Below are 54,327 nucleotides of genomic sequence, written 5' to 3'. Positions count from 1 at the left end.
TGTCGTACCGCTGGCCTACCTGTTTGCCTACGCCCTGCAACGCACGTTGATCCCCGCCAAGCCGATCTGGCGCGGCCTGTCGTTGCTGCCGCTGATGGCCCCGTCGATGCTGCCGGGGATTGCGCTGGTCTACCTGTTCGGCAACCAGGGCCTGCTGCGCGGCTTGCTCGCGGACAATATCTACGGCTTCTGGGGGATCGTGCTGGGGGAGGTAATCTATACCTTCCCACACGCCCTGATGATTCTGCTCTCGGCGCTCTCGCTGGCGGATGCGCGGCTGTTCGATGCCGCATCCAGCATGGGCGCCAGCCCCGCCCGGGCGTTTCGCAGCATCACCTGGCCAGCCACGCGCCAGGCAGTGTTCGCGGCGTTCTGCCTGGTGTTTACCCTGACCATCACCGACTTCGGCGTGCCGGTGGTGGTGGGCGGTGATTATCAGGTGCTGGCGCTGGAAGCCTACAAAGCGGTGGTCGGCCAGCAACAGTTTGGGCGCGGCGCGTTGATCGGCATGGTGTTGCTGCTGCCGGCGCTGTTCAGCTTTGGCGTGGATACCTGGTTGCGCCGTCGCCATGGCGACGCCATGAGCGGCCGCGCCCAAGTCTTCCGGCCGGCGCCATCGCGGGCACGGGACGCCTGCTACCTGGCCATCGTGGTGCTGATCTGCGCCGCGCTGTTGCTGGTCTTCGGCATGGCGGTGTACTCCTCGCTGGTGAAATTCTGGCCGTACAACCTGTCGCTGTCGCTCAGTCACTACCAGTTCGAAGACACCGCCGGCGGCGGCTGGCTGGCCTATCGCAACAGCCTGATCCTGGCGCTGTGCAGCGCATTGATCGGCAGCGTGCTGATCTTCACCGGCGCTTACCTGATGGAAAAAACCAGGGGTCAGAAGGGCCTGAACCTGGCCCTGCGCCTGCTCAGCTTTGTGCCGATGGCGGTGCCGGGTCTGGTTTTGGGCCTGGGCTACGTGTTCTTTTTCAATCTCAACGGCAACCCGCTGCATGTGTTCTACGGGACCATGACCCTGCTGGTGGTGTGCACCATTGCGCATTATCTGACCACCGCGCAGATGACCGCCACCACTGCGCTGCGCCAGTTGGACGCCGAGTTCGAAGCCGCTGCGCTGTCCCTCAAGGCGCCGCTGTACCGCCATTATTTGCGCGTAACCGTGCCGATCTGCCTGCCGGCGCTGCTGGACATCGTGCGCTACCTGTTTGTGTCGGCGATGACCACCGTGTCCGCCGCCATCTTCCTCTACAGCCCCGACACCATCCTCGCCGCCGTCGCCGTGTTGAACATGGACGACGCCGGCAATGTGGGCGGCGCGGCGGCGATGTCGACCCTGATTCTGTTCACCTCAGGCAGCGTCTCGCTGTTGCTGGCGTGGGCCTCACGTGGCGCGTTGCGCCGCTCCCAAGCCTGGCGCCAAAGCGCGCCCGGCCAATAATCCTTGAAGGAGGTGTTCCATGTTCAAGCCCCTGACGCTGGTCGCTGCCGTCCTCACCGCATTCAGCCTGAATGCCTTCGCCAAGACCGAACTGACCGTGTACACGGCCCTCGAAGCCGAGCAGTTGAAGACCTACAAACAAGCCTTCGAAAAAGCCAACCCTGACGTCGAGATCAAATGGGTGCGCGACTCCACCGGCATCATCACCGCCAAGCTGCTGGCCGAAAAAGCCCGCCCGCAGGCTGACGTGGTGTGGGGACTGGCGGCATCGAGCCTGGCGATCCTCGATCAGCAGGGCATGCTTGAAAACTACGCGCCGAAGGATCTGGACAAGATCGGCAAAAACTACCGCGACGCCTCCAACCCTCCGGCCTGGGTCGGCATGGACGTGTGGGCGGCGACCATTTGCTTCAACACCGTTGAAGCCGAGAAACAGGGCCTGACCAAACCGGTGAGCTGGCAGGACCTGACCAAGCCCGAGTACAAGGGCAAGATCGTGATGCCCAACCCGGCGTCGTCCGGCACAGGCTTCCTCGACGTCAGCGCCTGGCTGCAAACTTTCGGCGAGAAGCAGGGCTGGCAGTACATGGACGACCTGCACCAGAACATCGGCCAATACGTTCACTCCGGCTCCAAGCCGTGCAAGCTGGCCGCTTCCGGGGAATTCCCGATTGGTATCTCGTTTGAATACCCGGCCGTGCAGTTGAAACGCCAGGGCGCGCCGCTGGACATCATCCTGCCCAAGGAAGGCCTGGGCTGGGACATTGAAGCCACCGCTGTGATGAAGGGCACCGCCCACGCCGACGCGGCCAAAAAGCTCGCCGACTTCTCCGCCAGCCCGGCGGCGATGGACCTGTACAAGGACAACTTTGCCGTGCTCGCCCAACCGGGCATCGCCAAACCGCAGACCGAATTGCCGGCGGACTACGAGCAGCGCCTGATCAAGAATGACTTTGCGTGGGCGTCGAAGAACCGCGACAGCATCCTCACCGAGTGGCGCAAGCGCTATGACGGCAAGTCGGAGAAGGTGGCGGGCCAGTAAGGTTTTCTTTAAGGCTGATGGCCTCATCGGGAGCAAGCCCCCTCCCACATTTGAATGTGTTCGCACAGCAACTGTGGCAGGGGGCTTGCTCCCGATAGCGGTCTCACATTCAGGGCATCACTCCATGACACAACACAGTGATCTGTTAATCGTCGGCGCCGGCATCCTCGGCCTGTCCCACGCCTACGCCGCCGCCAAGCGCGGCCTCAAGGTCAAGGTGTTCGAGCGCAGCGCCACGCCGTTGGGCGCCTCGGTGCGCAACTTCGGCCAGGCCCTGGTCACCGGGCAGCCGCCAGGCACGATGCTTGACCTGGCGCGCGAAAGCCGCGCCATCTGGGGCCACTGGGCCGAGGTTGCCGGGCTGCAACTCAAGCGCAATGGCGCGTACCTGTTCGCCCGCACCGAAGCCGAAGAGCACCTGCTCGAAGCCTTCTGCGCCGGGCGTGCCCGTGAATACGGCTACAACGTCGAGCTGTTGCAGGGCGCTGCGATGCGCGGCCTGTACGACGGCCAGTTCCGCCATCACCGCGCCGCGCTGCATGGCAAGGACGATCAGCAGCTATATTCGCGCGAAGCGATCCCGGCGCTGATCCACTACCTCCGCCAGGCGCTGAACGTGGAGTTTTATTTTTCCACGCTGGTGCGCGACGTCGAACCCGGCCAGTTGCACAGCACGGCGGGGAGTTTTCGCGGTGAGCAGATCATTGTCTGCTCCGGCCACGACTACCAGACCCTGTTGGCCGAGCCGATCGCCCAACTCAACCCGCATATCTGCCGCCTGCAAATGCTGCGCGCCCGGCCTGCGCGCAATCTGAACCTGCAACATGCCTTGCTCACGGGCCTCAGTTGTGTGCACTACGGCGCGTTTGCCGACTTGCCCGAAGCCGCGCCGGTGCAGGCGCAGATACTGCGCGAGGCGCCGCACCTGCATGAACACGGCATTCACCTGCTGATCAGCCCTACGCCCCATGGCGAACTGATCATCGGCGACTCCCACGACTACGGCAGCGATGCCTCGCCGTTCAATGCCGAGCAGGTCGACGACTGGCTGATCGAGCTGGCCGAGCAGACCCTGGGCTGCAAGGTCCAGGTGATCGAACGTTGGCAGGGCGTCTATGGCTCGCGGGGGCCGGGTCCGTTTTCATTCCTGCGCACGGCACCGGGCGTAAGCGCGGCATTGATGCACACCGGCGTGGGCATGAGCGTGGGCCCGGCGCTTGGCGAGCGCAATATCACCACGTTGTGGGGGGAGGCGTGATGGACCGGGAGCAGGCGATAGCCGAGGTATTCGGCCTGTACGAGCAGCACGGCACGGCGGATTACATCGGCGAGCCGGTGTCGCAGCTCGAGCACATGTCCCAGGCCGCGCAACTGGCGATGGCCGAGGGTTTTGACGATGAAGTGGTGCTGGCGGCGTTCTTCCACGATATCGGCCACTTGTGCGGGCAGGGCGGCGAGAACATGGGCGGTTATGGCGTGCTCAGCCATGAGCGACTGGGCGCGGACTACCTGCGCCGTGCCGGTTTCAGCGAACGCCTGGCCCGGCTGGTGGAATACCACGTGCAGGCCAAGCGTTACCTCACCTTCAGTCAGCCGGGTTATTACGCGCGGCTAAGCGAAGCCAGCCGGCGCACCCTGGCTTATCAGGGCGGCGTGATGAGCGCCGAAGAGGCGCTGGCCTTTGAACAGGACCCGCTCTGCGCGTTTAGCCTGCGCCTGCGTCATTGGGACGAGCAGGCTAAAGCCGTGCAGGTGCCGGTACTCGACCTCGACCTGCTCAAGGTCAAGGCACGGCAGGTGTTGGCGGGCTAGGGCTCGTCCAGTCGCCCTGCCAGGGCTTCGACCTGTTCGTGGCGTTCGGCCTGGCTCAGTCTTGCGCCGGGGTTGAGGGACGACCATTGCGGGTAGGCGCGGGCCTTGTGCAGTGCGTCCGGCAGCTTGCCTTCGCGCCAGGTTTTGTCCTGGGGCGTGTCGACCTTGATGCTGTGCACCGCCGCATGGCCGCGCAGGTTCAGGGCCTTGAGCAACTGGCGCTGGCGCAACGCGATCAGACGCAGCACGCTGTCGTCGACGGTCAGTTCGCGCTGGCCCTTGATCTTGCCCAGCAGGCGGCTGCCGTAGCTGCGTGCGGTTTGCAGCGCGCCGCCGGCAATTGCGCCGGCAAGCGCGGCGGCGCCGAGGGTCAGGCCACCGACCAGTAAATCCACGCCAGCACCCGCTGCTGCGCCGGCAGCGATCCCGCCGCCGACGCGCACGCCCAATTGCTTGAGGGTTTGCGGGTTGAACAGGTCATCACCCCAGCGCCCGTCCAGCAGTGGCAGGTCGCTGGCGGCGGCGTCCTGGGGGCGGAAGCCGAACAGCTTGAGCAACGCCTCCACGCATTTTTGTTCGCGCTGGCGCACGGCTTTGCGCAGATCGCCGACGGCTTGCTGCTCATCTTCGGTCACCACGCTGCGTCGGCATGCGGCGCAATCAATCAACAGCTCGGCGATCAAGCGGGCGGCGCTTTGCTGGCGGGCCTGGCGTTGGGCGTCCTGGTCGAGAATCAAGCGTTCCAGTTGTGGTCGAGCGTTTTCCAGCAGCAGGGCCAGGCTTTCGTACAGGCGGCGTTCACCGTCTTCGGGCGGCGCCACGCTGTCGAAACGCACCAGCGCATGCAGGCCGAGGCGCGCCAGGGCTTCGCGCCAGTCGGGCTCGCGGTGCTCGCTGCTGCTGACAAAATTGAGCACCGGCAGCAACGGTTTGCCGCAACTGGCCAGCACCTGCAGCTCATCGCGGTACTTGGCCAGCACCGGCTCGCGGGCGTCAATCACATACAGGCCAGCGTCCGAGGCCAGCAGTTGGCGCAGCACCTTGGCCTCCTGTTCGAAACGCTGGCGCGCTTCGCTGCCGTCGAGGAAGCGGGCCAGACGCGCCGGGCCATCGAGGCGTTCGCCGGGGCGATCGAGGCGTTCCAGATAGTCGAGCAGGGCGATGGCATCTTCCAGGCCAGGCGTGTCGTACAGCTCCAGCAAGGCTTCGCCATCCACCGACAGGCGCGCGCCTTCCACATGCCGCGTGGTGCTGGGGCGATGGGAGACCTCGCCGAACCCCACGTCACGGGTGAGGGTGCGCAGCAGCGAGGTCTTGCCCACGTTGGTGTGGCCGACCACGGCGAGTGTCAGCGGTTTAGTCATGACCGGTCTCCAGCCAGTTCAGTGGCGCGCTGTCGGCGAAGGGCAGTTCCAGCTGTTGCAGCGCGCTGTGCCAATCGCCCAGGCGCTCGGCGTCCAACGCCTGGCCGGGCGGCGCTTGCAGCAGCCACACGCGGGTGGCGGTGGCACTGCGCGCCAGTTCAGCGATCAGCGCCAGGCTGCCACGATCCGGCGAGCGGCGCGGGTCGCAGGCGATGGCCAGGCGTGCGGGCGGAAAGCGCGTGAGTTGTTCCAACAGCGTGTTGCGCGATTCGCGGCTGTCGAGGATGCCAGCGTGCTTTACGTTGGCGGGCAGTTTCGGCGGCCAGCTGCGCTGATCGTCCAGTTCGATGGCCACCAGCAGCGCGCCGTCGCTCGCCAGGTCGCTGATGCCGCCGGTGATGTGATGCAGCTGTTGCGGCGCGGCATCGTTGACCCCAAGGCGCTCGCTGCTCGGCATCAGCCGCTCGCGCAGTTGACTGTAGCCGGGCAGGTTGAGGTCCAGGCTCAGGGCGGCGCGCCCGTGTTTCCAGCGCCACAGGCACAGCAAAGCGAGGACCAGTCTTGGCAGCACGCCGTACACCAGCAACACACCGACCAGCCAGGCAGCCCAGGCCTGGCGGGCGCTTTCGATATTCAGCGCGGCGTCGCCGCTGGCGCGGATCATCTCGACGTTCGGTACGTTGAAACCGAGCGCGGCGGGCGCGGCGCCAAGGGCCTGGGTCACGGCGACAAAGCTGTCGGCACTGAGGATGGTGGTTTCCCACACGAAGCCGTAGCGGCGAGTGGCGAGCAGTGTCAGCACAATCACCAGGGCGCTGAGCAGGGCAAGCAGCCACAGGCTGTTGACCAGCACGCCGACTGCCCAGCGATTGAGTTTGCGGCGTTGCAACAGCAGCAACAAGGCGGGCGCCAGTTGGGCGGCCCTGGCATCGCGTGCAAGTTTTTCGCTGAGCCACAGCCACAGGCGCCCGAGGCTGGCGCTGTGTTCGCCGGCAAACAAAAGGCCCAGTGCCCAGCTCATCAACAGGATCAGGTTCAAGCCGAGCAGGCTGCCCAGGGCCCAAAACACATTCACGGGTACAAGGCCGTTACCCAGCGCGGCAAACCCCAGGCCGGCGCCGCTGATCACGGCCACGATGGCCAGCAACACCAGCGCCAGACGCGCGCCTTGCAGCCAGCGGGTGAGGGCGGCGCTCAGCCCGTCGCGCTCGGCCAGGTGCAGGGCGCGGTGCACAATACGTGTCGGCAGGTCGCCACCGGCCGCGCGGGCCAGGCGGTTGGCTTCGAGGTCTTCCAGGGGGCCGGCGTGTTCTTCGCGCAGGCGCACGGCTTCCGTCAGCCAAAGTTTTTGCAGGGGGGTCAGTGCTGTCACGCGCGGTCCTGTTGAACAAGTGAGCCTGGAGCATAACCGCAGTCTGGCGGGTCTGGTATTCTCGTCGCCATGAAAAAAACTCTCCCTTTAAGCCTGATCGCAGCCCTCGGTGAAAACCGCGTGATCGGCGTCGACAACAGCATGCCCTGGCACTTGCCGGGGGATTTCAAATATTTCAAGGCCACCACCCTGGGCAAGCCGATCATCATGGGGCGCAAGACCTGGGATTCCCTGGGCCGACCGTTGCCGGGGCGTTTGAACCTGGTGGTCAGCCGTCAGACCGACTTGGCACTCGAAGGTGCGCAAGTTTTTCCGTCGCTGGAAGCGGCGGTGCAGTGCGCTGAACAATGGGCGCTGGCGCAAGGTGTGGACGAGCTGATGCTGATCGGCGGCGCGCAATTGTATGCGCAGGGGCTGGAACAGGCAGATCGGCTTTATCTGACGCGAGTGGCGCTGAGCCCGGAGGGGGATGCGTGGTTTCCCGAGTTTGATCGCAGCCAGTGGACGCTGGTGTCGACTGTCGAGAATGCGGCTGAGGGGGAAAAGCCGGCGTACAACTTCGAAGTGTGGGAAAAAGCCTGACCTGGGGGCGATAAGCCTGACTTGCAAAAAAAGGCTTCTTGCGCCACCGTAATGACTAATGTCTTTACAGTGAGGGCTGCCTGATGGCCTCTATCAACGTACGTATCGATGACGAACTGAAGGCTCGTGCTTATCACGAGCTGGAAAAGCTCGGCGTCACCCCATCGGAATTAATGCGTCAAGCCTTGCAGTACGTAGCAGAGCGTGGCCAATTACCGTTCAAACCAGTCCTTATGACCGAAGAGGATGAAGCATTATTGGCAACCGTTCGGGAGCGGCTGGCAGTACCGCAGCGAGTAAAGGTTTCGTTGGATGACCTATGAACTCGAGTTTGATGCACGCGCTTTGAAGGAGTGGCACAAACTGGGGGATACCGTTCGTCAGCAGTTTAAAAAGAAGTTGGTTGAAATATTGATCAATCCACGCATTGAGGCCAGCCGTCTGCATGGTTTGCCCGATTGCTACAAAATCAAGCTCCGCAGCAGCGGCTATCGATTGGTCTATCAAGTGATAGATCGGGAGATCACGGTGTTCGTGGTGGCTGTAGATAGGCGTGAGCGTGATGAGGTTTACCGAAAAGCGGCTGATCGTTTGAGCTAGCAGGGAGTGATGAACTCCCTGCCAGCTTATTTCGTCAGGCCTGCGCTAACTCCGCATGCTCATCGGCCTCCAGCAAGGCCTTATCCGTCTGCCCCATGATCTGGCTGGTAATCGCGCCGGCCGTCATTGAGCCGTTCACGTTCAGCGCCGTGCGGCCCATGTCGATCAGCGGTTCCACGGAAATCAGCAGCGCCACCAGTGACACCGGCAAGCCCATCGCCGGCAATACGATCAACGCGGCAAAGGTCGCGCCGCCGCCCACGCCAGCCACACCGGCCGAACTCAAGGTCACAATCGCCACCAGGGTTGCGATCCACAGCGGGTCCAGCGGGTTGATGCCCACGGTTGGCGCAACCATTACCGCCAGCATCGCCGGGTAGAGACCGGCGCAGCCGTTCTGGCCGATGGTCGCGCCGAACGAGGCGGCGAAGCCGGCGATGGATTGCGGGATGCCCAGGCGACGGGTCTGCGCTTCAATGCTCAGCGGAATCGCCGTCGCGCTGGAGCGGCTGGTGAAGGCAAAGGTCAGCACCGGCCACACCTTGCGGAAAAACCGCAGCGGGTTGACCCCGGCCAGCGACAGCAGCACGCCGTGCACCACAAACATCAGGCCCAGGGCCAGGTACGACACCACGACGAAGCTGCCGAGCTTGATGATGTCCTGCAGGTTGGAGCTGGCGACCACCTTGGTCATCAGCGCCAATACACCATACGGCGTCAGTTTCATCACCAGGCGCACCAGGCGCATCACCCAGGCTTGCAGGGTGTCGATGGCGTTGACGACCTTGCGGCCTTTTTCCACGTCGTCCTTGAGCAGTTGCAGCGCGGCAACCCCGAGGAACGCGGCGAAGATCACCACACTGATGATCGACGTTGGCTTGGCCCGGGCCAGGTCGGCGAACGGGTTGGCCGGCACGAACGACAACAGCAATTGCGGGATATTCAGGTCAGCGACCTTGCCCGCGTAATCGCTCTGGATCACTTGCAGGCGCGCCATTTCCTGGGTGCCGGCCACCAGCCCTTCGGCGGTGAGGCCGAACAGGTTGGTCAGGCCGATGCCGATCAATGCCGCAATTGCCGTGGTGAACAGCAGCGTACCGATGGTCAGGAAGCTGATCTTGCCCAGGGACGAAGCGTTATGCAGGCGCGCCACGGCACTGAGGATCGAGGCGAACACCAGCGGGATCACGATCATTTGCAGCAGTTGCACGTAGCCGTTGCCGACCAGGTCGAACCAGCCGATCGAGGCCTTGAGCACAGGGTGCCCGGCGCCGTAGATGGCGTGCAATACCACACCGAACGCAACGCCGAGCGCCAAGGCAAACAGCACCTTTTTCGCCAGGCTCCAGTTCGTGCGACGGGTTTGTGCCAGGCCCAGCAGCAGGGCCACGAACACCAGCAAGTTGAGGATCAGGGGCAGATTCATTGAAGCTCCAATGAGAAGGCAGCCAATCGCGAGAGCCTGCGATTGCGAACCGGGAAGGCTAACACCTTGAAATATATTGATTTAATACCGATATGGAATGGTGACTGTCGTTTTTGGAATAAGCATGTGACGTTCAGGCGTATGTGTCTGCCGCAATCACGATGTGCACGGTCGTGCACGACATGGGAACTGTCACAGGGATTTGTTAGGGTCGGTGTCTTTCACTCAGGGAACCAACGCCTATGAAGCTCGCGCCGAAACTTCTTGCCGCCGCACTTTGCCTCGGTCTCGCCAGTCAGGCGTTCGCCGCCACCGAGTTGAAACACTGGCCTGCGCCGGCCGCCAAGCAATTGAATGAAATGATCGCGGCCAACGCCAACAAGGGTAACTACGCGGTCTTCGACATGGACAACACCAGCTACCGTTACGACCTCGAAGAGTCCCTGCTGCCCTACATGGAAAACAAGGGGCTGATTACGCGTGACAGTCTCGACCCCTCGCTCAAGCTGATGCCGTTCAAAGACACCGCCGAGCACAAGGAAAGCCTGTTCAGTTACTACTATCGTCTGTGCGAAGTGGACGACATGGTCTGCTACCCGTGGGTGGCCCAGGTGTTCTCCGGCTTCACCCTCAAGGAGCTGAAGGTGCAGGTGGATGAGCTGATGGCGTCCGGCAAACCGGTGCCGGTCAGCTATTTCGAAGGCGACGTGGTGAAGAAATCCGAGGTGCAGCCGCCGAAGGTCTTCACCGGCCAGGCCGAGCTGTACAACAAGCTGATGGAAAACGGCATCGAGGTGTACGTGATGACTGCCGCGTCCGAGGAGCTGGTGCGCATGGTCGCGGCCGATCCGAAGTACGGCTACAACGTCAAACCCGAAAACGTTATCGGCGTGAGCACCCTGCTCAAGGACCGCAAGACCGGCGAGCTGACCACCGCACGTAAACAGATCGCCGCCGGCAAGTATGACGAGAAGGCCAACCTTGGCCTGGAACTCACCCCTTACCTGTGGACCCCGGCGACCTGGATGGCCGGCAAGCACGCGGCGATCCTCACCTACATCGACGAATGGAAAAAACCGGTGATCGTCGGCGGCGACACACCGACCAGCGATGGCTACATGCTGTTTCACGACGTGGACGTGGCCAAGGGCGGCATCCACCTGTGGATCAACCGCAAGGACAAATACATGACCCAACTGAACGGCATGATGGCCAAGCACGCAGCGGCGCAGGCCAAGGAAGGGTTGCCGGTGACGGCAGACAAGAACTGGGTGATCGTCAAGCCTGACGAGATTCAGTAATTCCGGGTGTACACAGGCAACTGTGGGAGGGAGCAAGCCCCCTCCCACATGTTTGATCCTCATTGCCCGGGGACTTTCTCCAGGCAAAAAAATGCCCCGCACCTGGCGGGGCATTTTTTTGGGCGAGCTTACAGGCCGTCGAGCATCGCCTTGTTACGCACCGCGCCCTTGTCGGCACTGGTGGCCAACAGCGCGTAAGCCTTCAAGGCGGTGGTGACTTTGCGCGGACGCTTCTCCACCGGCTTCCAACCCTTCTTGTCCTGCTCGACCCGGCGTGCCGCCAGTTCTTCATCGCTGACCAACAGGTTGATCGAGCGGTTCGGAATGTCGATCAGCACCTTGTCGCCATCCTGCACCAGGCCAATCGCGCCGCCGGCAGCAGCTTCCGGTGAAGCGTGGCCGATGGACAGGCCCGAGGTGCCGCCGGAGAAACGGCCGTCGGTGAGCAGGGCGCAGGCTTTGCCCAGGCCCTTTGATTTCAGATAGGACGTGGGGTAGAGCATCTCCTGCATGCCTGGGCCGCCTTTCGGGCCTTCGTAGCGGATGATCACGATATCGCCTTCCTTCACTTCGTCAGCGAGGATGCCACGTACCGAGCTGTCCTGGCTTTCGTAGATCCTGGCGCGACCTTCGAACACATGGATCGACTCATCCACGCCGGCGGTTTTCACCACGCATCCGTCGACGGCGATGTTGCCGTACAGCACGGCCAGGCCGCCTTCCAGGGAATAGGCGTGCTCGACGCTGCGAATGCAGCCGTTTTCACGGTCGTCGTCCAGGGTGTCCCAACGGGTCGACTGGCTGAACGCGGTCTGCGTGGGGATACCCGCCGGGCCGGCCTTGAAGAAGTGATGCACCGCTTCGTCGTCCGTCTGGGTGATGTCCCATTTGGCGATGCCTTCGGCCAGGGATTTGCTGTGCACGGTCGGCAGGTCGGTGTGCAGCAGGCCGCCACGGGCCAGGGAGCCGAGGATCGAAAAGATCCCGCCGGCGCGGTGCACGTCTTCCATGTGGTACTTCTGGATGTTCGGCGCGACCTTGCACAACTGCGGCACGTGGCGGGACAGACGGTCGATGTCGCGCAGGTCGAAATCGATCTCGGCCTCTTGAGCGGCGGCCAGCAAGTGCAGGATGGTGTTGGTGGAACCGCCCATGGCGATGTCCAGGGTCATGGCGTTTTCGAACGCCTTGAAGTTGGCGATGTTGCGCGGCAATACCGACTCATCGTTCTCGGTGTAGTAACGCTTGCACAGCTCGACGATGGTACGGCCGGCCTGCAGGAACAACTGCTCGCGGTCGCTGTGGGTGGCCAGTGTCGAACCGTTGCCCGGCAAGGCCAGGCCCAGGGCTTCGACCAGACAGTTCATCGAGTTGGCGGTGAACATGCCAGAGCACGAACCGCAAGTCGGGCAGGCACTGCGTTCGTATTCCGCGACCTTCTCGTCAGAGGCGCTGGAATCGGCGGCGATGACCATGGCGTCCACCAGGTCGAGGCCGTGGGAAGCGAGTTTGGTCTTGCCGGCTTCCATCGGGCCGCCGGACACAAAGATCACCGGAATGTTGAGGCGCAGGGCGGCCATCAGCATGCCAGGGGTGATCTTGTCGCAGTTGGAGATGCACACGATGGCGTCTGCGCAGTGGGCGTTGACCATGTATTCGACGGAGTCGGCGATGATCTCGCGGCTCGGCAGCGAATAGAGCATGCCGTCATGGCCCATGGCGATGCCGTCGTCCACGGCGATGGTGTTGAATTCTTTCGCTACACCGCCGGCGCGTTCGATTTCGCGGGCGACTAATTGGCCCAGGTCCTTGAGGTGCACGTGGCCGGGCACGAACTGGGTAAAGGAGTTGGCAATCGCGATGATCGGCTTCTTGAAGTCGTCATCCTTCATCCCCGTGGCACGCCACAGTGCGCGCGCGCCGGCCATGTTGCGGCCATGGGTGGATGTTTTCGAGCGGTAATCTGGCATGGAGCACTCCGGGCGGCTAATCAGGTTCTTGAGGGGAGTGAGCTTCTATGGACGTCTGACACACTCAGAAAATGGCTGTGTGCGCAAAAGTTGCCTCTCGCGTTGCGGGATCGCCGCATGCTGGGCCTTGAGCTCATAAACCCGCCGGGGGATGACTGGCGATGAATAGCGCCGATTCTACACCGCTGGGGGTTTGAGGGAATGGCCCGGATGTGAAGATAGCGGCTACAGGACGTGCGGACGATCACGGATCAGCGCGTTCAAGCCGAGCCCGACGGCGCTGAGGATTAAGAAGCAGAGGGCGAGGGCCGTGGTCAGGTTGGCGCTGGCCAGGTTGACCACCAGGCTGATCAGGCCGCCGCACATGAAAATCAGCAGGCTGCCGGCGGAGGTCGCTGTGCCGGCGAGCTGCGGGTAGAGCGTCATGGCCCTGGAGTTGGCGATGGGGCGACAAATGGTAGTGCCGGCGGTGCAGATCAGCATGGGGATTAAAACTGCGGCGGCAGACAGGCCCCATTGCCAGGCCAGCCAGAGCATGACCAGTCCCGAAAAAGCGATCAGCAACAGGCCTGCGTTGATCTGCCTGTCGCCGGTCATCCTGCGGTGCAGGATGCTGGCCATGACGCCGCCCAATACGTAAGCCGCGCCGTACAGCAGTAGTGCCCAGGCGAACTGATAGGCCGAGAGGTTCAGGCGCTCCATGAAGATCACGGGTGACATGACGATAAACGAGAAATGGCAGGCAAAAGCCAGGGCGGAAATCAGCCAATAGCCGACGAAACGAAAGTCGGAAAACAGCAGCCAATAGCCGCTGAAAAACTGCCGCAATGAAGGGCGATGAGTGCTGCGCGAGTCGTGCATCAGGCGTGCAGACCAGAGCCATACCGCAGTGGCGAGCATGATGAAGACATAAAAACTCGCCTCCCAGCCGCCGTAAAGTTGTAGCCAGGTGCCCATCAGCGGCGAGCTGGAGATGAAAATCCCGCCGGCGGTGGTCATCCATATTCGAATTCGCTCCAGCTCCCGGCCCGCAAACACGTCCTGGATCAGCGCCTGCGACAAGGCGAACGCCCCGCATCCCACCGCTTGAAGCACGCGAAAGCCGACAAACCAGCCGAACGTCGGGGCCAGCAAGCAACCCACTGCGCCGGCTGCTGACACAGCGATGCCGATCAACAACAGTTTTTTGCGACCGAACATGTCGGACAACGGCCCGATCAACAGCAGCGAAACGGCCAGGCCCAGGGCGAAAATGCTCACTGATTGAGCAACCTCGGAAGGTGTTGTGTGAAATTGACTGGACAGCGCGGGGAAGGAGGGGAGTACCACGTCGAGTGGGAAGACCGCGAGCAGTGTCATGGTCATCAGTAGCGTGACGAAGGATGTTTTTTGCGTAGTTGATGCGAGTGCAGACATGGGGGTTTTCCGGTTTAAAACCAGAGACCGATAGTAGTCTGCGAAAAATCGAATTCAATCAAAACCGGGTGGGAAGCTTCCCTGATTCGCGTAGTGCGCAGCCGTAAGAAAAATCTTCATGGCGCCACATAAGCAGATGTGGGAGCGGTTTGCTCCCACATTTGATCTGCGTTCTATCAGCTGTTAGGCAGCAACCGGCACGTAATGCTCTTGATATACCGCGTCTCGACAATCGCCGGGTGCACCGGGTGGTCCGGGCCCTGGCCGCCGCGTTCGAGCATCTGGATGTTGCGGTCCAGGTGGCGGGCGCTGGTAAGCAGGATGTTTTGCAGGTCGTCTTCCGGCAGGTGCATGGAGCACGAGGCGCTGACGAGGATGCCGTCCTTGCTGAGCAGGCGCATGGCTTGCTCGTTCAGGCGGCGGTAGGCGCCTTCGCCGTTTTTCATGTCTTTTTTGCGTTTGATGAAGGCCGGTGGGTCGGCGACGATTACGTCGAAGCGTTCTTCGCTGGCTTTGAGTTCTTTCAACGCCTCAAAGACGTCGCCTTCGATGCAGGTCATCTTCTCCGCAACGCCGTTCAGCGCAGCGTTGCGCTCCACGCCGTCGAGGGCGAAAGACGAGGCGTCGACGCAGAACACCTCGCTGGCGCCGAACGCGGCCGCTTGCACGCCCCAGCCGCCGATGTAGCTGTACAGGTCGAGTACGCGTTTGCCCTTGGCATACGGGGCCAGGCGGGCGCGGTTCATGCGGTGGTCGTAGAACCAGCCGGTCTTCTGGCCCTGGATTACCGGGGCTTCGAATTTCACGCCGTTTTCTTCCAGCGCCACCCACTCCGGCACCAGGCCGAACACGGTTTCGACGTAGCGGTTAAGGCCTTCGGCGTCGCGCGCGGCGGAGTCGTTCTTGAACAGGATGCCGCTGGGCTTGAGCACTTGGGTCAGCGCGGCAATTACGTCTTCTTTGTGGGCTTCCATGGTCGCTGACGCGATCTGCACCACCAGAATGTCGCCGAAACGGTCGACCACCAAACCTGGCAGCAGGTCGGAATCGCCGTAGACCAGGCGGTAAAACGGCTTGTCGAACAGGCGATCACGCAGGGACAGGGCGACGTTGATGCGGTGCACCAGCAGGGATTTGTCCAAAGGCAACTTGATGTCACGGGACAGCAGGCGGGCGCAGATCAGGTTGTTGGGGCTCATGGCCACGATGCCCAGGGTCTTGCCGCCGGCCGCTTCGAGGATGGCCTGGTCGCCTGCCTGGAAGCCGTTGAGTGGGGTGGCGGCCACGTCGATTTCGTTGCTGTAGACCCACAGGTGGCCGTTGCGCAAACGACGATCGGCGTTGGCTTTGAGACGCAGGCTTGGCAGGGACATGACGTCGCTCCGGAAAAAAGAGCGGGAGTATACCGTGTTGTGTAGGAACTCGCCCCGCCGCCGGACATGTGGGAGCGGTTTCAGTTCGGTATTTGGGTGTCGGCGAAGTCTTCATAAAGGTTAGAATCGCCGCCTAGCCCAGAGTATGTACTTATGTCCCAAGAGCTTTCCGCCGAGCAGATCCAGCAGGCCCTGCAAGGTATCAGCGTACCGCCCCAACCGCAGATCATGGTGGATTTGCAGATGGAGCAGTACATGCCCGATCCGGACCTGGGCGTCATCGCCCGGTTGATCGCCCAGGACCCTGGCCTGTCCGGCGCGTTGCTGAAAATCGTCAACTCGCCGTATTACGGCCTGAGCAACAAGATCGCCTCGATCCAGCGCGCGGTGAACCTGCTGGGCAGCCGCTCGATCATCAACCTGATCAATGCGCAGTCGATCAAGGGCGAGATGAGCGATGACACCATCGTCACCCTCAATCGCTTCTGGGACACCGCCCAGGACGTGGCCATGACCTGCCTCACCCTGGCCAAGCGCACCGGCTCGCAGACCGTCGATGAAGCCTACGCCCTGGGCTTGTTTCACGATTGCGGCGTGCCGCTGATGCTCAAGCGCTTCCCCGACTACATGACGGTGCTCGAGCAGGCCTACGCCAATGCCGGCCCCGACTGTCGGGTGGTCGACACCGAGAACAACGCGTTCAACACCAACCATGCGGTGGTCGGCTACTACACCGCCAAGTCCTGGCGCCTGCCGGAGCATGTGACCGACGCTATCGCCAATCACCATAACGCCCTGGCGATTTTCAGCGATGAGTCGTCGCGCACTCCGCAGCTTAAAAACCTGCTGGCGATCCTGAAGATGGCCGAGCACATCTGTTCCTCTCACCGCGTGCTGGGCGGTCAGGCAGAAGACCATGAGTGGAATGCCATCGGTCACCTGGTGCTCGATTACGTCGGCCTGTCGGACTACGACTTTGAAAGCATGAAGTTGTCGATCCGCGAGTTGGGCGCGAACTGACCCGTCAGCCAAGAGGTACACATGCCCGAGTTACCCGAAGTCGAAACCACCCGTCGCGGGATTGCGCCGCACCTGGAAGGCCAGCGCGTCAGTCGCGTGGTGGTGCGCGAACGGCGCCTGCGCTGGCCGATCCCGGAGGACCTGGATGTGCGCCTGTCCGGGCAGCGCATCGTGGGGGTGGAGCGGCGGGCCAAGTACCTGTTGATCAATGCCGAAGTGGGCACGCTGATCAGCCATCTGGGCATGTCGGGCAACCTGCGCATGGTTGAAATCGGGCTGCCGGCGGCCAAGCATGAGCATGTGGATATCGAGCTGGAATCGGGCCTGGCGCTGCGCTACACCGACCCGCGCCGTTTCGGCGCCATGCTCTGGAGCCAGGACCCGCACAACCACGCGTTGCTGCTGAGCCTGGGGCCGGAGCCGTTGACCGACCTGTTTGACGGCGAGCGGCTGTTCCAGATGTCCCGTGGGCGGTCGATGGCGATCAAACCGTTCATCATGGACAACGCGGTGGTGGTGGGCGTGGGCAATATCTATGCGACCGAAGCGCTGTTTGCGGCGGGGATCGATCCGCGTCGGGCGGCGGGCGGTATTTCGCGGGCGCGTTATTTGAAGCTGGCGATCGAGATCAAGCGGGTGCTGGCGGCTGCCATCGAGCGCGGCGGCACCACGTTGCGCGACTTTATTGGCGGTGACGGGCAGCCGGGGTATTTCCAGCAGGAGCTGTTCGCCTACGGCCGGGGCGGCGAGGCGTGCAAGGTGTGCGGGACCGAGTTGCGCAATGTGCTGCTGGGGCAGCGGGCGAGTGTGTTTTGCCCCAGGTGTCAGCGCTGATTGCCGGGTGATGGCTGAGATTGCCATCGGGAGCAAGCCCCCTCCCACATTGGGTCGCCTTCAACTCGGTCCAGTGTGGGAGACGGCTTGCTCCCGATGAGGCCCAGCAGGGCAACCCAACTGTTCAGGCCTTGCCGGTAATCAACCGGTACTTCTCCATCAACTGCTCTTCAGTTTCAGGGTGGGCCTCATCCAGCGGAATGCAATCCACCGGGCACACCTGCTGGCACTGCGGTTCGTCGTAGTGGCCGACGCACTGGGTGCACAGGTTGGGGTCGATCACGTAGATCTCTTCGCCCTGGGAAATCGCAGCGTTCGGGCACTCGGGTTCGCAGACGTCGCAATTGATGCAATCGTCGGTGATGATCAGGGACATGGAAACTCCTGCCAGGGCTGTCAGCCAAGGCAACTGAAAACGACTAATGCGCGCAATTGTGCCGCATTGGCGCCCGCAGTGCGAGCGCACATGACCTGCGGCAATAGGCGAGAGACGCCTGGCAGCCCCTACTTCTTGAAGCGCAGTGTCAGCGCATCCGCCACGGCGGGGTGAACGAACTTGTTGATATCTCCGCCCAGCGCGGCGATTTCCCGCACCAGCGTCGACGAAATGAACGAGTAACGCTCCGAAGGCGTGAGGAACAGGCTCTCGACGTCCGGTGCCAGTTGGCGGTTCATGTTGGCCAGCTGGAATTCGTATTCGAAATCCGACACCGCGCGCAGGCCTCGCAGGAACACATTGGCGTTCTGCTCCTTGGCGAAATGCGCCAGTAACGTCGAAAAGCCCACCACTTCGACGTTGGGCAGGTGCCGGGTGACCTCACGCGCCAGTTCCACGCGCTGCTCCAGGGGAAACAGCGGGTTTTTCTTGGGGCTGGCAGCGACCGCGATGATCACATGGTCGAACAGGCGAGAGGCGCGCTCGACCAGATCGCCATGGCCTTTGGTAATCGGGTCGAAGGTTCCTGGATACAACACTCGGTTCATCGCGTCGTCCTGGCGGAGTCCGTTGGGGAACCGGATGGTATCGCAGCCATCCCGGTCGGGAAAGTCAACTTATGTAGATACATACCGCTGATCGGCGGTTTTTTCATGCCGTTTTCAGACGTTCGGCCAATGCCGTCGCCAGTTTGGCACTCAAGCCGTACACCGATAATTGCGGGTTGGCGCCAATGCTGGTGGGGAACAGCGAGCCATCGTGGATCGACAGATTGCGCAACTGGTGATGGCGTCCGAGGCTGTCGGCCACCGCGTTTTTCGGGTCTTCGCCCATGGCACACCCGCCCATCACATGGGCGCTGCCCAGGGTTGTCCGGTGCAGTTCCAGGCTCAGTTCGTCAATCATGCGGCGGGCGTCGGCCAGGCTGTTCACGTAGCGCGCGTCATGGTGCAGCGGCTTGACCGACCTGGCGCCCGCCGCGAACTGAATCTCGGCCATGCTGTGAAACGCGCGGCGCAGGCCGTCCCAGGCGTAGGGCGAGACCTGATAGTCGAGCACCGGCGTGCCATCACCGCGTAAACCGACGGTGCCTCCCGGGCTGTCGGGGTGAAACCCGTCGCGCAACAGCGCAAGCATGGCGTGGGTGTTGGGTAACTGGCCCATGTCCAGCGCGTTCGCGCTGCCGTAGCCGCCAAACAGCGTGCTGGCCAATCCGGGGTGCAGGGGCGGTGCTTCCAGTTTGTAGGACATTTTGCCGGTAACGCCGTCCTGCCATTGGAAATGGTCGGAATAAATCGACTGCGGCGCGCCGTAGAACGGGTTGATCACCTCATCAAATAGCCCCGCAGAGAAGTTCACCAGGTGCAGAAAGGTGCGCTTGCCGAGCCGCGAATGCGGGTCCGGCGCGTTGGAGCGCATCAGCAGCGCCGGGCTGTTGATGCCGCCGCCCGACAGCACGTAATGCCTGGCTTTCACCGTGATCCTGCGCCCGGTCGGCGCCACGCAACGCTCGTCCATGGCCACGCATTCCAGGCTGCTGATGGCATCGCCGCTGTAGTTGAACTGCTCGGCGCGAGCGAGGTAGAGCAGCTCGCCGCCTTGCTCCAGGGTGGAGGGAATGGTGGTCACCAGCATCGACTGCTTGGCATTCACCGGGCAGCCCATGCCGCAGTAGCCCAGGTTGAAACAACCACGCACGTTGCGCGGGATCACGTGCCAGCTGTAGCCGAGTTTTTCACAGCCCTTGCGGATCACATCGTTGTTGGCGTTCGGCGGCAGTGCCCAGGGCGCAATGCCCAGGCGCTGCTCCATTTTTTCGAACCAGGGCGCCATCTCGCTGCTGCTGTGGCCCGTCACCGCGTATTCGCTGGCCCAGTGGGCGAGGGTGGCGTCCGGCGTGCGAAAGCTGGAGGTCCAATTGATCAGCGTGGTGCCGCCCACGGCCCGGCCTTGCAGGATGGTGATGGCGCCGTCCTTGCTCATGCGTCCGATGCCTTCCTGATACAGGTTGGCGTAGGCCTCGTCCTCCAGCAGCTTGAAGTCGCTGCTGGTCTTGAGTGGGCCTTCCTCGATCAGCAGCACCTTGTAACCGGCGGCGCTGAGGATCTCGGCGGTGGTGCCGCCACCGGCGCCGCTGCCGATGATCGCGACGTCGGCTTCCAGGCTCAGGTCGCGGTCGAGGGCGGCGCCGTTGTGGGTTTTCCAGCCACGGGCCAGGCCGTCGCGGAACAGATCGGGTACGGGCATAGGTGGGCACTCTTGTTTTTGTTGTGCGAAATTGCGGTCACTGTCAGAGGTGGGGCGGGCCGGGGTAGCCGCAATGGGCCCAGGACGCCGGCCGGAAATACCAGGCCATGATCACCAGCTTGAGCAACGAGCCCTGGCCCATGCGCAGCAGGTTGAGGTAGCTGTTCTCCCAGCGCAGCAGGAAGTGACGGATCTGCTCGCTGCTGGCGTTTTCCCAACTGCCCCAGATGCCGGTCAGCGGGCCGCGGGTAATGCCCATGGCGAGGACGTCGAATAACTGCTGGGTGAGCTTGAACATCTCCGGCGACAGGTATTGCAGGCTGTAATCGAGCTTTTTGAGCGCGTCTTCAATCCCGGCGGCGACCTCCTGAACGCTGGCAACACCGTCGAGCAACACCGGCATCACCGCCCGCAAAAATGGCAGGTCGCTGCTGCGCAGCATCGCAAAGCCGCTGGCCGGGGTGCTGGCGGAGCAGCCGCTGAGGCTGGCGCCTAGCCCTGCGGTAGCCAGGAAAGCACTGGCGCACAGGCCGATTTTCAGGATGCCGCGCCGTGACAGCGCGGGGGAATCAGTCAGGCTGGGGTTCATTGTTATTGTTGTCCCGTGGGTGGCGGAATCAGCGAACAAACAGCTTCTGAATCAGCTTCTGGATCGATTTGCCGTAGGGCGGGTAGATCAGCTTCGCCGCGTTCAGGCGTTGCTTGACCAACACACCCTTGGCTTTGCTGAAGGTGAGAAAGCCTTCGTGGCCGTGGTAGTGGCCCATGCCCGATGGGCCGATGCCGCCAAACGGCAGGTCGTCCTGGGCCACGTGCAGCAGGGTGTCGTTCAGGCAGACGCCGCCCGAATGGGTTTCGTGCAGCACTCGGTCTTGTTCGCGCTTGTTGTAGCCGAAGTAATACAGCGCCAGCGGGCGAGGGCGTTGGTTGATGTAGGCAAAGGCCTGGTCGATGTCGCGATAGGGCACGACGGGCAATACCGGGCCGAAGATTTCGTCCTGCATCACCGTCATGTCGTCGCTGACATTCAGCAGCAGGCTGTGGGCCATGCGCCGTGCCTGACTTTGGTCATACAGCGGGACCAGCGTGGCGCCCTTGTCGGTGGCGTCCTTTACATAGGCAGTGAGCCGCGCCAACTGTCGTTCGTTGATGATCGCGGTGTAGTCCGGGTTGTCGACCAGCGTCGGATAGAACCCGCGAACCGCCTTGCCGTAGGCCTCCACGAAAGCGTCCACGCGGTGCTCCGGCACCAGCACGTAGTCCGGCGCCACACAGGTTTGTCCGGCATTCAAGGCTTTGCCGAAAGCGATGCGCTCGGCGGCATCCTTGAGCGGCACATCGGCGGAGACAATCGCCGGCGACTTGCCGCCCAGCTCCAGCGTGACTGGCGTGAGGTGCTCGGCGGCCGCGCGCATCACATGCTTGCCAATGCTGGTGGCGCCGGTGAACAGCAGGTGGTCGAAGCGCAGCCTGGAAAACGCCACGCCCACATCGGCTTCGCCCAGCACCACGCACACCAGGTCTTCGGGGAAGATCTTCGCCAGCAGCGTTTTGAGCAGCTCGCCGGTGGCGGGGGTGGACTCGCTGAGCTTCAACATCACCCGATTACCGGCCGCCAGCGCTCCGACCAGCGGGCCGATGGCCAGGTACAGCGGGTAATTCCAGGGCACGATCACCCCGACCACGCCGAGCGGTTGGTAGATGACTTTGGCTGACGCGGGCTGGAAGGCAATGCCTACGGCGCGGCGCGACGGTTTCATCCAGCCCTTGAGGTGTTTGCTGGCGTAGTGGATGCCATGCAGGCTGGGCATCAGCTCGGCGAACAGGGTTTCGTCTGCGCTGCGGTGGCTGAAATCCTCGCTGATCGCGCGGATCAACGCCTGGCGTTCATCGCTGAGCAATTCGCGCAAGGCCTTGAGCCATTGCTGGCGCTGCGCAGCAGGCGGCATCGGGTTGGCGGCGTAGGCGCGGCGCTGGGCGTCGAACAGCGGCTGAAGCCGGTCCAGCGCCTGGGAGTCTTGCAGGTAGGCAACAGTGGCAGACATGGTGCAGGCCCGATTGTTATTGGTCTGCCTGGATTTTTAGAGTCATTGCTCTAAATTGTCAAATAACATTGCAGCCCCATGCGGATTTATCCCGGCACGGTTAGGCCGTAAGATGCCCCATTCCGTGTATGGAAGCTGATCCCCCATGGCACCACGAGTAAAGACCAGCGAACGCATTGTGCACACCAGCCTGGAGCTTTTTAATCAGCAGGGCGAGCGCAGTGTCAGCACCAACCACATCGCCGCCCATATGGAAATTTCGCCGGGCAACCTGTACTACCACTTCCCCAACAAGCAGGCGATCATCGCCGTGCTGTTCCGCGAATACGAAGCGCTGGTGGACAGTTTCCTGCGCCCGCCCCAGGGCCGCGCGATGCGTGTGGAAGATAAGCGCTTTTACCTGCAGGCCGTGCTGGCCGGCATGTGGCGCTACCGTTTCCTGCACCGCGACCTCGAACACCTGCTGGAAAGCGACCCCGAAATGGCCACCGGCTACCGGCGATTTTCCCAGCGCTGCCTGACCCAGGGCGGGGCCATCTATCAGGGGTTTGTCGATGCCGGCATCCTCAATATGGACCCGATCCAGACCGAAGCCCTGACCCTCAACGCCTGGATCATCCTCACCTCTTGGGTGCGCTTTTTGTGCACCACCAACGAAAACTCCACCCATTTGAGTGCCGAAGCGATCAAGCGCGGGGTGTATCAGGTGCTGGTGCTGGAGGCGGGGTTTGTCACGCCCCAGGCCAAAGAAGCGGTGGATGGGCTGTTCAAGGAGTTTTACGTGCCGTTGAATCAGGCGCTGGATGAAGTGAAATAGGGCCTTTCCCGAATCTGTTTACAGGAGTCTGTCATGCCGCTTGCCCAACTGATCAGCCCCCAGCACCTGGCCGAGCGCCAAACGCGTGGCGCGTTGGTAATCCTCGATTGCCGTTTTGCCCTGGAAGACCCGGATTACGGGCGTTGCAGCTATGCCGAAGGGCATATCGAAGGCGCGCAATATGCTGACCTTGAACGCCATCTCAGCGGCCCGGTGACCAAAGGCGTGACCGGGCGTCACCCACTGCCGCAGGCGCAGACCCTCGCTGAACAACTGCGCGCGTGGGGCATCAGTGCCGATACCGAGGTGGTGCTGTATGACGACGGCCCTGGCGCCTTTGCCGCCCGCGCCTGGTGGTTGCTGGTGTGGCTGGGCAAGCGGGACGGCGTGTTTATCCTGGACGGTGGCTTGAAGGCCTGGCATGCCGCCGGCTTCCCCTTGAGCCTGGACGCGCCGGTGATCGAGCCGGGCGACTTTACCGGCACGCCCGATCATGGCCTGGTGCTGGATGCCGAGCATCTGCAAAAACGCCTGGGCCAGCCGGGCCTGACCCTGATTGATGCGCGGGCCCCGGCGCGTTTTCGTGGCGACGTTGAGCCCATCGACCCGATTGCCGGGCACATTCCCGGGGCGCAGTGCGCGGCATTCAACGAGAACCTGGGCAGTGATGGGCGGTTTCTGCCGGTCGAGCAGCTCAAGCAGCGGTTTGCCGCGCAGTTGCAGGGGCGGTCGCCCAAGGAACTGGTGGCGTATTGCGGTTCCGGCGTCACCGCCTGCCATAACCTGTTCGCCCTGGGTTTGGCGGGTTACCCGTTGGGCCAGTTATATGCGGGGTCGTGGAGTGAGTGGATCACGGATCCCGCGCGGGCCATTGCCACGGGCGACTGAGCGGCCTGGCCTGTAAACCCAAGCAATTGTGGGAGGGAGCAAGCCCCCTCCCACATTTTTATTGCTGTTGTGTCAGCAGCCATTGGGGGATGCGGCGTTCGAGGTAATAGGTCGGACGCTTGAGCGAACCGTCCACGAAGCCCACATGCCCGCCCTTGGCCAGCAATTCGAACTCGGTGCAATCCGATAACTCGCTGGCCTCGGGCAGGCTATGGGCAAACACGAACGGATCGTCCGCCGCCTGGATAATCAGGGTCGGCGTTCGGATACCGCCCAGGTAATAGCGACTCGACGCCTTGCGGTAGTAATCCTCGGCGCTGATGAAACCATGCAGCGGCGCAGTCACCCGTCCATCGAAGTCCCAGAACGTGCGCATCTTTTCCAGGGAACCCAGGGCTTCCAGGGTTTTCAGGCCGTCCGTGCGGCCATCCTGCGTGAAGCGGCTTTGCTTGACGCGGATATACGCCAGCATTTCGCGCATGAAGTGCTTCTGATAGACCCGCGAAAAACCCAGGCCGATGCGGTCGGCGCACTGGTCCAGGCGAAACGGCACCGACACCGCCGCGGCGCCTTGCAACCCTGACGCCGTGCCGGTTTCCCCCAGATGCTTGAGCAGCACATTGCCGCCCAGCGAATAGCCCACCGCGTACAGCGGCGCCAACGGCCGCTTGGCCTGCAGATGGGCAATCGCTGCCGCCAGATCCTCGCTGGCCCCGGAGTGATAGCTGCGCGCCAACAGGTTCGGCTCGCCGGAACAGCCGCGCCAGTTCAGCGCGGCACTGGCCCAGCCCTGGGCGGCGAGGACCTTTTGCAGGCCGGCGACGTAGGGCGAGTTGGACGAACCGGTGAGCCCGTGCAATACCAGCACCAGCGGTGCCTTGGCGTCGTGAGGTCCGTGCCAGTCAATATCGAGAAAATCACCGTCGTCCAGCCACAGGCGTTCGCGTTGGCGTTCGAGGTGCGTAGTGGGGCGCCACAGCGGTCCCCACAAGGTTTGCAGGTGGGGGTTGCCGAGGCCGAAAGCGGGTTTGAACAGGTCGGTGGAGGGAGTCATTGCACTCTCTTTGGCGTACAAGCCTGTTGTGGCGAGCAGGCTTACTGTGGCGAGCGGGCTTGCCCCGCGTTGGGCTGCGAAGCGGCCCCAAAACCTGCAACAGTGTTCTAACAGAATAACCTCAGTGTTGTGACTGGGGCTGCTGCGCAGCCCAACGCGGGGCACGCCCACCAGCCACAAACAGAAACCGCCGGCTCAGACCGCGCTTTCGACCAAACGATGCCACAACGCGTAATACACCCGACCGGACTTCTGCTCCCGGTGCAGGCGCCAACTGCCCGGCAGGCCGAGGGTGGACGGTGCGGTTTCACTCTCGGTGTAGATCCACGCATCCGGCGCCAGCCATTGGCGATCTTCGAGCAGCGTGCACACCGTCGGCAGCAGGTTCTGGTTGAACGGCGGGTCGAGGAACACCACGTCGTATGCGCTGGCCACCTGGGTTTCCAGGTAGCGCAGCGCATCGGCGGTCTGCACCTGGCCGTTGGTGCAGCGCAGGGTGCCCAGGTGTTCCTTGAGGCTGGAGACCGCCACGTTGCTCGCGTCCAGCGCCTGGGCCTGGGACGCGCCACGGGACAGCGCCTCCAGAAACAGCGCGCCGCTGCCGGCAAACGGGTCCAGCACCCTGGCGCCCGCGATGTACGGCGCAAGCCAGTTGAACAGGGTTTCACGCACGCGGTCAGGCGTCGGGCGCAGGCCCACGACGTCGGGGAAGCTCAGCTTGCGGCTGCCCCATTCACCGCCAATGATGCGCAGTTGGCCCACACCGTTATGCACGTTGTGGACAGGCTTTTTCGGGCGAGATGAACTGGCCATTAGTGCTCCGGAACCCCGAGCGGCTGCTCGGCGGATTTATCAGTGGGGGGCGGTAGTGGCTTTTGCGCAATCGTCGGGCCGGCGGTCACGATGACCATCTTGTCGGCGCTCAAGTGTTTGTTCATGGCCGCCTTGACCTGCTCTACGGTCAGGGCCTGGGATTGTTTCATGAAATCTTCCAGATAGCTCAGCGGCAGGTTGTAGAAACCCATAGCGCCCAGCTGGCCGACGATATCGAGGTTGCTCGCGGTGGACAGCGGGAAGCTGCCGGCCAGTTGGCGCTTGGCGTCATCGAGCTCCTTTTGCGTCGGGCCGGTCTTGAGGTAATCAGCCAGCACTTGCTCGACCAGGCGCAGGGTGCCGCCGCTCATTTCGGCGCGGGTCTGCAGGTTGATCATGAACGGACCGCGCACCTGCATCGGCGAGAAGCCCGAGTACACGCCGTAAGTGAGGCCGCGTTTCTCGCGTACTTCGCTCATCAGGCGAGTGCCAAAGCCACCGCCCCCGAGGATCTGGTTGCCCAGAGACAAGGCCGCGTAGTCCGGGTCGGCCCGGTCGATGCCCAATTGGGCGAACAGCAGGTGCGTCTGCTTGGACGGAAACTCGATATGGCTCAGGCCCGCCTTCGGTTCGGTCGGCTGGGCGATCTTCGCCAGCGCCGGGCCCTTGGGCAGCGAGGCAGACACCTTGGCGGTCATGGCCTCGGCTTCGGCACGGGTCATGTCGCCCACCACTGCAATCACTGCGTTGCCCGCCGCATAGGCCTTGGCATGGAACGCCTGCAATTGCGCCTGGCTGATCTTTGGCACGCTGTCGGCGTTGCCCTCGCTCGGATGCGCGTAAGGGTGGTCACCATACAGGCGCTTGAACAGCTCAAGACTCGCCAGCTTGGCGGGATTCTGCTTCTCGTATTCGAAGCCGGCGAGGATCTGGTTCTTGATCCGCGCCAGGGAATCGGCGGGGAAGGTCGGCTTGCCGATCACGGCGTCGAACAGCGCCAGCGCTGCATCGCGCTTGTCGCTGGCGCTCAGGCTGCGCAGGGACACCAGCGCCATGTCGCGGTAGGTGCCATTGCCAAAGCCGGCGCCCAGGCCTTCAAAACCGCTGGCGATCTGGCTGACGTCCTTGCCCGGCACGCCTTCGTTGAGCATGGCGTTGGTCATCAGCGCCAGGCCCGGCACGTCGCCGTCCTGGCTGCTGCCGGCGGCGAACAGGATGCGCATGTCGAACATCGGCAGCTCATGGGCTTCGACGAACAGCACCTTGGCGCCTTCGGCGGTGGTCCAGCTTTGCACGTCCAGCTTGCGGTTGGTCGGCGCCTTGCCGTCCAGCTCGGCCAGCGACTGCAGCTTGTTGGCGGACTGGGCTTTTTCCAGCGCAGGGCTGGCCACCGATTCACTCGGGCGCAGGAAGTACACGGCAGTGGCCGCCATCAGGGTGACGGCGATCAGGCCGGGCAGGATCAGGCTTTTGCGATCACTCATGAGCGGTCTCCTCAGGCAAAACATGGGCGACGCTCAGACGTCCGCGGGTGAAATAGGTACGTGCAGCCTTCTGGATATCTTCCGGGGTCACGCTTTGCAGGTCGGCAAGCTCGGTGTCCATGAGCTGCCAGGACAGGCCCACGGTTTCCAGGGAGCCAATGGCCGTGGCCTGGCTGGTGATGGAGTCACGCTGGTACACCAGGCCGGCGATGACCTGGGCGCGAATTCGCTCCAGCTCTTCGGCGGTCGGTGGCTTGGCTTTCAAGTCTTCCAGCAGCCGCCACAGGCCGGCTTCGGCTTGGGCAATGGTCTTTTTCTTCTGCTGGTTGGGCGTGGCCGACAGGATGAACAGGGTGTCGCCACGGCTGTAGGCGTCGTAGCGGGTGGAGGCGGCGGACACCAGCTCTTCACCACGCTCCAGTTGTTCCGAGATACGCGCGCTGTAGCCGCCGTCGAGCAGGGCCGAGATCAGGCGCAGGGCTTGCACGGAGCGCTTGTCTTCGGCAGTGGCAAGGCCAGGCACGTTAAAACCGAGGATCACGCTCGGCAGTTGGGTCTGCACGCGCAGGGTCAGCAGGCGCTCGCCGGGTTCAGCCAGCTCCAGCGGGATTTTGGCAGGTGGTACGTCACGCTTGGGGATCGGGCCGAAGTAGCGCTGGGCCAGGGTCTTCACCTCGTCCGGGGTCACGTCGCCGACCACCACCAGGGTGGCGTTGTTGGGCACGTACCAGGATTGGTACCAGTGGCGCAGCTCCTCGACCTTCATGCGGTCCAGGTCGGCCATCCAGCCGATGGTCGGCGTGTGGTAGCCGCTGGCCGGAAAAGCCATGGCCTTGAAGCGCTCGAAGGCCTTGGACATGGGGTTGTCGTCGGTGCGCAGGCGGCGTTCCTCCTTGATGACCTCGATCTCGCGGCTGAACTCGTCGGCCGGCAGGCGCAGGCTGGCCATGCGGTCGGCCTCCAGCTCGAAGGCGACGCCCAGGCGGTCGCGGGCCAGCACCTGGTAATACGCGGTGTAGTCATCGCTGGTGAACGCATTTTCTTCAGCGCCCAGGTCGCGCAGGATCAGCGAAGCTTCGCCCGGGCCCACTTTGGCACTGCCCTTGAACATCATGTGTTCCAGGGCGTGGGACAAACCGGTCTGCCCCGGGGTTTCGTAGCTCGAGCCAACCTTGTACCAGACCTGGGAAACCACCACCGGCGCGCGATGGTCTTCGCGCACGACCACTTTGAGGCCATTGTCGAGGGTGAATTCATGGGTGGGTTGTGGATCGGCAGCCAAAGCTGAAAGAGGCAGACAAACTGTACCGAACAGCAGGCCTGCGGCGCGGCGGGCTAGAGCATTCATTCGTTTTTAAACCTGTTGGGCTACCCGCTTGGTCTTAGCGTCGGCGGGCGAGGAGGTGCTAGGATACTGGTCGGATTTGCGGACGGCCACTGCGGCGGTACCGTTAAGGCCCTATTTAGGCCTTACAAAATGTTGCGCATGAACGAGCTGGCTGAAAAACAGTCTGTTACGCATCGAATTTTATTTACCGACGTGCCCCCTGGCGCATCGCTACCTTGAGATAGCCGTCTCCATGTTTGGTTCCAACGACGACAAGAAGACCCCAGCTGCGGCTGGCGAGAAGAAAGGCCTGTTCGGCTGGCTGCGTAAGAAACCGCAGGATACAGTCGAACCGCAGCCGCAGGTTCACGCTGAACCGATCCCCGAACCTATAGTAGAAGCCGAGCCGGTTGCCCAGACGCCGGCGCCGGTGGTGTTGCCTATCGTTGAGCCGGTGTTGCAGCCGGTGGCCGAGGTGGCGCCGGAACCCGAGCCGGAACCCGAACCCGAGCCGTGGCCCGAACTGCCCGTGGCCGAAGAGCCCGTGGCGCTGGTTGAAGACGTGCTTGCTGAGCACGTTGCGCCGCCGATTCCCGTGGTGGCTGAACCGGTACCTGAGCCCGCGCCCGTCTTCGACGCCGCCGTGCCTGCAGTTATCGCGCCGGAACCCGTTGCCGTCGAAGCCGGCAAGACCGGCTTTTTCGCCCGCCTCAAGCAAGGCCTGAGCAAGACCAGCGCCAGCATCGGCGAAGGCATGGCCAGCCTGTTCCTGGGTCGCAAGACCATCGATGACGAACTGCTGGAAGACATCGAAACCCGTCTGCTCACCGCCGACGTGGGCGTTGAAGCCACAGCGGTAATCATCCAGAGCCTGACCCAGAAGGTCGCGCGCAAGCAACTTACCGACGCCGACGCGCTGTACAAGTCCTTGCAGGCCGAACTGGCCGCGATGCTCAAGCCGGTGGAAGCGCCGCTGGTGATCACCCCGAACAAACCGTTCGTGATCCTCGTGGTGGGCGTCAACGGCGCCGGCAAGACCACCACCATCGGCAAGCTGGCCAAAAAGCTGCAGCTCGAAGGCAAGAAAGTCATGCTGGCCGCTGGCGACACCTTCCGTGCCGCTGCGGTGGAGCAGTTGCAGGTGTGGGGCGAGCGCAACAAGATCCCGGTGATTGCCCAGCACACCGGCGCCGATTCCGCCTCGGTGATTTTCGACGCTGTGCAGGCCGCCAAGGCGCGCAATATCGACGTGTTGATCGCCGACACCGCCGGTCGCCTGCACACCAAAGACAACCTGATGGAAGAGCTGAAGAAGGTGCGCCGCGTGATCGGCAAGCTGGATGCCGACGCCCCCCATGAAGTGCTGCTGGTGCTCGACGCCGGGACCGGTCAGAACGCCATCAGCCAGGCCAAGCAATTCAATCAGACGGTGCAACTGACCGGCCTGGCCCTGACCAAGCTCGACGGCACGGCCAAGGGCGGTGTGATTTTTGCCCTGGCCAAGCAGTTCGGGTTGCCGATTCGTTATATCGGCGTCGGTGAGGGCATCGACGACCTGCGCACCTTTGAAGCCGAACCCTTTGTACAGGCACTGTTTGCCGAGCGGGAGCGTTCATGATTCGATTCGAGCAAGTCGGTAAACGCTATGCCAACGGGCATGTGGGCTTGCATGAGCTGAGCTTTCGGGTGCGGCGCGGCGAGTTTCTTTTCGTCACCGGTCACTCCGGTGCCGGTAAAAGTACGTTGTTGCGTCTGCTGCTGGCCATGGAGCGCCCGACCACCGGCAAACTGCTGCTGGCCGGCCAGGACCTGGCCACCATCAGCAATGCGCAGATCCCGTTTCTGCGCCGCCAGATCGGCGTAGTGTTCCAGAATCACCAGTTGCTGTTCGATCGCACGGTGTTCAACAACGTTGCCCTGCCATTGCAGATTCTCGGGCTGTCCAAGGCCGAGATCATCAAACGCGTGGATTCGGCCCTGGAGCGTGTGGCGCTGTCGGACAAGACCGACCTCTACCCCGGTGACCTCTCCACCGGTCAGCAACAGCGCGTCGGCATCGCCCGCGCCATCGTGCACCGTCCGGCCCTGCTGCTGGCGGACGAACCTACCGGTAACCTCGACCCGCGCCTGGCGGCCGAGATCATGGGCGTGTTCGAAGACATCAACCGCCTGGGCACCAGCGTGCTGATCGCCAGCCACGACCTGGCGCTGATCGCGCGCATGCGCCACCGCATGCTTACGTTGCAGCGCGGTCGCCTGATTGGTGATGGGGAGGCAGGCGTATGAGTGCTACACGCAGTCCAAAAGTATCCGAACGCGTGGCGCCGAAACCGGCCGATCCGCAACCGAGCAAGAAAAAACGCGACGACGATGACGGCCCGGACTTCAGCACCCTGCTGCACGCCTGGATCGAAAGCCATCGCGCCAGCCTGCTCGACAGCTTGCGCCGGCTGGGCAAGCAGCCGGTTGGCAGCTTTTTTACCTGCCTGGTGATGGCCGTGGCCCTCAGCCTGCCGATGGGTTTGTCGCTGCTGCTCAATAACGTGGAGCGCCTGGGCGGTTCGTGGCAGCGTGCGGCGCAGATTTCGCTGTACCTGAATCTGGATGCCAGCACCCAGCAGGGTGAAGCGTTGCGCGATGAAATCAAGAATATGCCGGGCGTAGCGGATGCCGAGTACGTCAGCCGCGACCAGGCCCTTGAAGAATTCCAGCAGCAGTCCGGCCTGGGCGAGGCGCTCAAGGAGCTGCCGCAGAACCCGCTGCCGGGCGTGGTGCTGGTGACGCCCGATGAAGTTGACAAGCCGACCCTGGAGGCCCTGCGCCAGAAACTGGCGCAGATGCCCAAAGTGCAACAGGCGCAACTTGATCTGGTCTGGGTAGAGCGGCTGGCCGCGATCCTCAAGCTGGGTGACCGCTTTGTGTTCGGGTTGACGGTGTTGTTGGTGTCTGCATTACTTTTGGTGATAGGCAATACCATTCGTCTTCATATTGAAAACCGTCGCACCGAGATAGAAGTGATTAAACTGGTCGGCGGCACAGACAGCTATGTGCGTCGTCCTTTTCTGTACATGGGCGCGCTTTATGGTCTGGGTGCCGGGTTTTTGTCCTGGGGCGTGCTGGCTTTTGGCCTGGACTGGCTGAATGACGCGGTAACAGGGCTTGCCGGCTTGTACGGCAGTGATTTTGCCCTGGCCGGGGTGCCGGTGGCCGATGGTCTCTCGCTCTTGCTTGGCGCGGTATTGTTGGGTTATATCGGTGCCTGGATTGCCGTGGCGCGGCATTTACGTGAGCTGGCGCCCAAGTAGTTAATGCCGGATTAATGTGGTTTCGTTTCTATTGACCGTATCAGCGGTTTAGGGAACTTGTCCTACGGTTCCCCGGTCAATTTTCGCAGTGCTGAACTGCACGAGTTATGTGAGTCGGAGGTTTTTTCGTATGACCACTTCTTTGCAACCTGCGTATGCCCTGGTTCCCGGTGGAAACCTGGAAGCCTATGTGCACACGGTCAACAGCATTCCATTGCTGACGCCCGAGCAGGAGCGTGAACTGGCCGAGAGTCTCTACTATGAGCAGGATTTGGGGGCGGCTCGGCAGATGGTGCTCGCCCACCTGCGTTTTGTCGTACATATCGCCCGTAGCTATAGCGGCTACGGGCTGGCCCAGGCTGACCTGATTCAGGAAGGCAATGTGGGCCTGATGAAGGCGGTCAAGCGTTTCAACCCCGAAATGGGTGTGCGCCTGGTGTCGTTTGCCGTGCACTGGATCAAGGCGGAAATCCACGAGTTCATCCTGCGCAACTGGCGCATCGTGAAAGTCGCGACCACCAAGGCCCAGCGCAAGCTGTTCTTCAACCTGCGCAGCCAGAAAAAGCGCCTGGCGTGGCTGAACAACGAGGAAGTCCACCGCGTGGCTGAAAGCCTTGGTGTGGAGCCCCGTGAAGTTCGCGAGATGGAAAGCCGCCTGACGGGCCATGACATGGCCTTCGACCCGGCCGCGGAAGCGGACGACGACAGCGCTTTTCAATCGCCGGCCAACTACCTGGAAGACCACCGGTACGACCCGGCGCGTCAACTGGAAGACGCCGACTGGAGCGACAACGCCAATCACAACCTGCACGAAGCGCTGGAAGTGCTGGACGACCGCAGCCGTGACATCCTCTACCAGCGCTGGCTGGCGGAAGAAAAAGCCACGCTGCACGACCTGGCGCAGAAGTACAACGTGTCGGCCGAGCGGATTCGTCAGCTTGAGAAAAGCGCGATGAACAAGCTGAAGCTGTCGATCGCCGCTTAAATAGGTGGGAGGGGGCTTGCTCCCGGTTGCAGTGGGTCAGCTACAGATAAGCTGACTGATCCACCGCTATCGGGAGCAATCCCCCTCTCACATTGGTTCAGGTGTTGTGTCAGTCGGACCAGGGTGCCTTGCGGGAGTTGTTCAGCTCAAGCAGGTAGCCATCGCCACCGAGTTGATTCATCTGCTGACGAATCCACGCCGCCCGCCGCGCCACATACGCCGTTGGATGGCTGGCGCTCCACACCCGTGGGTTGGGCAACACCGCCGCCAGATAGCTGGCCTGCTGCCGCGAAAGCCCCTTGGCACTCACCCCAAAATGATGCCGCGCCGCCGCCTCTGCGCCAAACACGCCGTCATCCCATTCCACGCTGTTGAGGTACACCTCAAGAATCCGTTGTTTGGGCCACAGCACCTCGATCAGGCCGGTAAACCAGGCCTCCAGGCCCTTGCGCAGATAACTGCGGCCAGACCACAGAAACAGGTTCTTCGACACCTGCTGGCTCAGCGTGCTGGCACCGCGAATCGACCCACCGCGCTCGTTGTGCACGATGGCCGCCTGGATCGCGCCGAAATCGAACCCCCAATGCTGCGGGAAGCGCTGGTCTTCACCGGCCATCACCGCCAGCTTGAGGTCGTCGGAAATGTCATCCCACGGCACCCAGCTGCGTTGCAGGTCAATGGGTTCGCCGTCGAACCACGACTCGACCTTGCGCTCCACCATCAGCGCCGTAAACGGCGGCGGCACGACGCGCAGCAGCAGCACCAGCAAAACGCTGCCGATGGCAAACCATTTCACGACTTTGAGAAAACGACTGAAGAGGACACGCAGCATAGAGATGGCTTGGCCGAACCCGTTGAGCGGGCCATTATACAGACCCTGCCCGATGCGTCTGATTGGAGTTCCACATGCTGCGTAGCTTTCTGATGTTGGCTGCCTTTTTCGGCTTTACCGGCGTGGCCCTGGGAGCTTTTGCCGCCCATGGCCTGAAAAACCGCCTGAGCGCCGAGTACCTGGCGATTTTCCAGACCGGCGTGACCTACCAGCTGGTGCACGCCCTGGCGCTGTTCGGCGTGGCGCTGCTGGCCGCGCATATCCCCGGCCGCATGGTGACCTGGGCGGGCATCGCGTTTGTGGTCGGCATCCTGCTGTTTTCCGGCAGCCTGTACGCACTGACCCTGACCGGCATCAGCAAGCTCGGCATTATCACCCCGTTCGGCGGGCTGGCATTCCTGCTTGGCTGGTTCTTCCTCGGTCTGGCGGCGTGGCGCTTGCAGGCGATCTGACCGAGGGGCTTGGGCCGGCAACGCCAATCAAGCTAGAATGCTGGCCCCTAAAAACGATGGCGGCCCCTGGCATGCGCATTCAGTTGAACGGCGACCTCTTTGAACTGCCCGACGGCGCCTCCGTCGAGGCCCTGCTGACCCGCCTGGAACTGACCGGGCGCCGTGTCGCAGTGGAGCTCAATCAGGATATCGTCCCGCGCAGTCAGCACGCCGCCACGGCGCTCGCCGACGGTGACCAGGTCGAAGTGGTCCACGCCATCGGCGGCGGCTAATCGCCACCTCGCATTCTGCAGAACCTCACCCCATCACGAGGATTTCCCATGAGCATCGTTCGTAGCGACAAGCCCTTCGTCCTGGCCGGTCGTACCTACCAGTCCCGCCTGCTGGTCGGCACCGGCAAATACCGCGACATGGAAGAAACCCGCCTGGCCATCGAAGCCTCGGGCGCCGAAATCGTGACTGTTGCCGTGCGCCGCACCAATATCGGCCAGAACCCGGGCGAACCGAACCTGCTGGATATCCTGCCGCCGGATCGCTACACCATCCTGCCCAACACCGCCGGTTGCTACGACGCAATCGAAGCCGTGCGCACCTGCCGCCTGGCCCGCGAGCTGCTGGACGGCCACAACCTGGTGAAGCTGGAAGTGCTGGCCGACCAGAAAACCCTGTTTCCCAACGTGATCGAAACCCTCAAGGCCGCCGAGACCCTGGTCAAGGAAGGCTTCGACGTGATGGTCTACACCAGCGACGACCCGATCATCGCCCGCCAACTCGCCGAAATCGGCTGCATCGCCGTGATGCCGCTGGCCGGCCTGATCGGCACGGGCCTGGGGATCTGCAACCCGTACAACCTGCAGATCATCCTCGAAGAAGCGAACATTCCGGTGCTGGTGGATGCCGGCGTGGGCACCGCCTCCGACGCCACCATCGCCATGGAGCTGGGCTGCGAAGCGGTGCTGATGAACTCGGCCATCGCCAATGCCCAGCAACCGATCATGATGGCCGAAGCCATGAAACACGCCATCGTCGCGGGCCGTCTGGCTTACCTCGCCGGGCGCATGCCGAAAAAACTCTACGCCAGCGCCTCTTCGCCGCTGGATGGTCTGATCAAGTAAGAGCCATTGATGACTGAATCAAACGAAACGCCGAACACCGTGGACGCTGCCGACGACTCCAAACACCGCCGCATCAAGAGCTTCGTGATGCGCGCCGGCCGCATGACCGAAGGCCAGCAGAAGGGCCTGGAGCAGGGCACGCCTTTGTTCGTGCTGCCCTTGGCCGACGCGCCGGTGGACTACGACCAGGTGTTCGGCCGCTCGGCCCCGCGTTCCCTGGAAATCGGCTTCGGCATGGGTCACTCCCTGCTGGAAATGGCCGCCGCCGCGCCGGAGCAGGACTTCATCGGTGTGGAAGTGCATCGCCCAGGTGTCGGCGCGCTGCTCAATGGCGTGCTCACCCAGGGCCTGACCAACCTGCGAGTCTATGACTGCGACGCGATTGAAGTGCTCAACCGCTGCATCGCCGACAACAGCCTCGACCGCCTGATGCTGTTTTTCCCCGACCCATGGCACAAAGCCCGTCACCACAAGCGCCGCATCGTCCAGGCTTCCTTCGCGGAACTGGTGCGCAGCAAGCTGAAAGTCGGCGGCATCCTGCACATGGCCACCGACTGGGAGCCCTATGCCGAATACATGCTGGAAGTGATGAACGTCGCGCCGGGCTATCGCAACCTCGCTGAAGACGGCAAATGCGTACCCCGCCCGGCCGAGCGGCCGATCACCAAGTTCGAACGTCGCGGCGAGCGGTTGGGGCATGGAGTGTGGGATTTGAAGTTCGAAAAGCTGGCTTGACCCGCCGGCCCTGACTTGAAATGCAATCCAATGTGGGAGGGGGCTTGCTCCCGATAGCAGAGTGTCAGTCGACATTGAAGTGACTGATGTACCGCTATCGGGAACAAGCCCCCTCCCGCTTGTATCTTTGTGCTGAGTTGGAGGTCAGCGACGGTCCGCCACAACCCCAATCAACACCAGCACCACCACCAGCACCGGCGCCAGGCTGTAGTTATTGAACTGGCCCAGCCCGCGCACAATCCACGGCGTGGCGTAGATCAGTGCGGCGCCGCTGCCGATCAGGCACAGCAACGCCATCAAGGGCACGCGCAAGGCGCCGGCGATGCTGCCCAGGCGGCCTTCCACCCAGCCTTTGATGTCGGCGCCGAACAGCACCAGCAAGCAGCCCACAAGGGCCAGTGAGATTTCCGACAGGTTGCTGCGGCTCCAGCGGGATGCGGTGGCGAGCAGGTCGAGTACCAGATCCATTCGATTTCCTTAAGAAGCGTCAGCTCAGAAATTTCTGCAGCAGGTCATTGAGAAAGAGTTGCCCGCGGTCGGTCGCCGCCAGGCGTGACGGTTCGACCTGCATTAAGCCACTTTGTTCTGCGTCGCGGCGCGCCGAGTCGAGGCTGGCCAGGTCGAGGCCGGTGCGTTCGGCGTAGAGCCGGGCGTCGACACCTTCGGTGAGGCGCAGGGCGTTCATCAGGAACTCGAACGGCAGCTCGTCGTTAGTCAGCTCTTTCGCCCCGGCCTGGAAGCTTTTGGCCGGGTTGAGGTAGTCCTTCGGCGCGCGGGTTTTCCAGGTGCGCACGATGCGCCCGTCCGGGTGGCTGAGCTTGCCGTGGGCGCCGGCACCGATGCCGATAAAGTCGCCAAAGCTCCAGTAATTGAGGTTATGCCGCGCCGGGCGGCCCGGTTGGGCATAGGCCGACACTTCATATTGCGCATAACCGTGCTCGGCGAGCAGCGCCTGACCGGCTTCCTGGATATCCCACAGCGTGTCGTCTTCCGGCAACGCGGGCGGCTGGTTCCAGAACACGGTGTTGGGTTCCAGGGTCAACTGGTACCAGGACAGGTGCGTCGGCTTCAGCGCAATGGCCTGGCGCAGGTCGCTCAACGCATCGTCCAGGGACTGGTCCGGCAGGCCGTGCATCAGGTCCAGGTTGAAGTTGTCGAACCCGGCCTGGCGCGCCATACCCGCCGCGCGGACCGCTTCGTCGCCATTATGGATGCGGCCCAGGGCCTCGAGTTTTTGCTGCTGGAAGCTCTGGATGCCGATGGACAGGCGATTGATCCCCAGTTTGCGGTACGCCACGAACTTCTCTTGCTCGAACGTGCCGGGGTTGGCTTCCAGGGTGATCTCGATATCGCTGGCAAACGGGATGCGCGCCTGCACGCCTTCGAGCAGGCGTCCCAGCGCCGCCGCGCTGAACAGGCTGGGCGTGCCGCCGCCGAAGAAGATCGAACTCAGTTCCCGGCCGTAAACGGCGTGCAGGTCCTGGTCGAGGTCGGCCAGCAGCGCGTCCACGTACTCCTCTTCCGGTAGCACGGCGCTCGCGGTGTGGGAGTTGAAATCGCAATACGGGCATTTGCGCACGCACCACGGAATGTGGATGTACAGCGCCAGGGGCGGTAGCACCGGCAAGGCCGCCCGGGGTGTTTGCGCGCCGCCGTGGATCAGCGGCTGCGCAGAGGTGTTCTGCGTCATTTCAAGCCCAGGCGCTGACGCAGCAACACCATGGCGCGGGCGCGATGGCTGATCTGGTTCTTGTCGGCCGGGCTCAGCTCGGCGCTGGAGACATTGCGCTCCGGCACCCAGAACAGCGGGTCATAACCAAAACCATGCTCACCGCTGGCGGCGTGCAGGATACGCCCGTGCCACAGGCCTTCACACAGAATCGGCAACGGGTCATCGGCATGGCGCACCAGCGCCAGCACGCAGACGAACTGCGCGCCACGCATCGCGTCCGGCACGTCCTTGAGGGCGTCCAGCAGCTTGGCGTTGTTGGCCGCGTCGCCCTTGCCGTCGGCATAGCGCGCCGAGTAGATGCCCGGCGCGCCGCCGAGGAAATCCACCGCCAGCCCCGAATCATCCGCCAGCGCCGGCAGGCCCGAGAGGCGTGCCGCGTTGCGTGCCTTGAGGATGGCATTCTCGACGAATGACAGGCCGGTCTCTTCCGGCTCGACCTGGCTGAATTCGCCAACCGAGCGCAGTTGCACGGATTCACCGAGCATGGCCTGGAGTTCTTTGAGTTTGCCGGCGTTATGGCTGGCCAGTACGAGTTGGGTGAGGTTCATCATTCGGCCGGGAAAAGTTCTTGGACAAAGTTGAAACTGTGGGCCTTGCCGCCTGTTTCAACGTTGATCGTGAAAGTCTTGTATTCCTGTTGCGGCACCGAGTAGGGCGCGAGGTAGTTGGTCGCGCCCTTTTCGGTGATCTGCTTGAACGTCAGCACTTCGCTCTTGCCGCTCAAGTCCTTGAGGGTGCCCGTCACCTGCGCCGTCACCGGGGTCACGCCCTTGAACACCGACACGTTGATCAAACCCTTGTTCTTGCTGCGTACCACACCCACGGCCTGGGCGGTTTCAGGTTGCAGGAAGCTGGAGGTGAAGGTGTTGTAACGCACGGTGATATCGCCGAATTCCTTGGTGCGGTTGGGATCGATAACGTCGGCGGCCATGGCGCTGGCGCCCAGGCATGCGGTCAATAGAAAAACAGCCAGGCGACTCATGAGCGTTCCTCTTGAAAATGATTAGACGGCAATCTTGTGGTCGGTCAGGCCAGGACTGCTGACCCGGTAGATACCAATTTCGCCCAGCAGGTTGGGCCATAGCTTGCTCGCCCAGCCGTGGCGGTGCTGTTGATCGACGGCAAGGCGGTTGATCACCTTGGCTTCACGCTCGCCGCACAGGGCTTCGAAGTCTTCGAAGGTGCAGAAGTGGATGTTCGGCGTGTTGTACCAGGTGTAGGGCAGGAAATCCGAGACCGGCATGCGGCCCTTGGTGGCCAGGTACCAGCGGCAGCGCCAGTGGCCGAAGTTGGGGAAGGTGATGATGCACTGGCGACCGACCCGCAGCATTTCGTCGAGGATGCGGTCCGGGTAGTGCACCGCTTGCAGGGCCTGGGTCATCACCACGATGTCGAAGCTGTTGCTGGCAAAGTTGCCCAGGCCCTTGTCCAGGTCCTGCTCGATCACGTTGATGCCCTTGGCCACGCACTGGGCGATGTTGTCCGGGTCGTTTTCCAGGCCGTAGCCGGTGACTTGCTTGTGGTCGCGCAGCCAGCTCAGCAGTTCGCCATCGCCGCAGCCCAGGTCGAGCACGCGGCTGCCGGCGGGGATCCAGTCTTGGATGATGTCCAGGTCGGCTCTCATGGCGTTCTCACAAAATGATGCGGTTCATGTAATTGCTGAAGGCCTGCAAGTAACGCGGGATCGGAATCAGGAAGGCGTCATGGCCTTGCGGTGCGTCGATCTCCAGGTAGCAGACATCCTTTTTGGCGGCCATCAGGGCGTCCACCAGCTCGCGTGAGCGTGCCGGCGAGAAGCGCCAGTCGGTGGTGAACGACATCACGCAGAAGCTGGCGGTGACGTGCTCGAAGGTTTTCGCCAGGTCATCGTCATGGTTGGCCGCCGGGTCGAAGTAGTCCAGGGCCTTGGTCATCAGCAGGTAGGTGTTGGCGTCAAAGCGTCCGGAGAACTCCTCGCCCTGATAACGCAGGTAGCTTTCCACCTGGAACTCGACGCTGTGGAAGTCATAGTTGAGCTTTTCGCTCTTGAGACCCCGGCCGAATTTCTCGCCCATGGAGTCATCGGACAGGTAAGTGATGTGCCCGACCATACGCGCCAGCATCAGGCCGCGCTTGGGAATCACGCCGGCTTCCTGGAACGAACCACCGTGGAATTCGGGGTCGGTGAGGATCGCCTGGCGTGCCACTTCGTTGAAGGCGATGTTCTGCGCCGACAGCTTTGGCGCCGAGGCGATAGCCAGGCAGTGGCGCACGCGATCCGGGTAAGTGATGGTCCATTGCAGGGCCTGCATGCCGCCCAGGCTGCCGCCGATGACCGCTGCCCACTGCTTGATGCCGAGCAGGTCGGCCAGGCGCGCCTGGCTGTGCACCCAGTCTTCCACGGTGAGCACCGGAAAGTCGGCGCCGAACGGCTTGCCGGTTTCCGGGTTGAGGCTGCTCGGGCCGGTGGATCCGTTGCAGCCGCCGAGGTTGTTGAGGCTCACCACGAAGAACTTATGGGTATCGATGGGCTTGCCGGGGCCGATGCAGCTGTCCCACCAGCCCGGCTTGCGCTCGTCGGCGCTGTGGAAGCCGGCGGCGTGGTGATGGCCGGACAGGGCGTGGCAGATCAGCACGGCGTTGCTCGCCGTGGCATTCAGCTGGCCGTAGGTTTCATAGATCAGGTCATAGGCCGGCAGCGACCGGCCGCAGGCAAGGGCCAGCGGTTCGCTGAAGTGCGCCACTTGGGGCACGACCAGTCCAACAGAATCGGGGGGGAAGGCAGCTGACATCGACCCTGCTCTCGTTTAAATGAGGCGTAAGTCTAAAGAGCGGGGGGGCCAGCGGCAAGCAAAGGCCTGCGCCAGTGCACAGATACAAATGTGGGAGGGGGCTTGCTCCCGATTGCGGTGGGTCAGTCAGCATGTATTTGACTGATGCATCGCAATCGGGAGCAAGCCCCCTCCCACATTTTTTACCGCATTGTCAGATCAGACCGAACAGCTCTTTTGGCATGAACGCATAAAACGCCAAACGCGGAATCACCCAGCTTTGCAGCAGCTGGATGGCGATAAACGCAAAGATCGGCGAAATATCCAGGCCGCCCAGGTTGGGAATCAGGCGACGGAACGGCGCGAGCACCGGCTCGGTGATCTGGTAGACCAGCTCCGCGCCCGGGCTGCGGCTACCCGGTGCAACCCACGAGAGGATCACGCTGATGATCATCGACCAGAAAATGATCTTCAAAAACAGCGAGAACACCCCGATCAGCGCCCACGGCAACAGCAGCGGCGTGAAGGCCTGATAGCCACTGAGCATCAGGATCACCACGAACAGCAGCATTTGCAGCAGCAGCGCAAGCACCAGCGACGACATGTCCAGGCCGAACAGGCTCGGGATCACCCGGCGCAGTGGCTTGAGCAGCGGTTGCGTGGCCTTGACCACGAACTGGCACAGCGGGTTGTAGAAGTTCGCCCGCACCAGTTGCAGGATAAAGCGCATCAGCACGATCAGCAGGTACAGGCTGCCCAGGGTCTGGATGATGAAGATGGCAGCGTCATTGATTCCGAGCATGTTTGATTACCTTGGTAAGGGACGACTATTTGCCCAGTTGCTCGGCCATCTCGGCCGAACGATGTGCCGCAGCACTCAGTGCTGTTTCAACCAGGGCTTCAAAGCCCCCGGCCTGGAACGATTCGATGGCCGCTTGCGTGGTGCCGCCCGGCGAGGTCACGCGACGGCGCAGTTCGGCGGCGTCCGCGTCGCTGGCGACAGCCATTTTTGCCGCGCCCAGCGCTGTTTGCTCGGCCAGCTGTTCTGCCACGTCATGGGGCAGGCCCAGTTTGACGCCGGCGGCGGTCATGGCTTCGATCAGCAGGAAAAAGTACGCCGGGCCGCTGCCGGACACGGCGGTGACCGCATCCAGTTGCTGCTCCTGCGCAAGCCATACAGCGATGCCCACGGCAGACAGCAACGCCTGGGCCTGGTCGCGCTGTGTGGCGCTGACTTCGGCGGTGGCGTACAGGCCGCTCACGCCCTGGCGCAGCAGCGACGGGGTATTGGGCATGCAACGCACGATCGGCTGGGCGCCGAGCCAGTGGTGCATGCTGGCACAGGTGATACCGGCGGCAATCGATACCACAAGCTGATGCGGCTGCAGGCTTGGCCGCAGGCTTTCGCACACCGCCTTCATGGCCTGTGGCTTGACCGCCAGCACGATCACATCGACGCCATGGATGGCCTCGGCATTGTCGGCGAAGGTCTCGATACCGTGCTCGGCGCTGACGCGCGCGCGGGTCTCTTCGCCCGGGTCGCTGGCGCGGATCTGCGCGGCGTCCAGGCCCTTGGCCCGCAGGCCGCCGATCAGGCTGGCCGCCATGTTACCGGCACCGATAAAGGCAATACGCGTGTCTTTCATGACAGGTCCTTAGCTAAATGAACGTCAGCCATGTGACGGCTGGCCGTAGTCGCGGGCGCCAAACAGCGCGGTACCGACCCGCACCCAGGTGGCGCCCTGGGCGATGGCCGACGCGAGGTCGTGGCTCATGCCCATGGAAAGTGTGTCCAGCGCCAGATTCAGGCTGGCTTGCAACTCGCGCACGCTGGCGAACGCGGCGTCCTGTGCGGCGCGGTCTTCAGTCGGCTCAGGGATCGCCATCAGGCCTCGCAGCGTCAGGTGCGGCAGGGCGCTGATGGCGTTCGCCAGGGCCGGCAGGTCGGCGGGCGTGCAGCCGGACTTGCTGGCTTCGCCACTGACGTTGACCTGGATGCAGATATTGAGCGGCGGCAGGTCAGCCGGGCGTTGTTCGGACAGGCGTTGTGCAATTTTCAGGCGGTCCACGGAATGCACCCAGGCGAAGTTTTCGGCGATCGCGCGCGTCTTGTTCGATTGAATGGGGCCGATGAAGTGCCAACTCAAGGGCAGGTCGGACAATTGCGCCTGTTTGCCCAGCGCTTCCTGCAGGTAGTTCTCGCCGAAGTCGCGCACCCCGGCGGCATAGGCCTCGCGCACGGCCTCGGCGGGTTTGGTCTTGCTCACGGCCAGCAGGTGGATGCTGCTCGGGTCACGTTGCACGGCCTCGGCTGCGGCGCGGATGCGCAGGCTAACCTGGCCGATGTTGTCTGCTATCGTCGACATTCAAGATGCACCCGTGGATATGGAGTCCGCGGCATTCTACTGGAAATGGAAAGCCCTATGGATATCACTCAATTGCTGGCGGCCAGCGTGCGCCGTGGCGCCTCCGACCTGCATCTGTCGGCGGGTCTGGTGCCGATGTTGCGTATTGATGGCGAGGTATGGCCATTGGATTGGCCGGTGCTTTCACCACCGCAAGTAGCGGACTTGTTGAGCCCTTTGCTCAATCAACACCAGCAAAAGGATTTCGAAACATCTCTTGAAACGGATTTTGCGTTCGAGCTGCCGGGCGTGGCGCGGTTCCGGGTAAACGTATTCCAGCAGTCGCGTGGCGTGGGGGCGGTGTTTCGCACCATTCCCTGCGAGGTCCGGAGCCTGCAAAGTTTGGGGCTGGGCGAAGTCTTCCAGCGCATCGCCCGCTTGCCGCGCGGCCTGGTGCTGGTGACCGGGCCCACAGGCTCGGGCAAGTCCACCACGCTGGCGGCGATGATCGATGACCTCAATCGGCATCGGCGCCAGCACATCCTTACGCTGGAGGACCCCATCGAGTTTATCCACCGGCCGAACATGGCCTTGATCAGCCAGCGCCAGGTGCACCGCGATACCCGCAGCTTCTCGACGGCCCTGCGCTCGGCGCTGCGCGAAGACCCGGACGTGATCCTGATCGGCGAACTGCGCGACCTGGAAACCATTCGCCTGGCGTTGACGGCGGCGGAGACCGGGCACCTGGTGTTCGGCACCCTGCACACCACCTCGGCGGCCAAGAGCGTGAACCGGCTGGTGGATGTGTTCCCGGCGGGGGAAAAGGCCATGGTGCGCTCGATGCTGGCGGAATCGCTGCAGGCAGTGGTGTCACAGGTGCTGGTCAGGAAACCTGGCGGTGGGCGCGTGGCGGCCCATGAAATCATGCTGTGCACGCCGGCCATTCGTAATCTGATCCGCGAGGACAAGGTGGCGCAGATGGTTTCGGCGATTCAGACCGGCGGGGCGGTGGGGATGAAGACGCTGGACATGAGCCTGAAGGCGCTGGTGAGCGAGGGGCTGATCAGCCGTGAGGACGCACGCGAGAAGGCAACGGTGCCTGGGGATATATAGGTCTCAAGGACAATGAAACCCAAATGTGGGAGGGGGCTTGCCCCCGATAGCGGTGTACCAGTCAGCTCATCTTTAGCTGACCCACTGCCATCGGGAGCAAGCCCCCTCCCACATTTACTGCCTATGAGCCTGGAAAATCAGCGCTGCACGATCCGCAGGTTGTTGTTTTGCTCTTTGGGCAGCACGCGCTTGGCGATCACGTAGTTCTTGTCCCAGAACGGCTTTTTCAGCGTGTCGATGCTCACCGACTTGCCACGGCGTGGTGCGTGGATGAAGCGGTCGTTGCCCAGGTAAATGGCAACGTGGTTAACCTGGCGGCTCTTCAGCTTGAAGAACAGCAGGTCGCCCGGCTTCAGGTCCTTGCGGTCAACCTTCTGCCCGTGGCCGGCGGCCATGGCGTTGGAGGTACGCGGCAAATCCACCGCCTTGACGTCGTTGAACGCATATTTCACCAAACCGCTGCAGTCGAACCCTTTACTTGGGCTGCTGCCGCCCCAACGATAAGGAGTACCGAGCACATTCACGGCGCGGCTGAGAACGGTGCTGCTCTGTTTGGCGTTGCCGGCCATCAGCGCTGGAGTGGCTTTACCGTGTGCCTTGCTCAGTTGAGTCGGGCGCTTGACGGTCAGCTTGGCTGATTTGGCGTTGACTGGGGTGCTATGAACTTTAGGGGTGAAACCGTTAACGTTGGGAAGACGTTGCTCACGATTGGTGGCGTGGGCGGCCAGTGGCATTAATAGGCAGATGGTTAGCCATGTCTTGAAGAAAGGTCGCATTCGGCGTGGCTCATATGGGTTAGCGCGCAACTTTATAACAGCTTTTTGTGTCGATCTCAGGCCGTTTGTCGACTGGACCTTGACGGCAAAATCAGGAAAACGGCGACGATTGACGGCCATTGTCGGACACAAGTCAGGTGGCATAAGGCTTTCAGGGCAGGGAAGATACCATTTGCCGTACGTCGGGCGCCTGTAAAAAAGTCACAAAGAAAGTGAAAAAATTTATCTATCGAGGCAAATGAGGTACGCGATGAACACCTATCAACAGATTGGCCAGCAGCAAGACACCCACAGCAAGGTGATCGGTTACCTGCTGTGGATTTTCGGTTTTACCGGCGCCCATCGTTTTTATTACGGCAAGCCCGTGACCGGAACGATCTGGTTTTTCACCCTGGGCTTGCTGGGTATCGGCTGGCTGATCGACTTCTTCCTGATCCCGGCCATGGACCGTGAAGCCGACCTGCGTTTTACCGCCGGGCCTATCGAATACAACATTGCGTGGATTCTGCTGGCGTTTCTGGGCGTGTTCGGTGTGCACCGCATGTACCAGGGCAAATGGATCACCGGCCTGATCTACCTGCTGACCGGCGGGTTGTTCCTGGTAGGGGTTTTGTATGACTTCTGGACCTTGAATACGCAGATTTCGATCCGCAATGCCGAGCGCAACAGCGGCCGATAAATCGCGTAACCCTGATGGCGCTCATAAGCCTGATGGAGCTCAAATGTGGGAGGGGGCTTGCTCCCGATAGCGGTGGACCCGTCAGCTCATCTGTTGCTGACCCACTGCAATCGGGAGCAAGCCCCCTCCCACATTTACTGTGCCCACTGTAGATAGGCTTAGGCCTGGTAGCTGATGCGGCCGTCGACCAAGGTATAACGCACCGTCGCCGGCAGGCTATGCCCGATAAACGGGCAATTCTCACCCTTGGACAACCAATGCTCCCCGGCAATCGTCGAGCTGGCCGGGTCAAAGAGCACCAGGTCCGCCGCCGCACCCACTGCCAGTTTGCCCGCCGGCAGGCGCAAGGCCTCGGCCGGGCCGCTGCTCAGGCGTGCCAGTAACGTCGGCAAGTCCAGCAAGCCGTCTTCCACCAGGGTCATCGCCAGGGGCAGCAACAGCTCAACGCTGCTGATACCCGGCTCGGTCGCGCCAAATGGCGCCAGCTTGGCGTCGCGTTCGTGGGGCTGGTGATGGCTGGAAATCGCCGAGACCACGCCGGATTTGACCGCCGCCCGCAAACCCTCGCGGTCGGTCAATGTGCGCAGTGGCGGCTGCACGTGGTACAGGCTGGAGAAGTCGATCAGCGCTTCATCCGTGAGGATCAACTGGTACAGCGCCACGTCCGCCGTCACCGGCAAGCCACGGGCCTGGGCCTGGGCGATCAGGGCAACCCCGCGTGCGCTGGTCAGCTGGCTGAAATGCGCGCGCACGCCGCTTTGTTCCACCAGCAGCAAGTCGCGCGCCAGGGCCACGGTCTCGGCGGTTTCCGGGATGCCGGGCAGGCCGAGGAAGCTGGCCACGGCGCCCTCATGGGCCAGGCCGCCTTCGGCCAGGTCGCGGTCCTGGGAATGGAAGATCACCGTCAGGTCGAACGTGGCCGCGTATTCCAGGGCACGGCACAGGGTGCGGGTGCTGCGAAAGCTCTCCAGGCCGTTGCCGAAGGCCACGCAACCGGCGTCGCGCAGGGCGATCAGCTCTGCAAGCTGCTCGCCGTCCAGGCCTTTGCTCAGCGCGCCGATGGGGAACACCTTGCAATTGCCGGCCTCGCGGGCGCGGTCGAGGATCAGCTCGGTCACCGCCGAGGTGTCCAGCACTGGCTTGGTGTGCGGCGGGCAGCACAGGCTGGTCACCCCGCCGGCAGCGGCGGCGCGGGTTTCGCTGGCGATGCTGCCCTTGCGGCTGTAGCCCGGCTCGCGCAGGGCCACGTTCAGGTCCACCAGGCCCGGCGCGGCCACCAGGCCGTTGGCGTCGATGGTTTGGCTGGGGCTGAAGCCGCCGGGGGCGGCGCCGATGGCAATGATCTTGCCGGCTTCCAGATGCAGATCGGTGACGTGATCCCGGCCACTGGCCGGGTCGATTACGCGCGCGCCAAGAATGCTGAGCTTCACTGGGCGTTCTCCTGCTCGAATTGACGTTGCGCGGTTTGCCCGCTCATGGCCATGGACATCACCGCCATGCGCACGGCGATGCCGTAGGTCACCTGGTTGAGAATCACCGACTGGTTGCCGTCGGCCACCGCCGACTCGATCTCCACGCCCCGGTTGATCGGGCCCGGGTGCATCACGATGGCATCCGGTTTCGCGCCGGCCAGGCGTGCGGTGGTCAGGCCGAACAGGCGGTAGAACTCGCCCTCGCTCGGCAGCAGGCCACCGGACATGCGTTCGCGTTGCAGGCGCAGCATGATCACCACGTCCACGTCCTTGAGGCCTTCTGTCATGTTGGTGTAGACCTTGACGCCGTATTGCTCGATGCCGATCGGCAGCAGGGTCTTGGGCGCAATCACGCGGATATCCGGGCAGCCCAGGGCTTTGAGGGCCAGCATGTTCGAGCGCGCCACCCGCGAGTGCAGGATGTCGCCGACGATGGCCACCGAAAGGTTTTCAAAGCTGCCCTTGTGCCGCCGGATGGTGAGCATGTCGAGCATGCCCTGGGTCGGGTGGGCGTGACGGCCGTCGCCGCCGTTGATGATCGCCACCTGCGGGCACACGTGCTCGGCGATGAAGTGCGCGGCGCCGGAGTCGCCGTGGCGCACCACGAACATGTCGGCGGCCATGGCTTCGAGGTTGCGCAGGGTGTCGAGCAGGGTTTCGCCCTTGCTCGCCGACGAGGTGGACACGTTCAGCGTGATCACGTCGGCCGACAGACGCTGGGCCGCCAGTTCAAAGGTGGTGCGGGTGCGCGTGGAGTTCTCGAAGAACACATTGCAGATGGTCTTGCCGCGCAGCAGCGGGACCTTCTTCACCGCGCGTCCGCCTACTTCGAGGAACGAGTCGGCGGTGTCGAGGATTTCGGTGAGCAGTTCGCGGGGCAAACCGTCGAGGGACAAGAAATGTTGCAACTGACCCTGAGCATTGAGCTGCAGCGGGCGCTTGGCATCTAGAGGCGTCATCGCGGGGACTCTTTACAAGGCGGTTTAAAGGGCGAGGTCTTGCAGTTCGAGTTCGAGCGGCGTGGGACCGGACAATTTTACCCGCTGGTGGGCAGCCAAAGACAGTGTCGCGCCGACCACGTCCGGGCTGATCGGCAATTCGCCGGCGTCCAGGTCCAGCAGGCACACCAGCGTCACGCTGGCCGGGCGCCCGTAGTCGAACAGCTCGTTGAGGGCCGCGCGAATGGTGCGGCCGCTCATCAGCACGTCGTCGATCAGCACCAGGTGCTGGCCGTCCACCTCAAACGGCAGCGCCGAAGGTTGCACTTGCGGGTGCAGGCCGTTCTGGCTGAAGTCGTCGCGGTAGAACGACACGTCCAGAGTGCCCAGCGGCGACTCGCTGCCCAGCTCGGTCAGCAACGCCTGGGCCACCCACACGCCGCCGGTGCGAATGCCGATGAAGCGCGGTTCGCTGATGCCACGGTGTTCCAGGTGGGCCGTGAGGCATGTCGCCATCTGGGTGATCAGTTCGGCGGGATTGGGCAGGCTCATGGGGGCTCCTTGGTAGGCCTCGCGCAGGCAAGGTCCGGGCTCAAACGTAAAAAGACGCGGCATGCCGCGTCAGTCAGGATGCAAATAAAGCCGTGTTTTCATCCAGCCAGCCCTGCAACAACAGGGCGGCGGCGATGGCGTCTACCGGGTTGTCGCGGTAGCTGCCCTTCTGCCCACCACGGTCGCGGCGTTCACCCTTGGCTTCAAAGGTGGTCAGGCGTTCATCGTGGGTATAGAAGGGCAGGTTGTAGCGACCATTGAGGCGGCGCGCGAATTTTTCGGCGCGCAGGCACATTTCGCTGGGGGTGCCGTCCATGTTCAAGGGCAGGCCGACCACCACCGCGTCGGGCTTCCATTCATTGATCAGGGCTTCGACCTGATTCCAGTCCGGTACGCCGTTCTGGGCCTTCAAGGTGCACAGCTCGCGTGCCTGGCCGGTGATCACCTGGCCGACGGCCACGCCGATCTGTTTGGTGCCGTAGTCAAACCCGAGGATCAAGCGCAAGGCCATCAGGCGTGCCCCGCCTGGCTGGTCAGCAGATTGAGGTTGACCCGCAGCTTGGCGGCGGCCGCTTCCAGGCGCAGTTCGCTGGCGGTGTTGAACAGGATGTCGGCGTCGAACGGGCAGGTCAGCCAGGCGTTGCTCGCCAGCTCCGCCTCAAGTTGCCCGGCTTCCCAGCCGGCGTAGCCCAGGGTGATCACGCTTTGCTCCGGGCCCACGCCGTCGGCGATGGCGAACAGCACGTCCTGGGAGGTGGACAGCGACACACCGTCCAGGTCCACCGTGGCCTGGAACGTCGGCCCGGTCGGATGCAGCACGAAGCCGCGATCGGTCTGCACCGGACCGCCGATGTAGATCGGCACGCCCTGGCAACGGGCGGGCGCGTCGATGTCCGGGCGCAGTTGCTCAAGGATATCGGCCAGGTTCAGTTCCTGCGGGCGGTTCACCACCAATCCCATGGCACCATTGGCGGTGTGCTCGACGATGTAGGTCAAGGTCTGCGCAAAGTTCGGGTCGGCCATGTGGGGCATGGCGATCAGGAAGTGGTGCTTGAGGTAGGTCGGGCTGACATTTTTCATGTCCGGTAGTGTGGCGGTGGAGGGGCGACCTGACAAGCCGGGGATGAATTGCACAAGGCAATTGTCATCAGTTGCTGTACAGCCGATCACCCTTGGCGAATTTCCAGGTGCGGATGATTTCCAGGCGGTCCACGTCGTTCAGGTCGCCGGAAAACGGCGCAAAAGGCGCGGCCAGGCGCACGATGCGCTGGGCGGCCTGGTCCAGCAGCGGCTGGCCGGAGGACTCCAGCACCTGCACTTCATACAGCGTGCCATCACGGTTGATTGACACCAATAGACGCAAATTCCCGTAAATCTGCTGACGCCGCGCTTCTTCCGGGTAGTTCAGGTTGCCGATGCGCTCGACCTTTTTGCGCCACTCGTCCTTATACCAGGCACCTTTGTCGCGCATGGTCGAAGCAGCGTTGAGCCGGTAGATACGCGGGCGCTTGGCGTACAACTGTTGTTCGTGCGCCAGTTCGGCTTCCAGGCTGGAAATCTCGTCGGACAGGGTCGAGCTGTCGAACGTCGGTGCCGGCTTTGCCGGTTCGGGCTGCGGGTCGGTTTTGGTCTTTTCGCGCTGCACCGGCGCTTTCTGCGGTTTGGGCGCGACGGTAGTCACCGCAGGCTTGGGCGCGGCCTGCCTGACCTCGGGCTTTGGCGCCGGCGGCGGGGAGACCTTATTGACCTTGTTGTCCTGGAAGGGCGCCACTTCAGTGGTCTTGGGCACGGCTTTCTTGTCGAGCGTGCCGCTGCCCTGCTGGTTTTCCTGGGCGAGAAAATCGGCCTTCTCGGGCGCCTTTTCGCTCTTGAACGTGGCGAGGGTGATTTCCAGCGTCTGGGTGATCTGTCTGGGCTCGACCATGGTAAAGCCCACACCGAGGATCAATGCCAGGTGAATCAACGCTGCCATAAACAGGGTAAAGCCGAGCCGATCAGCCGGGCGCACGCCGCTGTGGGAGAGTTCTGGGGGCAGTTCGGGCGGGAGCGTCATGACAAAAAAACCAACATCGCGCGTTTCACAGGTGGGGCATGATAACGCAATGTTGGTGTGTGTCCGGCTGTCTATGTCACTTGGATTGCAGCTTGCGCTCAATCGCAGCCATCAGCATTTCGCCGATGTTCGTGCCAAATGCATTATCGATCTCGCGAATACAGGTCGGGCTGGTCACGTTGATTTCGGTGAGGTTCTCACCGATCACGTCCAGGCCGACAAACAGCAGGCCCTTCTCGCGCAGGGTCGGGCCGACCTGTTCTGCAATCCAGCGATCCTTGTCCGACAGCGGACGCGCTTCACCACGGCCACCCGCCGCCAGGTTGCCGCGGGTCTCGCCCGCCGCCGGAATCCGCGCCAGGCAGTAATCCACCGGCTCGCCGTCGATCATCAGGATGCGCTTGTCGCCGTCCTTGATCGCCGGCAGGTAGGCCTGACCCATGATCTGCTGGGTGCCCAGCACGGTCAGGGTCTCCAGGATCACCGACAGGTTGGGGTCGCCGGCGCGGTGACGGAAAATCGAGGTGCCGCCCATGCCGTCCAGCGGCTTGAGAATCACATCCCCATGTTTGGCGGCAAATTCACGCAGCACATCGGCACGGCGGCTGACCACGGTGGGCGGCGTGCACTGCGGGAACAGCGTGGCAAACAGTTTTTCGTTGCAGTCGCGCAGGCTCTGCGGCTTGTTGACGATCAGCACGCCGGCGCGCTCGGCCTGCTCCAGCAGGTAGGTGGAATAGACGAATTCCATGTCGAACGGCGGGTCCTTGCGCATCAGGATCACGTCCAGATCGCTCAGCGGGCTGTCGATTTCGTCTTGCAGCTCGAACCACTTCCCGGGGTTGGCGAACACCTGCAGCGGGCGCATGCGCGCACGGGCCTCGCCGTCGCCCTGGTAAAGGTCGCGCTGCTCCATATAGAACAGCGTCCAGCCGCGTGCCTGGGCGGCCAGCAGCATGGCCAGCGAGCTGTCCTTTTTATAGGAGATGCTGGCGATAGGGTCCATGACAATGCCGACGCGAACGCTCATGGGGGATTTCCTCTGCAGATAGGCGCATAAAAAGTGGCGTCAGAGTGGCGCTGCGGCTGTTGTGGGTCAAGGAAAAACCACCGCGCGGGTGCCTCGATAGATTGCACCCCGAGACTGTGCTAAAAAGACTGCCACGGCGCACCAGCCCTTGAATTCCAAGGCTTGCGGCGCTCATGCTGTGCGTCATCAGGCAGCACGCACGAAAAACCGATTCGCTGTGGCGATGGTAGAGCAACTATGGAACAGCATTCCAACGCCTTGAGAGTGATGGTGATCGACGATTCGAAAACGATCCGCCGCACCGCCGAAACCCTGTTGAAGAACGTGGGCTGCGACGTGATCACGGCCATCGACGGTTTCGATGCCCTGGCCCGGATTGTCGATCATCACCCGCACATTATTTTCGTCGACATCATGATGCCGCGCCTGGATGGCTACCAGACCTGCGCGCTGGTGAAGAACAACCCGGCGTTCAAGGCGATCCCGGTGATCATGCTGTCGTCCAAGGACGGTCTGTTCGACAAGGCCAAGGGGCGCATCGTGGGGGTCGATCAGTTTTTGACCAAGCCGTTCAGCAAGGAAGAACTGCTGGGCGCGATCAAGGCCTGCGTGCCCGGGTTCGCCGCAGTAGAGCAAGCACACTGACGCCGCCCCCGTGGGCCGGCGCCGACCAATGTAGTGGGGAAAACCATGGCACGTGTTCTGATCGTCGACGATTCGCCGACCGAAATGTACAAACTCACCGGCATGCTGGAAAAGCACGGCCATCAGGTGCTGAAAGCCGAGAACGGCGCGGACGGCGTGGCCCTGGCCCGTCAGGAAAAACCCGACGCCGTGCTGATGGACATCGTGATGCCTGGCCTCAACGGCTTCCAGGCCACGCGCCAACTGTCCAAGGAGCCGGAAACCAACGGCATCCCGATCATCATCATCACCACCAAAGACCAGGAAACCGACAAGATTTGGGGCGCGCGCCAGGGCGCCAAGGATTACCTGACCAAGCCGGTCGACGAAGACACCCTGATTGCCACCCTCAACAAGGTGCTGGCCGGCTGACGGCACGCCATCATGACCGAGTCGCACACTGCCTTCGAGCTGCTGCTGGACATCGACCGCCGCTGTCGCCTGCTGGCCGCCGACCTGCCGTCCCAGGAAACCCGCCTGCAACGCTGGAGCGGCATCGGCTTTCGCCTGGGGCAGCACTGGTACGTGGCACCCATCGGCGAAGTCGCCGAGGTGCTGCATGAACCGCGCTGCACCTTGATGCCCGGCGTGAAACCCTGGGTCAAGGGCGTGGCCAACCTGCGCGGGCGACTGTTGCCGGTGATGGACCTGGGCGGGTTCCTCGGCCTGCCGCTGTCCAGGGTGCGCAAGCAGCGGCGGGTATTGGTGGTGGAGGTCAACGAGCTGTTTGTCGGTCTGCTGGTGGATGAGGTGGTGGGGATGCAGCATTTCGCACAAGACGCGCGGGTGAGCGATGCCCGCCCCGACGCGCCGTATATCCAGGGCCGCTTCGACGGCGAGCCGCAATGGCAGGTGTTCAGCCCCTTCGCCCTGGCCGAGGCCCCGGGCTTTATGGATGTTGCCGCATGACCACCCCGACCACGCCCAGGCCACAGGCCGCGTCGCGCAGCCGTTCACAGATCATCGTGCTGTTCATCGCGTTGATCGTGTTCATCATGCTGCTGTTCGCCAACTTCGCGTACCTCAACACCCAGTCCACCTACGACAAACAGTACATCGGCCACGCCGGCGAGCTGCGCGTGCTGTCCCAGCGCATCGCCAAGAACGCGACCGAAGCCGCTGCCGGCAAGGCGGCGGCGTTCAAGCTGCTCGCCGAAGCGCGCAACGACTTCGCGCAGCGCTGGGGCTACCTGAAAAAAGGCGACCGCGACACCGGCCTGCCCGCCGCGCCCAGCGCCGTGCGCAACGAAATGCGCGCGGTGCAGACCGACTGGGAAGCGCTGCTGAAAAACACCGACGCAATCCTCGCCAGCGAACAGACGGTGCTGTCCCTGCATCAGGTGGCCGCGACCCTGGCCGAAACCGTGCCGCAATTGCAGATGGAATCGGAAAAGGTCGTCGACATCCTGCTGCAGCGCGGCGCCCCGGCCAGCCAGGTGGCCCTGGCCCAGCGTCAGTCGTTGCTGGCCGAACGCATCCTGGGTGCGGTCAACACCGTGCTGGCCGGCGACGAAACCGCTGTGCAGGCCGCCGATGCCTTCGGCCGCGACGCCAACCGCTTTGGCGTGGTGCTCAATGGTATGCTCAACGGCAATCCCGGGCTGCGCATCACCCAGGTCGAAGACCGTGACGCCCGCGCGCGGCTGACAGAAATCGCCGAGCTGTTCGAGTTCGTGTCCGGCTCGGTGGATGAAATCCTCGAGACCTCGCCGCAACTGTTCCAGGTGCGCGCCTCGGCGAGCAATATCTTCAACCTGTCGCAGACCCTGCTCGATGAAGCCTCGCACCTGGCCACCGGTTTCGAAAACCTCGCCAGCGGACGCAGCTTCGACACCCTAGGCGGCTACATGCTGGGCTTGCTGGCGCTGACCTCGATCATCCTGATCGGCCTGGTGATGGTGCGCGAAACCAACCGTCAACTGCGTGAAACCGCCGAGAAGAACGAGCGCAATCAGAACGCGATCATGCGCCTGCTCGATGAGATCGAAGACCTGGCCGATGGCGACCTCACCGTAACGGCCTCGGTGACCGAGGACTTCACCGGCACCATTGCCGACTCGATCAACTATTCCGTGGACCAACTGCGCGATCTGGTCGCCACCATCAACCTCA

59 protein-coding genes (2 of these 59 running past the window's edge) are annotated in these 54,327 nt (G+C 62.8%); 26 read left to right on the top strand and 33 right to left on the bottom strand.

The genetic code is table 11. The features are described 5' to 3' along the window. The 4 genes from JOE32_RS15895 to JOE32_RS15880 form a co-directional block, all read left to right on the top strand. On the top strand, positions 1–1,444 hold the 3' portion of the coding sequence (locus JOE32_RS15895; protein WP_209986018.1) for a putative 2-aminoethylphosphonate ABC transporter permease subunit. Its footprint begins 263 nt before the window's first position; 1,444 of the gene's 1,707 nt are visible here — the last part of the coding sequence; its start codon lies off the left edge, out of view; the stop codon is at positions 1,442–1,444. 19 nt (positions 1,445–1,463) lie between these two features. Then, positions 1,464–2,486, top strand: coding sequence for a putative 2-aminoethylphosphonate ABC transporter substrate-binding protein (locus JOE32_RS15890; protein ID WP_209986015.1), 1,023 nt, complete (start codon positions 1,464–1,466; stop codon positions 2,484–2,486). A 124-nt stretch (positions 2,487–2,610) separates the two neighbouring features. Further along, on the top strand, positions 2,611–3,744 hold the full coding sequence (locus tag JOE32_RS15885; RefSeq protein ID WP_209986013.1) for a TIGR03364 family FAD-dependent oxidoreductase: 1,134 nt from the start codon (positions 2,611–2,613) through the stop codon (positions 3,742–3,744). Then, positions 3,744–4,298: a phosphonate degradation HD-domain oxygenase gene (locus JOE32_RS15880; protein ID WP_209986011.1), complete on the top strand. Its 555-nt coding sequence runs from the start codon at positions 3,744–3,746 to the stop codon at positions 4,296–4,298. The genes JOE32_RS15885 and JOE32_RS15880 overlap by 1 nt, the downstream gene beginning before the upstream one ends. On the opposite strand, the gene JOE32_RS15875 is transcribed toward JOE32_RS15880, so the two are convergent. After that, positions 4,295–5,662, bottom strand: a complete 1,368-nt coding sequence (locus JOE32_RS15875; RefSeq protein ID WP_209986009.1) for a DUF3482 domain-containing protein — start codon at positions 5,660–5,662, stop codon at positions 4,295–4,297. The genes JOE32_RS15880 and JOE32_RS15875 overlap by 4 nt on opposite strands. Further along, positions 5,655–7,034 carry a DUF2868 domain-containing protein gene (locus tag JOE32_RS15870; protein WP_209986008.1) on the bottom strand — a complete coding sequence of 460 codons (1,380 nt, stop codon included), beginning with the start codon at positions 7,032–7,034 and terminating at the stop codon, positions 5,655–5,657. The genes JOE32_RS15875 and JOE32_RS15870 overlap by 8 nt, the downstream gene beginning before the upstream one ends. A 69-nt stretch (positions 7,035–7,103) precedes the next feature. Here JOE32_RS15870 and JOE32_RS15865 point away from each other — a divergent pair, with 69 nt between their 5' ends. From JOE32_RS15865 to JOE32_RS15855, 3 genes are all read left to right on the top strand, one after another. Next, positions 7,104–7,616, top strand: coding sequence for a dihydrofolate reductase (locus JOE32_RS15865; protein WP_209986006.1), 513 nt, complete (start codon positions 7,104–7,106; stop codon positions 7,614–7,616). A gap of 83 nt (positions 7,617–7,699) precedes the next feature. After that, on the top strand, positions 7,700–7,939 hold the full coding sequence (locus JOE32_RS15860; RefSeq protein WP_209986004.1) for a type II toxin-antitoxin system RelB/DinJ family antitoxin: 240 nt from the start codon (positions 7,700–7,702) through the stop codon (positions 7,937–7,939). After that, positions 7,929–8,216, top strand: a complete 288-nt coding sequence (locus tag JOE32_RS15855) for a type II toxin-antitoxin system RelE/ParE family toxin (RefSeq protein WP_209986002.1) — start codon at positions 7,929–7,931, stop codon at positions 8,214–8,216. Before JOE32_RS15860 ends, JOE32_RS15855 begins: the two co-directional genes overlap by 11 nt. A 34-nt stretch (positions 8,217–8,250) precedes the next feature. Here JOE32_RS15855 and JOE32_RS15850 read toward each other — a convergent pair whose 3' ends face one another. Continuing rightward, on the bottom strand, positions 8,251–9,642 hold the full coding sequence (locus tag JOE32_RS15850; RefSeq protein ID WP_209986000.1) for an L-cystine transporter: 1,392 nt from the start codon (positions 9,640–9,642) through the stop codon (positions 8,251–8,253). A gap of 242 nt (positions 9,643–9,884) precedes the next feature. On the opposite strand from JOE32_RS15850, the gene JOE32_RS15845 reads away from it, so the two are divergent. Then, entirely contained in the window at positions 9,885–10,943 is a 1,059-nt protein-coding gene (locus tag JOE32_RS15845; RefSeq protein WP_209985998.1) for a haloacid dehalogenase-like hydrolase, read from the top strand. A 128-nt stretch (positions 10,944–11,071) separates the two neighbouring features. Here JOE32_RS15845 and ilvD read toward each other — a convergent pair whose 3' ends face one another. From ilvD to JOE32_RS15830, 3 genes are all read right to left on the bottom strand, one after another. Continuing rightward, positions 11,072–12,913, bottom strand: coding sequence for a dihydroxy-acid dehydratase (gene ilvD / locus JOE32_RS15840; RefSeq protein ID WP_209985995.1), 1,842 nt, complete (start codon positions 12,911–12,913; stop codon positions 11,072–11,074). 225 nt (positions 12,914–13,138) lie between these two features. Beyond that, positions 13,139–14,329, bottom strand: a complete 1,191-nt coding sequence (locus JOE32_RS15835) for an MFS transporter (protein ID WP_209985992.1) — start codon at positions 14,327–14,329, stop codon at positions 13,139–13,141. Positions 14,330–14,505: 176 nt separating this feature from the next. Next, positions 14,506–15,702 carry a class I SAM-dependent rRNA methyltransferase gene (locus JOE32_RS15830; protein ID WP_209985989.1) on the bottom strand — a complete coding sequence of 399 codons (1,197 nt, stop codon included), beginning with the start codon at positions 15,700–15,702 and terminating at the stop codon, positions 14,506–14,508. A gap of 153 nt (positions 15,703–15,855) precedes the next feature. Between JOE32_RS15830 and JOE32_RS15825 the strand changes: the two genes are divergently transcribed. Then, the gene (locus tag JOE32_RS15825; protein WP_209985986.1) at positions 15,856–16,722 is read left to right on the top strand and encodes an HDOD domain-containing protein; all 867 of its coding nucleotides are present in this window, start codon (positions 15,856–15,858) and stop codon (positions 16,720–16,722) included. A gap of 21 nt (positions 16,723–16,743) precedes the next feature. Next, positions 16,744–17,556 (top strand): bifunctional DNA-formamidopyrimidine glycosylase/DNA-(apurinic or apyrimidinic site) lyase, encoded by an 813-nt coding sequence (mutM, locus tag JOE32_RS15820; protein ID WP_209985983.1) that lies wholly within the window; start codon positions 16,744–16,746, stop codon positions 17,554–17,556. Between the two features lie 124 nt (positions 17,557–17,680). Here mutM and JOE32_RS15815 read toward each other — a convergent pair whose 3' ends face one another. The 5 genes from JOE32_RS15815 to JOE32_RS15795 all read right to left on the bottom strand — a co-directional run bounded on the left by JOE32_RS15815 (position 17,681) and on the right by JOE32_RS15795 (position 22,284). Beyond that, entirely contained in the window at positions 17,681–17,932 is a 252-nt protein-coding gene (locus tag JOE32_RS15815) for a YfhL family 4Fe-4S dicluster ferredoxin (protein ID WP_003213796.1), read from the bottom strand. A 128-nt stretch (positions 17,933–18,060) separates the two neighbouring features. Continuing rightward, complete coding sequence (gene coaD, locus JOE32_RS15810) at positions 18,061–18,540, bottom strand: pantetheine-phosphate adenylyltransferase (protein WP_150760277.1); 480 nt, start codon at positions 18,538–18,540, stop codon at positions 18,061–18,063. Positions 18,541–18,643: 103 nt separating this feature from the next. After that, on the bottom strand, positions 18,644–20,239 hold the full coding sequence (locus JOE32_RS15805; RefSeq protein ID WP_209985980.1) for a GMC family oxidoreductase: 1,596 nt from the start codon (positions 20,237–20,239) through the stop codon (positions 18,644–18,646). Between the two features lie 43 nt (positions 20,240–20,282). After that, positions 20,283–20,828, bottom strand: coding sequence for a twin-arginine translocation pathway signal protein (locus JOE32_RS15800; protein ID WP_209985977.1), 546 nt, complete (start codon positions 20,826–20,828; stop codon positions 20,283–20,285). Between the two features lie 28 nt (positions 20,829–20,856). Continuing rightward, positions 20,857–22,284: a coniferyl aldehyde dehydrogenase gene (locus JOE32_RS15795; RefSeq protein ID WP_209985974.1), complete on the bottom strand. Its 1,428-nt coding sequence runs from the start codon at positions 22,282–22,284 to the stop codon at positions 20,857–20,859. A 145-nt stretch (positions 22,285–22,429) separates the two neighbouring features. Here JOE32_RS15795 and JOE32_RS15790 point away from each other — a divergent pair, with 145 nt between their 5' ends. Next, complete coding sequence (locus JOE32_RS15790; protein WP_209985970.1) at positions 22,430–23,101, top strand: TetR/AcrR family transcriptional regulator; 672 nt, start codon at positions 22,430–22,432, stop codon at positions 23,099–23,101. A 33-nt stretch (positions 23,102–23,134) separates the two neighbouring features. Beyond that, the gene (locus JOE32_RS15785) at positions 23,135–23,989 is read left to right on the top strand and encodes a sulfurtransferase (protein WP_209985968.1); all 855 of its coding nucleotides are present in this window, start codon (positions 23,135–23,137) and stop codon (positions 23,987–23,989) included. Between the two features lie 58 nt (positions 23,990–24,047). Here JOE32_RS15785 and JOE32_RS15780 read toward each other — a convergent pair whose 3' ends face one another. From JOE32_RS15780 to JOE32_RS15765, 4 genes are all read right to left on the bottom strand, one after another. Continuing rightward, positions 24,048–25,043, bottom strand: a complete 996-nt coding sequence (locus JOE32_RS15780) for a hydrolase (RefSeq protein WP_209985965.1) — start codon at positions 25,041–25,043, stop codon at positions 24,048–24,050. 195 nt (positions 25,044–25,238) lie between these two features. Then, positions 25,239–25,856, bottom strand: coding sequence for a 16S rRNA (guanine(966)-N(2))-methyltransferase RsmD (gene rsmD, locus JOE32_RS15775; RefSeq protein ID WP_209985960.1), 618 nt, complete (start codon positions 25,854–25,856; stop codon positions 25,239–25,241). Beyond that, positions 25,856–27,340, bottom strand: coding sequence for a pitrilysin family protein (locus JOE32_RS15770; RefSeq protein ID WP_209985957.1), 1,485 nt, complete (start codon positions 27,338–27,340; stop codon positions 25,856–25,858). The genes rsmD and JOE32_RS15770 overlap by 1 nt, the downstream gene beginning before the upstream one ends. After that, a complete protein-coding gene (locus JOE32_RS15765; protein WP_209985953.1) occupies positions 27,333–28,688 on the bottom strand; it encodes a pitrilysin family protein in 1,356 nt (451 codons plus the stop codon). The genes JOE32_RS15770 and JOE32_RS15765 overlap by 8 nt, the downstream gene beginning before the upstream one ends. A 232-nt stretch (positions 28,689–28,920) precedes the next feature. Here JOE32_RS15765 and ftsY point away from each other — a divergent pair, with 232 nt between their 5' ends. The 4 genes from ftsY to rpoH all read left to right on the top strand — a co-directional run bounded on the left by ftsY (position 28,921) and on the right by rpoH (position 32,957). Continuing rightward, positions 28,921–30,285: a signal recognition particle-docking protein FtsY gene (gene ftsY, locus JOE32_RS15760; protein WP_209985951.1), complete on the top strand. Its 1,365-nt coding sequence runs from the start codon at positions 28,921–28,923 to the stop codon at positions 30,283–30,285. Next, positions 30,282–30,953 (top strand): cell division ATP-binding protein FtsE, encoded by a 672-nt coding sequence (gene ftsE, locus JOE32_RS15755; protein ID WP_003176700.1) that lies wholly within the window; start codon positions 30,282–30,284, stop codon positions 30,951–30,953. Before ftsY ends, ftsE begins: the two co-directional genes overlap by 4 nt. Next, positions 30,950–31,972 carry a permease-like cell division protein FtsX gene (gene ftsX, locus JOE32_RS15750; protein ID WP_209985947.1) on the top strand — a complete coding sequence of 341 codons (1,023 nt, stop codon included), beginning with the start codon at positions 30,950–30,952 and terminating at the stop codon, positions 31,970–31,972. The genes ftsE and ftsX overlap by 4 nt, the downstream gene beginning before the upstream one ends. Positions 31,973–32,102: 130 nt before the next feature. Continuing rightward, on the top strand, positions 32,103–32,957 hold the full coding sequence (gene rpoH / locus JOE32_RS15745) for an RNA polymerase sigma factor RpoH (protein WP_003234621.1): 855 nt from the start codon (positions 32,103–32,105) through the stop codon (positions 32,955–32,957). A 109-nt stretch (positions 32,958–33,066) separates the two neighbouring features. On the opposite strand, the gene mtgA is transcribed toward rpoH, so the two are convergent. Further along, the gene (gene mtgA, locus JOE32_RS15740; RefSeq protein WP_209985944.1) at positions 33,067–33,789 is read right to left on the bottom strand and encodes a monofunctional biosynthetic peptidoglycan transglycosylase; all 723 of its coding nucleotides are present in this window, start codon (positions 33,787–33,789) and stop codon (positions 33,067–33,069) included. A 74-nt stretch (positions 33,790–33,863) separates the two neighbouring features. On the opposite strand from mtgA, the gene JOE32_RS15735 reads away from it, so the two are divergent. The 4 genes from JOE32_RS15735 (at position 33,864) to trmB (ending at position 36,091) form a co-directional block, all read left to right on the top strand. Then, positions 33,864–34,241 carry a DUF423 domain-containing protein gene (locus tag JOE32_RS15735; RefSeq protein WP_209985941.1) on the top strand — a complete coding sequence of 126 codons (378 nt, stop codon included), beginning with the start codon at positions 33,864–33,866 and terminating at the stop codon, positions 34,239–34,241. A gap of 71 nt (positions 34,242–34,312) precedes the next feature. Continuing rightward, positions 34,313–34,513, top strand: coding sequence for a sulfur carrier protein ThiS (gene thiS / locus JOE32_RS15730; RefSeq protein ID WP_209990552.1), 201 nt, complete (start codon positions 34,313–34,315; stop codon positions 34,511–34,513). 48 nt (positions 34,514–34,561) lie between these two features. Next, a complete protein-coding gene (locus tag JOE32_RS15725; protein WP_209985938.1) occupies positions 34,562–35,356 on the top strand; it encodes a thiazole synthase in 795 nt (264 codons plus the stop codon). 9 nt (positions 35,357–35,365) lie between these two features. After that, a complete protein-coding gene (trmB, locus tag JOE32_RS15720) occupies positions 35,366–36,091 on the top strand; it encodes a tRNA (guanosine(46)-N7)-methyltransferase TrmB (protein ID WP_209985936.1) in 726 nt (241 codons plus the stop codon). 144 nt (positions 36,092–36,235) lie between these two features. Here the strand turns inward: trmB and JOE32_RS15715 are convergent, their stop codons facing one another. The 9 genes from JOE32_RS15715 to JOE32_RS15675 all read right to left on the bottom strand — a co-directional run bounded on the left by JOE32_RS15715 (position 36,236) and on the right by JOE32_RS15675 (position 42,939). Then, a complete protein-coding gene (locus JOE32_RS15715) occupies positions 36,236–36,559 on the bottom strand; it encodes a DUF3392 domain-containing protein (protein ID WP_057006512.1) in 324 nt (107 codons plus the stop codon). Between the two features lie 19 nt (positions 36,560–36,578). Beyond that, positions 36,579–37,781 carry a radical SAM family heme chaperone HemW gene (gene hemW, locus JOE32_RS15710; RefSeq protein WP_245229035.1) on the bottom strand — a complete coding sequence of 401 codons (1,203 nt, stop codon included), beginning with the start codon at positions 37,779–37,781 and terminating at the stop codon, positions 36,579–36,581. Then, on the bottom strand, positions 37,778–38,374 hold the full coding sequence (rdgB, locus tag JOE32_RS15705) for an RdgB/HAM1 family non-canonical purine NTP pyrophosphatase (RefSeq protein WP_209985933.1): 597 nt from the start codon (positions 38,372–38,374) through the stop codon (positions 37,778–37,780). The genes hemW and rdgB overlap by 4 nt, the downstream gene beginning before the upstream one ends. Further along, complete coding sequence (locus tag JOE32_RS15700) at positions 38,371–38,805, bottom strand: DUF4426 domain-containing protein (RefSeq protein ID WP_209985931.1); 435 nt, start codon at positions 38,803–38,805, stop codon at positions 38,371–38,373. Before JOE32_RS15700 ends, rdgB begins: the two co-directional genes overlap by 4 nt. Positions 38,806–38,826: 21 nt before the next feature. Next, positions 38,827–39,447 carry a methionine biosynthesis protein MetW gene (gene metW / locus JOE32_RS15695; RefSeq protein WP_003234603.1) on the bottom strand — a complete coding sequence of 207 codons (621 nt, stop codon included), beginning with the start codon at positions 39,445–39,447 and terminating at the stop codon, positions 38,827–38,829. A 7-nt stretch (positions 39,448–39,454) separates the two neighbouring features. Further along, positions 39,455–40,594, bottom strand: a complete 1,140-nt coding sequence (locus JOE32_RS15690) for a homoserine O-acetyltransferase (protein ID WP_209985929.1) — start codon at positions 40,592–40,594, stop codon at positions 39,455–39,457. Positions 40,595–40,787: 193 nt separating this feature from the next. Beyond that, positions 40,788–41,375, bottom strand: a complete 588-nt coding sequence (locus JOE32_RS15685; protein ID WP_057006518.1) for a YggT family protein — start codon at positions 41,373–41,375, stop codon at positions 40,788–40,790. A gap of 25 nt (positions 41,376–41,400) precedes the next feature. Next, a complete protein-coding gene (proC, locus tag JOE32_RS15680; RefSeq protein WP_209985926.1) occupies positions 41,401–42,219 on the bottom strand; it encodes a pyrroline-5-carboxylate reductase in 819 nt (272 codons plus the stop codon). A gap of 24 nt (positions 42,220–42,243) precedes the next feature. Continuing rightward, positions 42,244–42,939: a YggS family pyridoxal phosphate-dependent enzyme gene (locus JOE32_RS15675; RefSeq protein WP_209985924.1), complete on the bottom strand. Its 696-nt coding sequence runs from the start codon at positions 42,937–42,939 to the stop codon at positions 42,244–42,246. 57 nt (positions 42,940–42,996) lie between these two features. Here JOE32_RS15675 and JOE32_RS15670 point away from each other — a divergent pair, with 57 nt between their 5' ends. Then, a complete protein-coding gene (locus JOE32_RS15670; RefSeq protein ID WP_209985922.1) occupies positions 42,997–44,031 on the top strand; it encodes a type IV pilus twitching motility protein PilT in 1,035 nt (344 codons plus the stop codon). Positions 44,032–44,168: 137 nt separating this feature from the next. On the opposite strand, the gene JOE32_RS15665 is transcribed toward JOE32_RS15670, so the two are convergent. Continuing rightward, positions 44,169–44,807 carry a C40 family peptidase gene (locus JOE32_RS15665; protein ID WP_209990544.1) on the bottom strand — a complete coding sequence of 213 codons (639 nt, stop codon included), beginning with the start codon at positions 44,805–44,807 and terminating at the stop codon, positions 44,169–44,171. Between the two features lie 268 nt (positions 44,808–45,075). Here JOE32_RS15665 and JOE32_RS15660 point away from each other — a divergent pair, with 268 nt between their 5' ends. Beyond that, positions 45,076–45,486 carry a TM2 domain-containing protein gene (locus JOE32_RS15660; protein ID WP_163001024.1) on the top strand — a complete coding sequence of 137 codons (411 nt, stop codon included), beginning with the start codon at positions 45,076–45,078 and terminating at the stop codon, positions 45,484–45,486. 158 nt (positions 45,487–45,644) lie between these two features. Here JOE32_RS15660 and JOE32_RS15655 read toward each other — a convergent pair whose 3' ends face one another. The 7 genes from JOE32_RS15655 to gshB form a co-directional block, all read right to left on the bottom strand. Beyond that, entirely contained in the window at positions 45,645–46,916 is a 1,272-nt protein-coding gene (locus tag JOE32_RS15655) for a dihydroorotase (protein WP_209985920.1), read from the bottom strand. Beyond that, the gene (locus JOE32_RS15650; protein WP_209985919.1) at positions 46,913–47,917 is read right to left on the bottom strand and encodes an aspartate carbamoyltransferase catalytic subunit; all 1,005 of its coding nucleotides are present in this window, start codon (positions 47,915–47,917) and stop codon (positions 46,913–46,915) included. The genes JOE32_RS15655 and JOE32_RS15650 overlap by 4 nt, the downstream gene beginning before the upstream one ends. 24 nt (positions 47,918–47,941) lie before the next feature. Further along, entirely contained in the window at positions 47,942–48,448 is a 507-nt protein-coding gene (gene pyrR, locus JOE32_RS15645) for a bifunctional pyr operon transcriptional regulator/uracil phosphoribosyltransferase PyrR (protein ID WP_209985916.1), read from the bottom strand. Positions 48,449–48,521: 73 nt separating this feature from the next. Next, entirely contained in the window at positions 48,522–48,959 is a 438-nt protein-coding gene (ruvX, locus tag JOE32_RS15640; RefSeq protein WP_003234589.1) for a Holliday junction resolvase RuvX, read from the bottom strand. Beyond that, positions 48,959–49,528, bottom strand: coding sequence for a YqgE/AlgH family protein (locus JOE32_RS15635; protein ID WP_209990541.1), 570 nt, complete (start codon positions 49,526–49,528; stop codon positions 48,959–48,961). The genes ruvX and JOE32_RS15635 overlap by 1 nt, the downstream gene beginning before the upstream one ends. Positions 49,529–49,595: 67 nt before the next feature. After that, positions 49,596–50,501 carry an energy transducer TonB gene (locus JOE32_RS15630; RefSeq protein ID WP_209985913.1) on the bottom strand — a complete coding sequence of 302 codons (906 nt, stop codon included), beginning with the start codon at positions 50,499–50,501 and terminating at the stop codon, positions 49,596–49,598. A 76-nt stretch (positions 50,502–50,577) separates the two neighbouring features. Beyond that, positions 50,578–51,531, bottom strand: coding sequence for a glutathione synthase (gene gshB, locus JOE32_RS15625; RefSeq protein ID WP_057006529.1), 954 nt, complete (start codon positions 51,529–51,531; stop codon positions 50,578–50,580). A gap of 237 nt (positions 51,532–51,768) precedes the next feature. On the opposite strand from gshB, the gene pilG reads away from it, so the two are divergent. The 4 genes in view from pilG to JOE32_RS15605 are tightly spaced (at most 45 nt apart) and all read left to right on the top strand, a layout consistent with a single transcriptional unit that may run on beyond the window. Next, complete coding sequence (pilG, locus tag JOE32_RS15620; RefSeq protein WP_003234584.1) at positions 51,769–52,176, top strand: twitching motility response regulator PilG; 408 nt, start codon at positions 51,769–51,771, stop codon at positions 52,174–52,176. Between the two features lie 45 nt (positions 52,177–52,221). Next, positions 52,222–52,587, top strand: coding sequence for a twitching motility response regulator PilH (gene pilH / locus JOE32_RS15615; protein ID WP_003234583.1), 366 nt, complete (start codon positions 52,222–52,224; stop codon positions 52,585–52,587). Between the two features lie 12 nt (positions 52,588–52,599). Then, positions 52,600–53,124 carry a chemotaxis protein CheW gene (locus tag JOE32_RS15610; RefSeq protein WP_209985911.1) on the top strand — a complete coding sequence of 175 codons (525 nt, stop codon included), beginning with the start codon at positions 52,600–52,602 and terminating at the stop codon, positions 53,122–53,124. Continuing rightward, positions 53,121–54,327: the 5' portion of a methyl-accepting chemotaxis protein gene (locus JOE32_RS15605; protein WP_209985908.1), read on the top strand. Its footprint extends 845 nt past the window's final position; only the first 1,207 of its 2,052 coding nucleotides appear in the window; the start codon lies at positions 53,121–53,123; its stop codon lies off the right edge, out of view. Before JOE32_RS15610 ends, JOE32_RS15605 begins: the two co-directional genes overlap by 4 nt.

The organism is Pseudomonas sp. PvP025, assembly GCF_017832155.1.
In the GTDB taxonomy this organism is placed as follows: domain Bacteria; phylum Pseudomonadota; class Gammaproteobacteria; order Pseudomonadales; family Pseudomonadaceae; genus Aquipseudomonas.
Note: the sequence above shows the minus strand (reverse complement) of the source record. Positions and strands in the feature narration are given on the sequence as shown.

Excerpts from the sequence above, each read along its gene's own strand:
- JOE32_RS15830 (WP_209985989.1), bottom strand. The coding sequence starts at position 15,702 with ATGTCCCTGCCAAGCCTGCGTCTCAAAGCCAACGCCGATCGTCGTTTG.
- JOE32_RS15725 (WP_209985938.1), top strand. The coding sequence starts at position 34,562 with ATGAGCATCGTTCGTAGCGACAAGCCCTTCGTCCTGGCCGGTCGTACC.
- JOE32_RS15795 (WP_209985974.1), bottom strand. The coding sequence starts at position 22,284 with ATGTCTGCCACTGTTGCCTACCTGCAAGACTCCCAGGCGCTGGACCGG.
- gshB (WP_057006529.1), bottom strand. The coding sequence starts at position 51,531 with ATGAGCGTTCGCGTCGGCATTGTCATGGACCCTATCGCCAGCATCTCC.
- JOE32_RS15670 (WP_209985922.1), top strand. The coding sequence starts at position 42,997 with ATGGATATCACTCAATTGCTGGCGGCCAGCGTGCGCCGTGGCGCCTCC.
- JOE32_RS15790 (WP_209985970.1), top strand. The coding sequence starts at position 22,430 with ATGGCACCACGAGTAAAGACCAGCGAACGCATTGTGCACACCAGCCTG.
- JOE32_RS15850 (WP_209986000.1), bottom strand. The coding sequence starts at position 9,642 with ATGAATCTGCCCCTGATCCTCAACTTGCTGGTGTTCGTGGCCCTGCTG.
- JOE32_RS15715 (WP_057006512.1), bottom strand. The coding sequence starts at position 36,559 with ATGGATCTGGTACTCGACCTGCTCGCCACCGCATCCCGCTGGAGCCGC.
- pilG (WP_003234584.1), top strand. The coding sequence starts at position 51,769 with ATGGAACAGCATTCCAACGCCTTGAGAGTGATGGTGATCGACGATTCG.
- JOE32_RS15780 (WP_209985965.1), bottom strand. The coding sequence starts at position 25,043 with ATGACTCCCTCCACCGACCTGTTCAAACCCGCTTTCGGCCTCGGCAAC.
- coaD (WP_150760277.1), bottom strand. The coding sequence starts at position 18,540 with ATGAACCGAGTGTTGTATCCAGGAACCTTCGACCCGATTACCAAAGGC.
- JOE32_RS15685 (WP_057006518.1), bottom strand. The coding sequence starts at position 41,375 with ATGCTCGGAATCAATGACGCTGCCATCTTCATCATCCAGACCCTGGGC.
- hemW (WP_245229035.1), bottom strand. The coding sequence starts at position 37,781 with ATGACGCAGAACACCTCTGCGCAGCCGCTGATCCACGGCGGCGCGCAA.
- trmB (WP_209985936.1), top strand. The coding sequence starts at position 35,366 with ATGACTGAATCAAACGAAACGCCGAACACCGTGGACGCTGCCGACGAC.
- pilH (WP_003234583.1), top strand. The coding sequence starts at position 52,222 with ATGGCACGTGTTCTGATCGTCGACGATTCGCCGACCGAAATGTACAAA.
- proC (WP_209985926.1), bottom strand. The coding sequence starts at position 42,219 with ATGAAAGACACGCGTATTGCCTTTATCGGTGCCGGTAACATGGCGGCC.
- JOE32_RS15835 (WP_209985992.1), bottom strand. The coding sequence starts at position 14,329 with ATGTCTGCACTCGCATCAACTACGCAAAAAACATCCTTCGTCACGCTA.
- rdgB (WP_209985933.1), bottom strand. The coding sequence starts at position 38,374 with ATGATGAACCTCACCCAACTCGTACTGGCCAGCCATAACGCCGGCAAA.
- JOE32_RS15855 (WP_209986002.1), top strand. The coding sequence starts at position 7,929 with ATGACCTATGAACTCGAGTTTGATGCACGCGCTTTGAAGGAGTGGCAC.
- JOE32_RS15610 (WP_209985911.1), top strand. The coding sequence starts at position 52,600 with ATGACCGAGTCGCACACTGCCTTCGAGCTGCTGCTGGACATCGACCGC.
- JOE32_RS15735 (WP_209985941.1), top strand. The coding sequence starts at position 33,864 with ATGCTGCGTAGCTTTCTGATGTTGGCTGCCTTTTTCGGCTTTACCGGC.
- JOE32_RS15860 (WP_209986004.1), top strand. The coding sequence starts at position 7,700 with ATGGCCTCTATCAACGTACGTATCGATGACGAACTGAAGGCTCGTGCT.
- JOE32_RS15785 (WP_209985968.1), top strand. The coding sequence starts at position 23,135 with ATGCCGCTTGCCCAACTGATCAGCCCCCAGCACCTGGCCGAGCGCCAA.
- JOE32_RS15635 (WP_209990541.1), bottom strand. The coding sequence starts at position 49,528 with ATGAAAAATGTCAGCCCGACCTACCTCAAGCACCACTTCCTGATCGCC.
- JOE32_RS15800 (WP_209985977.1), bottom strand. The coding sequence starts at position 20,828 with ATGAACCCCAGCCTGACTGATTCCCCCGCGCTGTCACGGCGCGGCATC.
- JOE32_RS15650 (WP_209985919.1), bottom strand. The coding sequence starts at position 47,917 with ATGACGCCTCTAGATGCCAAGCGCCCGCTGCAGCTCAATGCTCAGGGT.
- ftsY (WP_209985951.1), top strand. The coding sequence starts at position 28,921 with ATGTTTGGTTCCAACGACGACAAGAAGACCCCAGCTGCGGCTGGCGAG.
- ilvD (WP_209985995.1), bottom strand. The coding sequence starts at position 12,913 with ATGCCAGATTACCGCTCGAAAACATCCACCCATGGCCGCAACATGGCC.
- mtgA (WP_209985944.1), bottom strand. The coding sequence starts at position 33,789 with ATGCTGCGTGTCCTCTTCAGTCGTTTTCTCAAAGTCGTGAAATGGTTT.
- ftsE (WP_003176700.1), top strand. The coding sequence starts at position 30,282 with ATGATTCGATTCGAGCAAGTCGGTAAACGCTATGCCAACGGGCATGTG.
- JOE32_RS15885 (WP_209986013.1), top strand. The coding sequence starts at position 2,611 with ATGACACAACACAGTGATCTGTTAATCGTCGGCGCCGGCATCCTCGGC.
- pyrR (WP_209985916.1), bottom strand. The coding sequence starts at position 48,448 with ATGAGCCTGCCCAATCCCGCCGAACTGATCACCCAGATGGCGACATGC.
- metW (WP_003234603.1), bottom strand. The coding sequence starts at position 39,447 with ATGAGAGCCGACCTGGACATCATCCAAGACTGGATCCCCGCCGGCAGC.
- JOE32_RS15700 (WP_209985931.1), bottom strand. The coding sequence starts at position 38,805 with ATGAGTCGCCTGGCTGTTTTTCTATTGACCGCATGCCTGGGCGCCAGC.
- JOE32_RS15770 (WP_209985957.1), bottom strand. The coding sequence starts at position 27,340 with ATGAGTGATCGCAAAAGCCTGATCCTGCCCGGCCTGATCGCCGTCACC.
- JOE32_RS15815 (WP_003213796.1), bottom strand. The coding sequence starts at position 17,932 with ATGTCCCTGATCATCACCGACGATTGCATCAATTGCGACGTCTGCGAA.
- JOE32_RS15630 (WP_209985913.1), bottom strand. The coding sequence starts at position 50,501 with ATGACGCTCCCGCCCGAACTGCCCCCAGAACTCTCCCACAGCGGCGTG.
- JOE32_RS15890 (WP_209986015.1), top strand. The coding sequence starts at position 1,464 with ATGTTCAAGCCCCTGACGCTGGTCGCTGCCGTCCTCACCGCATTCAGC.
- rsmD (WP_209985960.1), bottom strand. The coding sequence starts at position 25,856 with ATGGCCAGTTCATCTCGCCCGAAAAAGCCTGTCCACAACGTGCATAAC.
- JOE32_RS15865 (WP_209986006.1), top strand. The coding sequence starts at position 7,104 with ATGAAAAAAACTCTCCCTTTAAGCCTGATCGCAGCCCTCGGTGAAAAC.
- mutM (WP_209985983.1), top strand. The coding sequence starts at position 16,744 with ATGCCCGAGTTACCCGAAGTCGAAACCACCCGTCGCGGGATTGCGCCG.
- rpoH (WP_003234621.1), top strand. The coding sequence starts at position 32,103 with ATGACCACTTCTTTGCAACCTGCGTATGCCCTGGTTCCCGGTGGAAAC.
- JOE32_RS15880 (WP_209986011.1), top strand. The coding sequence starts at position 3,744 with ATGGACCGGGAGCAGGCGATAGCCGAGGTATTCGGCCTGTACGAGCAG.
- thiS (WP_209990552.1), top strand. The coding sequence starts at position 34,313 with ATGCGCATTCAGTTGAACGGCGACCTCTTTGAACTGCCCGACGGCGCC.
- JOE32_RS15690 (WP_209985929.1), bottom strand. The coding sequence starts at position 40,594 with ATGTCAGCTGCCTTCCCCCCCGATTCTGTTGGACTGGTCGTGCCCCAA.
- JOE32_RS15845 (WP_209985998.1), top strand. The coding sequence starts at position 9,885 with ATGAAGCTCGCGCCGAAACTTCTTGCCGCCGCACTTTGCCTCGGTCTC.
- JOE32_RS15875 (WP_209986009.1), bottom strand. The coding sequence starts at position 5,662 with ATGACTAAACCGCTGACACTCGCCGTGGTCGGCCACACCAACGTGGGC.
- JOE32_RS15675 (WP_209985924.1), bottom strand. The coding sequence starts at position 42,939 with ATGTCGACGATAGCAGACAACATCGGCCAGGTTAGCCTGCGCATCCGC.
- JOE32_RS15765 (WP_209985953.1), bottom strand. The coding sequence starts at position 28,688 with ATGAATGCTCTAGCCCGCCGCGCCGCAGGCCTGCTGTTCGGTACAGTT.
- JOE32_RS15825 (WP_209985986.1), top strand. The coding sequence starts at position 15,856 with ATGTCCCAAGAGCTTTCCGCCGAGCAGATCCAGCAGGCCCTGCAAGGT.
- JOE32_RS15805 (WP_209985980.1), bottom strand. The coding sequence starts at position 20,239 with ATGCCCGTACCCGATCTGTTCCGCGACGGCCTGGCCCGTGGCTGGAAA.
- ruvX (WP_003234589.1), bottom strand. The coding sequence starts at position 48,959 with ATGGCCTTGCGCTTGATCCTCGGGTTTGACTACGGCACCAAACAGATC.
- JOE32_RS15665 (WP_209990544.1), bottom strand. The coding sequence starts at position 44,807 with ATGCGACCTTTCTTCAAGACATGGCTAACCATCTGCCTATTAATGCCA.
- ftsX (WP_209985947.1), top strand. The coding sequence starts at position 30,950 with ATGAGTGCTACACGCAGTCCAAAAGTATCCGAACGCGTGGCGCCGAAA.